Source organism: Burkholderia sp. AU17457 (assembly GCF_002223255.1).
GTDB lineage: Bacteria > Pseudomonadota > Gammaproteobacteria > Burkholderiales > Burkholderiaceae > Burkholderia > Burkholderia sola.
In genome coordinates this window covers 167,582-223,855 of the sequence record NZ_NKFB01000006.1, presented here as the reverse complement: position 1 = coordinate 223,855, position 56,274 = coordinate 167,582, and the positions used below count along the sequence as shown (strand labels likewise).

49 protein-coding genes and 1 pseudogene (2 of these 50 only partly in view) are annotated in these 56,274 nt (G+C 69.0%); 25 read left to right on the top strand and 25 right to left on the bottom strand.

Annotated elements, in window-relative coordinates:
• Window positions 1-641, top strand: partial view of a GNAT family N-acetyltransferase gene (locus CFB49_RS27870; protein WP_089492940.1) — the 3' end only. It extends 1,717 nt beyond the left edge of the window; 641 of the gene's 2,358 nt are visible here — the last part of the coding sequence; its start codon lies beyond the left edge, outside the window; its stop codon occupies window positions 639-641.
• Between the two features lie 652 nt (window positions 642-1,293).
• Here the strand turns inward: CFB49_RS27870 and CFB49_RS27865 are convergent.
• Complete coding sequence (locus tag CFB49_RS27865; protein ID WP_006480314.1) at window positions 1,294-1,845, bottom strand: hypothetical protein; 552 nt, start codon at window positions 1,843-1,845, stop codon at window positions 1,294-1,296.
• 175 nt (window positions 1,846-2,020) lie between these two features.
• Window positions 2,021-2,842, bottom strand: coding sequence for an IclR family transcriptional regulator (locus CFB49_RS27860; protein WP_069621650.1), 822 nt, complete (start codon window positions 2,840-2,842; stop codon window positions 2,021-2,023).
• A gap of 629 nt (window positions 2,843-3,471) precedes the next feature.
• Here CFB49_RS27860 and CFB49_RS27850 point away from each other — a divergent pair.
• Complete coding sequence (locus CFB49_RS27850; RefSeq protein WP_089492939.1) at window positions 3,472-4,320, top strand: ureidoglycolate lyase; 849 nt, start codon at window positions 3,472-3,474, stop codon at window positions 4,318-4,320.
• A 139-nt stretch (window positions 4,321-4,459) separates the two neighbouring features.
• Here the strand turns inward: CFB49_RS27850 and CFB49_RS27845 are convergent, their stop codons facing one another.
• A complete protein-coding gene (locus CFB49_RS27845; RefSeq protein WP_050013351.1) occupies window positions 4,460-4,843 on the bottom strand; it encodes a VOC family protein in 384 nt (127 codons plus the stop codon).
• Between the two features lie 251 nt (window positions 4,844-5,094).
• Here CFB49_RS27845 and CFB49_RS27840 point away from each other — a divergent pair, with 251 nt between their 5' ends.
• Entirely contained in the window at window positions 5,095-5,754 is a 660-nt protein-coding gene (locus CFB49_RS27840) for a CGNR zinc finger domain-containing protein (protein ID WP_089492938.1), read from the top strand.
• Between the two features lie 15 nt (window positions 5,755-5,769).
• Here the strand turns inward: CFB49_RS27840 and prpR are convergent, their stop codons facing one another.
• Entirely contained in the window at window positions 5,770-7,758 is a 1,989-nt protein-coding gene (gene prpR, locus CFB49_RS27835; protein WP_089492937.1) for a propionate catabolism operon regulatory protein PrpR, read from the bottom strand.
• Between the two features lie 170 nt (window positions 7,759-7,928).
• Here prpR and prpB point away from each other — a divergent pair, with 170 nt between their 5' ends.
• The 4 genes from prpB (at window position 7,929) to prpF (ending at window position 13,932) form a co-directional block, all read left to right on the top strand.
• Entirely contained in the window at window positions 7,929-8,822 is an 894-nt protein-coding gene (prpB, locus tag CFB49_RS27830) for a methylisocitrate lyase (protein ID WP_006480320.1), read from the top strand.
• Window positions 8,823-8,862: 40 nt separating this feature from the next.
• A complete protein-coding gene (prpC, locus tag CFB49_RS27825; RefSeq protein ID WP_069621646.1) occupies window positions 8,863-10,035 on the top strand; it encodes a bifunctional 2-methylcitrate synthase/citrate synthase in 1,173 nt (390 codons plus the stop codon).
• An 82-nt stretch (window positions 10,036-10,117) separates the two neighbouring features.
• The gene (acnD, locus tag CFB49_RS27820; RefSeq protein WP_089492936.1) at window positions 10,118-12,712 is read left to right on the top strand and encodes a Fe/S-dependent 2-methylisocitrate dehydratase AcnD; all 2,595 of its coding nucleotides are present in this window, start codon (window positions 10,118-10,120) and stop codon (window positions 12,710-12,712) included.
• A 26-nt stretch (window positions 12,713-12,738) separates the two neighbouring features.
• Window positions 12,739-13,932, top strand: coding sequence for a 2-methylaconitate cis-trans isomerase PrpF (prpF, locus tag CFB49_RS27815; RefSeq protein ID WP_069621644.1), 1,194 nt, complete (start codon window positions 12,739-12,741; stop codon window positions 13,930-13,932).
• 58 nt (window positions 13,933-13,990) lie between these two features.
• On the opposite strand, the gene CFB49_RS27810 is transcribed toward prpF, so the two are convergent.
• From CFB49_RS27810 to CFB49_RS27780, 7 genes are all read right to left on the bottom strand, one after another.
• Window positions 13,991-14,929, bottom strand: a complete 939-nt coding sequence (locus tag CFB49_RS27810; protein WP_089492935.1) for an alpha/beta hydrolase — start codon at window positions 14,927-14,929, stop codon at window positions 13,991-13,993.
• Window positions 14,930-14,967: 38 nt separating this feature from the next.
• Window positions 14,968-16,122, bottom strand: a complete 1,155-nt coding sequence (locus CFB49_RS27805) for an acyl-CoA dehydrogenase family protein (protein ID WP_089492934.1) — start codon at window positions 16,120-16,122, stop codon at window positions 14,968-14,970.
• 38 nt (window positions 16,123-16,160) lie between these two features.
• Entirely contained in the window at window positions 16,161-17,483 is a 1,323-nt protein-coding gene (locus CFB49_RS27800) for an MFS transporter (protein ID WP_089492933.1), read from the bottom strand.
• A gap of 10 nt (window positions 17,484-17,493) precedes the next feature.
• Window positions 17,494-18,546, bottom strand: a complete 1,053-nt coding sequence (locus tag CFB49_RS27795; protein WP_089437264.1) for a porin — start codon at window positions 18,544-18,546, stop codon at window positions 17,494-17,496.
• An 85-nt stretch (window positions 18,547-18,631) separates the two neighbouring features.
• Window positions 18,632-19,432 carry an enoyl-CoA hydratase/isomerase family protein gene (locus CFB49_RS27790; protein WP_089437263.1) on the bottom strand — a complete coding sequence of 267 codons (801 nt, stop codon included), beginning with the start codon at window positions 19,430-19,432 and terminating at the stop codon, window positions 18,632-18,634.
• Window positions 19,429-20,649: a CaiB/BaiF CoA transferase family protein gene (locus tag CFB49_RS27785; protein WP_089493138.1), complete on the bottom strand. Its 1,221-nt coding sequence runs from the start codon at window positions 20,647-20,649 to the stop codon at window positions 19,429-19,431. The genes CFB49_RS27790 and CFB49_RS27785 overlap by 4 nt, the downstream gene beginning before the upstream one ends.
• A gap of 79 nt (window positions 20,650-20,728) precedes the next feature.
• Entirely contained in the window at window positions 20,729-21,511 is a 783-nt protein-coding gene (locus CFB49_RS27780) for a crotonase/enoyl-CoA hydratase family protein (RefSeq protein WP_089492932.1), read from the bottom strand.
• A 134-nt stretch (window positions 21,512-21,645) separates the two neighbouring features.
• On the opposite strand from CFB49_RS27780, the gene CFB49_RS27775 reads away from it, so the two are divergent.
• The 3 genes and pseudogenes from CFB49_RS27775 to CFB49_RS37105 all read left to right on the top strand — a co-directional run.
• On the top strand, window positions 21,646-22,413 hold the full coding sequence (locus CFB49_RS27775) for an IclR family transcriptional regulator (protein ID WP_089437261.1): 768 nt from the start codon (window positions 21,646-21,648) through the stop codon (window positions 22,411-22,413).
• 86 nt (window positions 22,414-22,499) lie between these two features.
• Window positions 22,500-23,552 (top strand): CaiB/BaiF CoA transferase family protein, encoded by a 1,053-nt coding sequence (locus CFB49_RS27770; RefSeq protein ID WP_089492931.1) that lies wholly within the window; start codon window positions 22,500-22,502, stop codon window positions 23,550-23,552.
• Between the two features lie 41 nt (window positions 23,553-23,593).
• Window positions 23,594-23,659: pseudogene (locus CFB49_RS37105) on the top strand (addiction module antitoxin); the annotation flags it as partial.
• A gap of 40 nt (window positions 23,660-23,699) precedes the next feature.
• On the opposite strand, the gene CFB49_RS27765 reads toward CFB49_RS37105, so the two are convergent.
• On the bottom strand, window positions 23,700-24,143 hold the full coding sequence (locus CFB49_RS27765) for a PaaI family thioesterase (protein ID WP_011353771.1): 444 nt from the start codon (window positions 24,141-24,143) through the stop codon (window positions 23,700-23,702).
• A 281-nt stretch (window positions 24,144-24,424) separates the two neighbouring features.
• Between CFB49_RS27765 and CFB49_RS27760 the strand changes: the two genes are divergently transcribed.
• A complete protein-coding gene (locus tag CFB49_RS27760) occupies window positions 24,425-26,044 on the top strand; it encodes a methyl-accepting chemotaxis protein (protein WP_089492930.1) in 1,620 nt (539 codons plus the stop codon).
• Here the strand turns inward: CFB49_RS27760 and CFB49_RS27755 are convergent.
• Window positions 26,017-27,126: an AGE family epimerase/isomerase gene (locus CFB49_RS27755; RefSeq protein WP_069621639.1), complete on the bottom strand. Its 1,110-nt coding sequence runs from the start codon at window positions 27,124-27,126 to the stop codon at window positions 26,017-26,019. The genes CFB49_RS27760 and CFB49_RS27755 overlap by 28 nt on opposite strands.
• Window positions 27,127-27,240: 114 nt before the next feature.
• Between CFB49_RS27755 and CFB49_RS27750 the strand changes: the two genes are divergently transcribed.
• From CFB49_RS27750 to CFB49_RS27740, 4 genes are all read left to right on the top strand, one after another.
• Complete coding sequence (locus CFB49_RS27750; RefSeq protein WP_089492929.1) at window positions 27,241-27,939, top strand: MgtC/SapB family protein; 699 nt, start codon at window positions 27,241-27,243, stop codon at window positions 27,937-27,939.
• A 92-nt stretch (window positions 27,940-28,031) separates the two neighbouring features.
• Complete coding sequence (locus tag CFB49_RS27745) at window positions 28,032-29,402, top strand: flagellar hook-length control protein FliK (RefSeq protein ID WP_089492928.1); 1,371 nt, start codon at window positions 28,032-28,034, stop codon at window positions 29,400-29,402.
• Between the two features lie 175 nt (window positions 29,403-29,577).
• Window positions 29,578-29,733, top strand: coding sequence for a hypothetical protein (locus CFB49_RS36495; RefSeq protein WP_174385615.1), 156 nt, complete (start codon window positions 29,578-29,580; stop codon window positions 29,731-29,733).
• A gap of 182 nt (window positions 29,734-29,915) precedes the next feature.
• Window positions 29,916-30,395 carry a GNAT family N-acetyltransferase gene (locus tag CFB49_RS27740; protein ID WP_089492927.1) on the top strand — a complete coding sequence of 160 codons (480 nt, stop codon included), beginning with the start codon at window positions 29,916-29,918 and terminating at the stop codon, window positions 30,393-30,395.
• A 143-nt stretch (window positions 30,396-30,538) separates the two neighbouring features.
• On the opposite strand, the gene CFB49_RS27735 is transcribed toward CFB49_RS27740, so the two are convergent.
• Together CFB49_RS27735 and CFB49_RS27730 are read right to left on the bottom strand one after the other, a co-directional pair.
• Entirely contained in the window at window positions 30,539-33,622 is a 3,084-nt protein-coding gene (locus tag CFB49_RS27735) for a heavy metal translocating P-type ATPase (protein ID WP_089492926.1), read from the bottom strand.
• A 189-nt stretch (window positions 33,623-33,811) separates the two neighbouring features.
• Window positions 33,812-34,135, bottom strand: coding sequence for a type II toxin-antitoxin system HicB family antitoxin (locus CFB49_RS27730; protein WP_089437254.1), 324 nt, complete (start codon window positions 34,133-34,135; stop codon window positions 33,812-33,814).
• Between the two features lie 409 nt (window positions 34,136-34,544).
• Between CFB49_RS27730 and CFB49_RS27725 the strand changes: the two genes are divergently transcribed.
• A complete protein-coding gene (locus CFB49_RS27725; protein WP_089437253.1) occupies window positions 34,545-35,981 on the top strand; it encodes a DUF1254 domain-containing protein in 1,437 nt (478 codons plus the stop codon).
• A 152-nt stretch (window positions 35,982-36,133) separates the two neighbouring features.
• The gene (locus tag CFB49_RS27720; RefSeq protein ID WP_089492925.1) at window positions 36,134-39,973 is read left to right on the top strand and encodes a DUF748 domain-containing protein; all 3,840 of its coding nucleotides are present in this window, start codon (window positions 36,134-36,136) and stop codon (window positions 39,971-39,973) included.
• Window positions 39,974-40,034: 61 nt separating this feature from the next.
• On the opposite strand, the gene CFB49_RS27715 is transcribed toward CFB49_RS27720, so the two are convergent.
• A complete protein-coding gene (locus tag CFB49_RS27715; RefSeq protein ID WP_050012198.1) occupies window positions 40,035-40,256 on the bottom strand; it encodes a hypothetical protein in 222 nt (73 codons plus the stop codon).
• A gap of 394 nt (window positions 40,257-40,650) precedes the next feature.
• Here CFB49_RS27715 and CFB49_RS27710 point away from each other — a divergent pair, with 394 nt between their 5' ends.
• Entirely contained in the window at window positions 40,651-40,845 is a 195-nt protein-coding gene (locus CFB49_RS27710) for a YqaE/Pmp3 family membrane protein (RefSeq protein ID WP_069621745.1), read from the top strand.
• Between the two features lie 121 nt (window positions 40,846-40,966).
• On the opposite strand, the gene CFB49_RS27705 is transcribed toward CFB49_RS27710, so the two are convergent.
• The 3 genes from CFB49_RS27705 to CFB49_RS27695 are packed head-to-tail and all read right to left on the bottom strand — an operon-like array spanning window position 40,967 to window position 43,567.
• Window positions 40,967-41,146 (bottom strand): hypothetical protein, encoded by a 180-nt coding sequence (locus CFB49_RS27705; protein ID WP_050012191.1) that lies wholly within the window; start codon window positions 41,144-41,146, stop codon window positions 40,967-40,969.
• Window positions 41,118-42,125 carry a cytochrome d ubiquinol oxidase subunit II gene (cydB, locus tag CFB49_RS27700; protein ID WP_069621630.1) on the bottom strand — a complete coding sequence of 336 codons (1,008 nt, stop codon included), beginning with the start codon at window positions 42,123-42,125 and terminating at the stop codon, window positions 41,118-41,120. Before cydB ends, CFB49_RS27705 begins: the two co-directional genes overlap by 29 nt.
• 29 nt (window positions 42,126-42,154) lie before the next feature.
• Window positions 42,155-43,567: a cytochrome ubiquinol oxidase subunit I gene (locus CFB49_RS27695; protein WP_012339265.1), complete on the bottom strand. Its 1,413-nt coding sequence runs from the start codon at window positions 43,565-43,567 to the stop codon at window positions 42,155-42,157.
• Between the two features lie 386 nt (window positions 43,568-43,953).
• On the opposite strand from CFB49_RS27695, the gene ltaE reads away from it, so the two are divergent.
• Complete coding sequence (ltaE, locus tag CFB49_RS27690) at window positions 43,954-44,967, top strand: low-specificity L-threonine aldolase (RefSeq protein WP_069621629.1); 1,014 nt, start codon at window positions 43,954-43,956, stop codon at window positions 44,965-44,967.
• 99 nt (window positions 44,968-45,066) lie between these two features.
• On the opposite strand, the gene CFB49_RS27685 is transcribed toward ltaE, so the two are convergent.
• Together CFB49_RS27685 and CFB49_RS27680 are read right to left on the bottom strand one after the other, a co-directional pair.
• Complete coding sequence (locus tag CFB49_RS27685) at window positions 45,067-45,279, bottom strand: DUF1059 domain-containing protein (protein ID WP_069621628.1); 213 nt, start codon at window positions 45,277-45,279, stop codon at window positions 45,067-45,069.
• 167 nt (window positions 45,280-45,446) lie between these two features.
• On the bottom strand, window positions 45,447-46,352 hold the full coding sequence (locus CFB49_RS27680) for an HTH-type transcriptional regulator ArgP (RefSeq protein WP_069621627.1): 906 nt from the start codon (window positions 46,350-46,352) through the stop codon (window positions 45,447-45,449).
• Between the two features lie 293 nt (window positions 46,353-46,645).
• Here CFB49_RS27680 and CFB49_RS27675 point away from each other — a divergent pair, with 293 nt between their 5' ends.
• Window positions 46,646-47,716 carry a rhodanese-like domain-containing protein gene (locus CFB49_RS27675; RefSeq protein ID WP_089492924.1) on the top strand — a complete coding sequence of 357 codons (1,071 nt, stop codon included), beginning with the start codon at window positions 46,646-46,648 and terminating at the stop codon, window positions 47,714-47,716.
• A gap of 125 nt (window positions 47,717-47,841) precedes the next feature.
• A complete protein-coding gene (locus CFB49_RS27670) occupies window positions 47,842-48,501 on the top strand; it encodes a glutathione S-transferase family protein (RefSeq protein ID WP_089492923.1) in 660 nt (219 codons plus the stop codon).
• A 102-nt stretch (window positions 48,502-48,603) separates the two neighbouring features.
• Here the strand turns inward: CFB49_RS27670 and CFB49_RS27665 are convergent, their stop codons facing one another.
• Both CFB49_RS27665 and CFB49_RS27660 read right to left on the bottom strand, forming a co-directional pair.
• Window positions 48,604-49,296, bottom strand: a complete 693-nt coding sequence (locus tag CFB49_RS27665; protein ID WP_089493137.1) for a phosphatase PAP2 family protein — start codon at window positions 49,294-49,296, stop codon at window positions 48,604-48,606.
• 425 nt (window positions 49,297-49,721) lie between these two features.
• A complete protein-coding gene (locus tag CFB49_RS27660) occupies window positions 49,722-50,954 on the bottom strand; it encodes an MFS transporter (protein ID WP_089493136.1) in 1,233 nt (410 codons plus the stop codon).
• Between the two features lie 101 nt (window positions 50,955-51,055).
• Here CFB49_RS27660 and CFB49_RS27655 point away from each other — a divergent pair, with 101 nt between their 5' ends.
• On the top strand, window positions 51,056-52,039 hold the full coding sequence (locus CFB49_RS27655) for a LysR family transcriptional regulator (RefSeq protein ID WP_084044526.1): 984 nt from the start codon (window positions 51,056-51,058) through the stop codon (window positions 52,037-52,039).
• 30 nt (window positions 52,040-52,069) lie between these two features.
• Here the strand turns inward: CFB49_RS27655 and CFB49_RS27650 are convergent, their stop codons facing one another.
• Window positions 52,070-52,708, bottom strand: coding sequence for a 2-hydroxychromene-2-carboxylate isomerase (locus CFB49_RS27650; protein ID WP_089437248.1), 639 nt, complete (start codon window positions 52,706-52,708; stop codon window positions 52,070-52,072).
• 144 nt (window positions 52,709-52,852) lie between these two features.
• Entirely contained in the window at window positions 52,853-53,671 is an 819-nt protein-coding gene (locus tag CFB49_RS27645; protein ID WP_089492922.1) for an IclR family transcriptional regulator, read from the bottom strand.
• 172 nt (window positions 53,672-53,843) lie between these two features.
• Here CFB49_RS27645 and CFB49_RS27640 point away from each other — a divergent pair, with 172 nt between their 5' ends.
• The 3 genes from CFB49_RS27640 to CFB49_RS27630 all read left to right on the top strand — a co-directional run.
• Complete coding sequence (locus tag CFB49_RS27640; RefSeq protein ID WP_089492921.1) at window positions 53,844-54,830, top strand: hydroxymethylglutaryl-CoA lyase; 987 nt, start codon at window positions 53,844-53,846, stop codon at window positions 54,828-54,830.
• Window positions 54,827-56,119, top strand: a complete 1,293-nt coding sequence (locus tag CFB49_RS27635; RefSeq protein WP_089492920.1) for a CaiB/BaiF CoA transferase family protein — start codon at window positions 54,827-54,829, stop codon at window positions 56,117-56,119. The genes CFB49_RS27640 and CFB49_RS27635 overlap by 4 nt, the downstream gene beginning before the upstream one ends.
• 82 nt (window positions 56,120-56,201) lie before the next feature.
• Window positions 56,202-56,274, top strand: partial view of an MFS transporter gene (locus CFB49_RS27630; RefSeq protein WP_089492919.1) — the start only. 1,235 nt of this gene lie beyond the right edge of the window; only the first 73 of its 1,308 coding nucleotides appear in the window; its start codon is at window positions 56,202-56,204; the stop codon falls past the right edge of the window.

The following is a 56,274-nucleotide window of genomic DNA, read 5'->3' as shown; positions in this document are numbered from 1 at the left end:
GCGATGTACGCGAAGTCGTGGCGATGTCGGTCACGCTGCGCGTGCTGTCCGACCGCGCATGGGTGATCGCGCCGCGCGTCACGCTGGCCTCGGGGCGCAGCCGGCTCGCGATCATGCCGTATCCGCGGCACCTCGAGCAGACGCTCGAGTGGCATGGCGAGACGGTGACGATCCGTCCGATCCGTCCGGAGGACGAGGCCGCACACAACGAGCTGCTCGGTGCGATGACGCCGGAAGATCTGCGGATGCGTTTCTTCGGCGCGGTGCGCAGCTTCGATCATTCGCAGGTGGCGCGCATGACGCAGATCGACTACGACCGCGAAATGGCGTTCATCGTGTCGTTCACCGATGTGTCCGGGCGCGACCACACGCTCGCGGTGGTGCGTGCGGTCGCCGATCCCGACAACGAGACGGCGGAGTTCGCGATCGCGGTACGCCCCGATCAAAAGGGCAAGGGGCTCGGCCGGCTGATGATGACCCGCATCATCGACTACGCACGCTCGCGCGGCACCGCGTGGATGGTCGGCGAGGCGCTGCGCGAGAATTCGGCGATGATCTCGCTCGCGAAATCGTGCGGGTTTGCGGTGTCGACGACGGAGGAGCCCGGCGTCGTGGGTTTCAGGATGAAGTTGCAGCCGTAGGCGTCGATCCGTGGTTCGACGCTGACGGCGGCGCATGCCATCGATACTGCAACGTGTCGCCATGCCGCCATTTCAATCGGGAATGCAAATAATCCCAGGTCGGTCTCCGCAGTGAAACGTCTGCCAACGTGTCGGATCTGTCGATCGCGGTGATATCGCGACGCGCGCACGGTGTCCGGAGATGCACGCAGCGTGCCGCGATGGTTACCTTCCGCAGCCGTTTCAAGCGATGGGCGTGTACACGTTCGTGGCCGTATTCCGGTCTCGCCAATTCAAGGCCGTCTGCAAGGTGAGACTTTTCGGGAGCGGCGAGTGAGCTTTTCCGGGACAGCGTGGTGAGCCGATACGGGAGCGTTCGGTGAGCCTTCCCGGGAACGGCCGGTGAGCACCTGCGGGAGAGGCCGGTGAGCCTTTCCGGGACGTGTCGGTGAGCCCTTGCGGGAGCGATCGGTGAGGACGTTCGGGAGACGTCGGTGAGCGTCTCCAGGAGCCTCCGGTGAGACTTTTCGGGAGGCCGCGGTGAGTGCTTGCAGGATGCCGAGGTGAGCTTTTTCGGGAGCGTGGGAAAGCACGGCTCCCACGGGCGCGGCGCCGGCCAAGGCCGGCGTGACGCGCGGGTGCGGGCACGCAGGAACCGTGCCCGTGGTCACATTCACGCAGCGAGTTTCGACGCCGCGTCGTTCACCTGGTCGCGCGAAATCGCGAGTTCCTCGAGGTGCGGATCGGCATAGACCGCCCCGGTTTCGCGCTCGAGGCGGGCGATCGTCAGCGCACAGCGCGCGGTGTCTTTCGGCATCGCGATGAAGCGCTTGACCGACTCGCCGGACGTGAACGCGTCGAACAGTGCGCCGCGCACGTCGTCCGGAAGCGTCTTCGTCCACTGGTACGGCTTGCCGTTGAACGTGATCGACGGCGGCAGCGTGCGTTCCTTCTTGGTCGCCGTGATGAGCCCGTAGGTGCGCGCTGCGTCGCCGATCTGCTCGGGCGAGAAGAGTTCGTCAGGCGTGATGTCGAACTGCTCGATGTAGTTCTCGATCGCCTGCATCGCGGCGGCACGATCGTCGCGCTTCTTCTGCGCGCGCGCGACGATATCGCGCAGCTCGTCCGCTTCCTCGGGCGTGATCGTGAAGCTTGCCTGCTTCTGCTGAAGTTCGGAGAAACGCTGGAATTCTTGATCGTTCAGAAGTTTGGCCATGACATCCATCGGACACGACGGCCGCGACAACCGGCCGCCGTAGTTTTTGAGAGGGCCGCTATTCTAGCGTAGCGCCGCAGGCGCCCGATGCGGCATCGCGCGTCGGGCACCGCACGGGCGTCGCACGCAACCGGAGCCGGCGCCGCTGCGCCGTGGCCGGTGCGCATTGCCGGGAACCCGCGTGTCAGCAGGTCTCGGTGCGGCACATCGACAGATGGGCGGCCGTGTCGCGCAGTGCGTCGACGACCACGTCCACGGACGGCGCCAGGTGCGCATCGATCCGGCGCATGTACGGGCACGTCAGCACCGCGATCGCATGGCCGGCCGGCCCGAGGATCGGCACGGTCAGGTCGGTCACGCCGTACGCCTGGCGGCTGTCCTGGCGCAGATAGCCGGACTGCCGGATCGACTGGCACGCATTCGCGAGCTCCTGCTCGTTCAGCGGCGCTTCGCCCTTGACCTTGCGATGCTCGGCCAGCATGTGCGCGCGTTGCTCGGCGCTCTGGAACGCCAGCATCATGCGCCCGGACGCCGTGTCGGCGAGGCCGACGCGCGAGCCGAGCCGGACCGACACGCCCCACGGGCCGGGCCCGTCCACTTGCGCGATCACGAGCAGGTTGCCGCGATCGTAGACGGACAGGTGGCACGACTGCTCGGCGGCATCGGCGAAGCGCTGCATCGGCGGCAGCGCCTCGGCGATCAGCCGGTTCATCGGCGGATGCCGGTGCGCAAGCGCGAACAGCTTGAGGCTGAGCGTGTAGCGATCGCCGCCGGTCGAACGCATCACGTAGCGGCGCGCGACGAGGCGTTCGAGCATCCGGTAGATTTCGCTCGCATTGCGGCCGAGCTCCTTCGTGATTTCGGTGCGGGTGAGTCCTTCCTTCTGCTCGGACAGGAGTTCGAGAATGTCGAGGCCCTTGTCGAGCGCGGGTGCGCGATAGCGATCAAGAGCGGCCATCGATTCCCGTGCGTCGCAGCCGGGAAGCGGGTCGTTGGTTGTCTGCATTGTCGATGTGAAGTTGGGGGATTACCGTCGATCGGTGGGCGACGCACGCTGGCCGGTTCTGCTCCGCGTATGGCAATGAAAGCCATCCGTACGAGCTTAGCAATAAACATACAGTGTGCAATGCAGCGTCTTTTTACCGATCATTACCCGACAAGAACGGATGGGCAAACGTTTTCGATGACAGGGGCACCCCGAATAGCCAGTATTCATGCCCCGATGGCAGGCGCTCCGGCGAGCGACGGCCGGTCGATTCGACGCTGGCGCGGCGCGTGTTGCGCCGCAGCGCGGGCAGTCGCACCAATAGTCGGTATCCGTCGCGTGTCATTTCACGGCGCGCGGCCGATGGTACAAAGGCTTGCGGGCCAGCGACGGCGCGGCCGCGCGTGCAGCCGGCCGGCATGGGCCGGCCCGTCGTCGCCGCTGCGCAGCCCGGCGGGCGCCCGTTCGATGCGCGCCGTACTGTCGTGCGGCGCCACGATCGCTGCGCCCGCGCGACGCTCGCGCGTCGACGGCATGCCTCACGCAGCGCCTACGCGTGCCATCGACGATCGACGATCAGTCCGGCGCGCGGCCGCGAAAGGCCGCGTCGGCGGGTATCCTGTCCCATTCGACAACAGAGGTTAAGCACGATGAAACTGCTTCGCTATGGCCCGTCCGGCCAGGAAAAGCCCGGCATCCTCGATGCGGCCGGCCGGATTCGCGACTTGTCCGCGCATGTGGCGGATCTTGCCGGCGATGTGCTGTCCGACGCGGGTCTCGCGCGGCTGCGCGCGCTCGATCCGGCCGCGCTGCCGCTCGTGTCCGGCGAGCCGCGCATCGGCGCGTGCGTCGGTCACGTCGGCAAGTTCATTGGCATCGGCCTGAACTATGCCGACCACGCGGCCGAAGCCGGCATGCCGGTGCCGAAGGAACCGGTCGTGTTCGGCAAGTGGACGAGTTCGATCTGCGGCCCGAACGACGGCATCGACATCCCGAAGGGTTCGGTCAAGACCGACTGGGAAGTGGAGCTGGGCGTCGTGATCGGGGCGAAGTGCAAGGATGTCGACGAAGCGCGCGCGCTCGATTACGTCGCGGGCTACTGCGTCGTCAACGACGTATCCGAGCGCGAATGGCAGATCGAGCGCGGCGGCCAGTGGGACAAGGGCAAGGGTTTCGACACGTTCGGCCCGCTCGGCCCGTGGCTCGTCACGCGCGACGAAGTGCCCGATCCACAGCGTCTCGACCTGTGGCTCGAAATCGACGGCCATCGTTATCAGAACGGCAATACGCGCACGATGGTGTTCACCGTCGCGCAGCTGATCGCTTATCTGTCGACCTGCATGACGCTGCAGCCGGGCGACGTGATCACGACCGGTACGCCGCCGGGCGTCGGCATGGGTATCAAGCCAGCGCCGGTATACCTGAAGGCCGGCCAAGTGGTGCGCCTCGGGATCGAAGGACTCGGCGAGCAGTTGCAGAGCACGCGCAACGCGCAATAAGCGCGTGCGCGGCGCGGACCGGCTGGAGGATGCGGCTACCCGCGCGCAGCTAACGACGATGTAGCCAAAAACCAGGGCCCCGATTCCGCGCGAGGCGGAATCGGGGCCCTGTCGCTCGTGCGTGTCCGCGCGAATCCGATCAAACGACGTTGTCGAGTTCGCAGTGCGCTTCGAGCCGATAGCCGTCGGGGTCGACGACGAACGCCGCGTAATAGCCGGGGCCGTAGTGCTCGCGCTTGCCGGGCCCGCCGTTGTCCTTGCCGCCGTGCTCGAGCGCGGCGCGGTAGAACGCGTCGACCTCGACCGGCGACGCGGCCTTGAACGACAGGTGCAACCCCGAATCGGGATCGGCGACGACAGGCCGGGCCGCGTGCTGCAACCACAGCTCGGGCTCGGTCGTCCCGTAGCCGAGGGCGCCGTCGTCGCTATACAGGCGCTTGTAGCCGAGTGCGCCGAGCGCGCTGTCGTAGAAGGTGCGGCTGCGGTCGATGTGGGCAACGCCGAACGAAAGGTGGTCGATCATCTGTGGCTCCTTGAACTGAGGGGGACGTCAGTGCGGCAAACCTGCTTACAGGCACCATGCCAGCCGCTTGTAGCGCAGCGCGCCGAGCGTGCTGTCGTCGTACCGGCGGCCGACGGCGGTGTGGATAACGCTGAACGAAAAGCGATCGATCATCTGTGTCTCCTTGTAGTGAAGGGGCGTCGGTGCAGCAAGCCAGTTTTTAACCACCATGCCGGTTATGTTAGAAATCGCTCGGACGCTTGTCAACCGGCATGGTGGTTAGATACGATCGCGTCATGAGTAAAACGCAACCTTCCGTCACGACGGACTGCCTGATCCCGGCGCCGGCCGAAACGTTGAGCCTCGATTTCGCGAACACGCTGTACTGGCGCGGCAGCGACCCGCCGACCGAAACTTTCGGCACGATCGACGACCTGTTCGCGTGGTGCCGCGAGCAGGCGGGCGTGCCGGCCCGCCTGACCGACGCATGTCGCGTGCCCGACAAGGAGAAAGGGGAAGAGAACGGCGACGAGCCGGCGATGCTGGCGCACGCACTCGCGTTGCGCGAGGCGCTGTACCGGCTCTTTCACGCCCAGGCGGAGCAGCGCGAGCCGCAGGCCGAGGATCTCGCGCTGCTCGGCGGTTTCCTCGCGCAAGCGCCGCCGCGGGTTGCGCTGGCGCGCGTTGACGGCCGCTATGTGTGGCGGATCGACGCGTCGGGTGCGACGCTCGCGGGGCTGTTGAGCCCGGTGCTGTGGTCGGCGATCGACCTGCTCGGCGGCGCGCGGCTCGCGAAGGTCAAGCGCTGTGCGAACGATGCATGCCAGTGGCTCTTCATCGACGACAGCAAGAACGGCAGCCGCCGCTGGTGCTCGATGTCGTCGTGCGGCAATCGCGCGAAGGCGTATCGCCACTATCACAAAGCCGAATGACGGCGCGGCCCGCACCTATTTCGCCGACAACTTCCGCCACAGCGTCGTCTTGCTGATGCCGAGCCTCTCACAGGCGCGATCGCGATCGCCGCCGCACGCGTCGAGTACCGCGCGGATCTCGTCGGCTTCCGCGCGACGGCGCCGCGCCTGGAGCGTCGGTGCATCGTCGGCGCCGGCGCCGGCCGCGTCGCGCGGCGCGGCGAACAGCTCGGGCGCGATTACTTGCAGCGCGCCGGGGGCGAGCGCCGCGCACGCGGCGGCCGGATCGCTTTCGTCGACTTCCTCGGCCAGCTCCACCGCGATCCGCTCGACCACGTTCTGCAGTTCGCGCACGTTGCCGGGCCAGCGGTAGCGCGCGAGCGTCGCTTGCGTCGCGCCGAGCACGCGCAGCGCGTCGTCGGTGTCGCGCACGCGATCGGCGAGGCGGGGCTCGCGCCGCGCGGCCTGCACGAGCAGCGTCGCCGCGAGCGCGGGGATGTCGGCCGCGCGCTCGCGTAGCGGCGGCAGGCCGATGTTCAGGATGTTGAGCCGGTAATAGAGATCCGCGCGGAACGTGCCGGCTTCGACGGCCGCAAGCAGCGGCCGGTGCGTCGCGGCGATCACGCGCACGTCGATGCGGATCGGCTCGGTCGAGCCGAGGCGGATCACCTCGCGCTCCTGCAGCACGCGCAGCAGCCGGCTCTGCAGCGACGGCGGCATTTCGCCGATCTCGTCGAGAAACAGCGTGCCGCGGTGCGCGGCCTCGAACAGGCCGGTCTTGCCGCCGCGCCGCGCGCCGGTGAATGCGCCTTCTTCATAGCCGAACAGCTCGCTCTCGAGCAACGCTTCCGGAAACGCGCCGCAGTTGACCGCGACGAACGGATAGCTGCGCCGCGCGGACAGCCCATGCAGGCTCTGCGCGATCATTTCCTTGCCGGTGCCGCTTTCGCCGAGCACGAGCACGGTCGCGTCGGACTTCGCGTAGCGGCGCACGAGCGCGCGCACGCGCGTCATCGGCGCCGAGGCGCCGATGACGTCGTCGAGCGCGTAGCGTGCGGCGAACTGTTGCGTGGTGGGCTGCGAACGCAATGCGCGATCGAGCCGTTCGACCGCGCGCGATTCCTGGAACGTCAGCACGCTCCCCGACGTGACGCCGCGATCGACCAGCGGCCCGCGGTGCACGACGTAGCGCACCCCGCGCACGGTCGCGAGCGCGTCGCCGTCCTCGCCGCGCAGCGTGCGCAGCTCGGGCCGCAGGTCGACGAGCGCGCGGCCGACGGCCGCCGCGGGTTCGACCCCGAGCGCCGCCGCGAGCCGTTCGTTGATCGCCTCGACGCGGCCGTGTGCGTCGAGCGCGACCACGCCGTCGCGCAGGTGCTGCAGCAGCGTGTCGAGCCGCTGGCGGCGGAAAGCCTCGGCGTGCGTCGCATACGCGACTTCGAGCGCCGTCTCGACGGCCTTGCGCACCGACGCATGCGAATACAGGAATACCGCGCCCATGCCGACGCTGGCCGCGAGATCGGTGACGAGGCCCGGGCCGACGATCGTCTCGATGCCGCGATCGCGCAGGTCGTGCACGCAGGCTTCCGCTTCCTGGGCGGACTGATATGACGCAAACTGCACGTCGAGGCCGTACGCGGCGACGAAGCGGCGCACTTCGGGCGGCGTTTCGCCGGCGCTGACGAGCGCGATCCGCGCGGCGTCGCGCCGCGCGCGCGCGAGCGCCTGCATCACGTCGAAGCCGGTCGGCGACACGACCACCACCGGCACCTGCGCCCGCGTTTTCAGGAAGCCGCCGTTCGAGCCGGCCGCCACGATCACGTCGGGCCGCGCGGCGCCGGCCTCCGCGAGCGCGCTCAGCGCATCTTCATAGGCGCGCGTGACGATGCGCACGTCCGCGCGTTCGTCGAATTCGCCGGCGATCTCGCGAAACAGCTCGCGCAGCCGGCTGATGCCCATTGCCCAGATGCGCGGACGTACCGTGCGGTCGGCCGGGCCGACGGGCTTGGTCGAGGAGAGGTCCATGACGGCCGATTATGCGCGCGAGATTTCATTTTTGAAACATGAAATCGCTAAATTGAAATCGCGGGGCGATGCCACGCACACGGCGGTGGCTTAAGAATCAGTGGGTTAGCGACGTTTCGCAAGCTGGCCCGGTCCTTGCTGTTATCGAGCATTCCATCAGGAGGCCGTTCATGAGCAATACGCATCTTCAGAGCGCCGGCGCGAAGTTCCGCGCGGCAGTCGCGGCCGAGCAGCCGCTGCAGGTGGTCGGCGCGATCACCGCGTACGCGGCCAAGATGGCGCAGGCCGTCGGCTTCAAGGCCGTGTACCTGTCGGGCGGCGGCGTCGCCGCGAACTCGCTCGGCATCCCCGACCTCGGCATCAGCACGATGGAAGACGTGCTGATCGACGCGACCCGGATCACCAACGCGACCGACCTGCCGCTGCTGGTCGACATCGACACGGGCTGGGGCGGCGCGTTCAATATCGCGCGCACGGTCCGCTCGTTCATCAACGCCGGCGTCGCGGCCGTGCACCTCGAGGACCAGGTCGGCCAGAAGCGCTGCGGCCATCGTCCGGGCAAGGAAGTCGTGCCGATCGACGAAATGGTCGATCGCGTGAAGGCCGCGGTCGACGCGCGCACCGACGACCAGTTCGTGATCATGGCGCGCACCGACGCAGCCGCCGCGGAAGGGATCGATTCGGCGATCGAGCGCGCGGTCGCGTACGTCGAAGCCGGCGCGGACATGATCTTCCCGGAAGCGATGAAGACGCTCGACGACTACCGCCGTTTCAAGGCCGCCGTGAAGGTGCCGATCCTCGCGAACCTGACCGAGTTCGGCTCGACGCCGCTGTTCACGGTCGACGAGCTGCGCGAGGCGAACGTCGACATCGCGCTGTACTGCTGCGGCGCGTATCGCGCGATGAACAAGGCCGCGCTGAATTTCTACGAGACGCTGCGCCGCGACGGCACGCAGAAGGCGGCCGTGCCGACGATGCAGACGCGCGCCGAGCTGTACGACTTCCTCGGCTATCACGAATACGAGCGCAAGCTCGACGAACTGTTCGCGCAGGGCAAGAAGTAACGCGGCCCGCACCCCCCGATACCCATTGGAGAAGGAAAACATGAGCGAGACGAAAGACGCAGCAGCACCGGCCGCCGCAGGCGCATTCAAGCCCAAGAAGTCGGTGGCGCTGTCGGGCGTGACGGCCGGCAACACGGCGCTGTGCACGGTCGGCAAGACCGGCAACGACCTGCACTACCGCGGCTACGACATTCTCGACGTCGCCGAATCGTGCGAGTTCGAGGAAATCGCGCACCTGCTCGTGCACGGCACGCTGCCCAACCTGACCGAACTGGCCGCGTACAAGACCAAGCTGCGCGCGCTGCGCGGCCTGCCGAGCGCGCTGAAGGCCGCGCTCGAACAGATCCCGGCGTCGGCTCACCCGATGGACGTGATGCGCACCGGCGTGTCGGTGCTCGGCACCGTGCTGCCGGAGAAGGACGACCACAACCTGCCGGGCGCGCGCGACATCGCCGACCGCCTGATGGCGTCGCTCGGCTCGATGCTGTTGTACTGGTATCACTTCTCGCACAACGGCAAGCGCATCGAAACCGAAACCGACGACGACTCGATCGGCGGCCACTTCCTGCACCTGCTGCACGGCAAGACGCCGTCGAAGTCGTGGGTCGAGGCGATGCACACGTCGCTGATCCTGTACGCGGAGCACGAATTCAACGCGTCGACGTTCACCGGCCGCGTGATCGCGGGTACGGGCTCGGACATCTATTCGGCGATCACCGGCGCGATCGGCGCGCTGCGCGGGCCGAAGCACGGCGGCGCGAATGAAGTCGCGTACGAAATCCAGAGCCGCTACAGCTCGCCGGACGACGCCGAAGCCGACATTCGCCGCCGCGTCGAGAACAAGGAAGTCGTGATCGGCTTCGGCCATCCGGTCTACACGATCTCCGATCCGCGCAACAAGGTGATCAAGGGCGTCGCGCACAAGCTGTCGAAGGAAGCGGGCGACACCAAGCTGTACAACATCGCCGAGCGTCTGGAATCGGTGATGTGGGACGCGAAGAAGATGTTCCCGAACCTCGACTGGTTCAGCGCGGTGTCGTATCACATGATGGGCGTGCCGACCGCGATGTTCACGCCGCTGTTCGTGATTTCGCGCACGTCGGGCTGGAGCGCGCACATCATCGAGCAGCGCATCGACAACAAGATCATCCGCCCGAGCGCGAACTACACCGGTCCGGAAGACCTGCAGTTCGTGCCGATCGAGAAGCGCTGATCGCCCGCCGCGCACGCCGGCGCCCCGCGATGGGGGCTGTCGGCGCGCGCGGCACGTCTTACCCCGAATTCCGCCCCACATCATGAATACCGCCAACCGCAAACCCCTGCCCGGCACGTCGCTGGACTACTTCGACGCGCGTGCAGCAGTCGACGCGATCGCACCCGGCGCGTACGACACGCTGCCGTACACCTCGCGCGTGCTCGCCGAAAACCTCGTGCGCCGCTGCGATCCGGCGATCCTCGCCGATTCGCTGAAGCAGATCGTCGAGCGCAAGCGCGAACGCGATTTCCCGTGGTTCCCGGCGCGCGTGGTGTGCCACGACATCCTCGGGCAGACGGCGCTCGTCGATCTCGCGGGCCTGCGCGACGCGATCGCGGACGGCGGCGGCGACCCGGCGAAAGTGAACCCGGTCGTGCCCGTGCAGCTGATCGTCGACCACTCGCTCGCCGTTGAATGCGGCGGCTTCGACCCGGACGCGTTCGCGAAGAACCGCGCGATCGAGGATCGCCGCAACGAGGATCGCTTCCACTTCATCGAGTGGACGAAGAAGGCGTTCGAGAACGTCGACGTGATCCCGCCGGGCAACGGCATCATGCACCAGATCAACCTCGAGAAGATGTCGCCGGTGATCCAGGTGCAGGACGGCGTCGCGTATCCGGACACCTGCGTCGGCACCGACAGCCACACGCCGCACGTCGATGCGCTCGGCGTGATCGCGATCGGCGTCGGCGGGCTCGAAGCCGAGAACGTGATGCTCGGCCGCGCGTCGTGGATGCGCCTGCCCGACATCGTCGGCGTCGAGCTGACCGGCAAGCGCCAGCCCGGCATCACCGCGACCGACGTCGTGCTCGCGCTGACCGAATTCCTGCGCAAGGAGAAGGTGGTCGGCGCGTATCTGGAATTCCGCGGCGAAGGCGCGGCGAGCCTCACGCTCGGCGATCGCGCGACGATCTCGAACATGGCGCCCGAGTATGGCGCGACGGCCGCGATGTTCTTCATCGACGGCCAGACGACCGACTACCTGCGCCTCACCGGCCGCAGCGACGAGCAGGTGAAGCTCGTCGAGACCTACGCGAAGGCGGCCGGCCTGTGGGCCGATACGCTCGCCAATGCGCAATATGAGCGCACGCTGACGTTCGACCTGTCGAGCGTCGTGCGCAACATGGCCGGCCCGTCGAATCCGCACAAGCGGCTGCCGACGTCCGATCTCGCCGCACGCGGGATCGCCGGTCAGTGGGAAGAGAAGCCGGGCGAGATGCCCGACGGCGCGGTGATCATCGCCGCGATCACGAGCTGTACGAACACGAGCAACCCACGCAACGTGATCGCCGCGGCGCTGCTCGCCCGCAACGCGAATGCGAAGGGCCTGACGCGCAAGCCGTGGGTGAAGAGCTCGCTCGCGCCGGGCTCGAAGGCGGTCGAGCTGTATCTGGAAGAAGCGAACCTGCTGCCGGAACTCGAGAAGCTCGGCTTCGGCATCGTCGCGTTCGCATGCACGACCTGCAACGGGATGTCGGGCGCGCTCGACCCGAAGATCCAGCAGGAGATCGTCGATCGCGACCTGTACGCGACCGCCGTGCTGTCGGGAAACCGCAACTTCGACGGCCGCATTCATCCGTATGCGAAGCAGGCGTTCCTCGCGTCGCCGCCGCTTGTCGTCGCGTACGCGATCGCCGGCACGATCCGCTTCGACATCGAGAAGGACGTGCTCGGTCACGATCAGGACGGCAAGCCCGTTACGCTGAAGGATATCTGGCCGACCGACGAGGAGATCGACGCGATCGTCGCGTCGAGCGTGAAGCCCGAGCAGTTCCGCAAGGTCTACGAGCCGATGTTCGCGCGCAGCGCCGACGCCGGCAAGCGCGCGGCGCCGCTGTACGACTGGCGCGCGCAGAGCACGTACATCCGCCGCCCGCCGTACTGGGAGGGCGCGCTGGCCGGCGAGCGCACGCTGAAGGGCATGCGGGCGCTCGCGGTGCTCGGCGACAACATCACGACCGACCACCTGTCGCCGTCGAACGCGATCCTGCCGAACAGCGCGGCCGGCGAATACCTCGCGAAGATGGGCCTGCCCGAAGAAGACTTCAACTCGTACGCCACGCACCGGGGCGACCACCTGACCGCGCAGCGCGCGACCTTCGCGAACCCGACGCTGATCAACGAGATGGCGATCGTCGACGGCGCGGTGAAGAAGGGCTCGCTTGCGCGCGTCGAGCCGGAAGGCAAGGTCATGCGGATGTGGGAAGCGATCGAGACGTACATGAATCGCAAGCAGCCGCTGATCGTCGTGGCCGGCGCCGACTACGGCCAGGGCTCGTCGCGCGACTGGGCCGCGAAGGGCGTGCGGCTCGCGGGCGTCGAGGCGATCGCCGCCGAAGGCTTCGAGCGGATTCACCGCACGAACCTGATCGGGATGGGCGTGCTGCCGCTCGAGTTCAAGCCGGGCACGAACCGGACGACGCTCGGCATCGACGGCACCGAAACCTTCGACGTGATCGGCGAGCGTACGCCGCGCGCCGACCTGACGCTCGTGATTCACCGCAGGAACGGCGAGCGCGTCGAGGTGCCGATGACGTGCCGGCTCGATACGGCCGAGGAAGTGTCGATCTACGAAGCGGGCGGCGTGCTGCAGCGTTTCGCGCAGGACTTCCTCGAATCGTCGCAGGCAGCCTGACCGGCTCAAACAGGGATAACGCAAACATGGCTCACATTCCTCAAATCAGGATTCCCGCCACGTACATGCGCGGCGGCACCAGCAAGGGCGTGTTCTTCCGGCTGCAGGACCTGCCGGATGCCGCGCAGGCGCCGGGCGCCGCGCGCGACGCGCTGCTGCTGCGCGTGATCGGCAGCCCCGATCCGTACGGCAAGCAGATCGACGGGATGGGCGGCGCGACGTCGTCCACCAGCAAGACGGTGATCGTGTCGAAAAGCACGCGGCCGGGGCACGACGTCGACTACCTGTTCGGCCAGGTCGCGATCGACAAGGCGTTCGTCGACTGGACCGGAAACTGCGGCAACCTGTCGGCGGCGGTCGGCCCGTTCGCGATCGGCGGCGGGCTCGTCGATCCGGCGCGCGTGCCGAGGGACGGCGTCGCGACCGTGCGGATCTGGCAGGCGAACATCGGCAAGACGATCGTGGCGCACGTGCCGATCGTGAACGGCGCGGTGCAGGAGACGGGCGACTTCGAACTGGACGGCGTCACGTTCCCGGCCGCCGAAGTGCAGCTCGAATTCATGGACCCGGCCGCCGAGGAAGAAGGCGCGGGCGGCTCGATGTTCCCGACCGGCAACCTCGTCGACGATCTGGCCGTGCCGGGCATCGGCACGCTGAAGGCGACGATGATCAACGCGGGCATCCCGACGATCTTCGTCGACGCGGAAGCGATCGGCTATACGGGCACCGAGCTGCAGGACGCGATCAACGGCGACGCGAAGGCGCTCGAGAAATTCGAGACGATCCGCGCGCACGGCGCGCTGCGCATGGGCCTGATCGACACGCTCGACGAAATCGCGACGCGGCAGCACACGCCGAAGATCGCGTTCGTCGCGAAGCCGGCCGACTACGTCGCGTCGAGCGGCAAGCGCGTGAACGCGGGCGACGTCGACCTGCTGGTGCGCGCGATGTCGATGGGCAAGCTGCACCACGCGATGATGGGCACGGCGGCGGTCGCGATCGGCACGGCCGCAGCGATTCCCGGCACGCTCGTCAACCTGGCGGCGGGCGGCGGCGAACGCAACGCGGTGCGCTTCGGCCATCCGTCGGGCACGTTGCGCGTCGGCGCGGAAGCGCAGCAGCAGGAGAACGGCGAGTGGACCGTCACCAAGGCGATCATGAGCCGCAGCGCGCGCGTGCTGATGGAAGGCTGGGTGCGAGTGCCGGGCGACGCGTTCTGATCGTTGCCGGCGGTATCGGCGCAGATGCGGGCGGCTTCGGCCGCCCGCGTCGTTTTCGTCAGCCGTGCAGGAAGCGGCGCAACGCGTCGTGGCTCAGGCGGCGCGCCGTTTCGGCGATGCGCGCGCCGGGCACGATGTCGAAACCGTGCACGCCGCCGGGCAGCACGTGCAGTTCGGTCGGCACGCCCGCGCGGAGCAGGCGCCGCGCATAGTCGAGGTTTTCGTCGAGGAACAGGTCGAGCGAGCCGACCGACAGGTACGCGGGCGGCAGGCCGTCGAGCCGCGTGGCGCGCGCGGCGGCCGCGTAGGGCGACACGCCGTCGATGCCCGGCGCGTGACCGAGCAGCGAGGTCCAGCCGAACCGGTTGTTGGCCGCGTGCCAGACGAACTCGCCGGCATGCGGGTGCGGCGTGCGCGTGCAGGTGCGATCGTCGAGCATCGGGTAGATCAGATGCTGGAACGCGAGCCGGTATTCGCCGCGGTCGCGGGCCAGCAGCGCCAGCGAGGCGGCGAGTCCGCCGCCCGCGCTCTCGCCCGCCACGCCGATCCGCGACGCATCGATGCCGAGCGTATCGGCATGGCGGAAGATCCATGCGAGCGCCGCGTAGCAATCCTCGATCGCGCCGGGAAACACGGTTTCAGGCGCGAGCCGGTAGTCGATCGAGATCAGCGCGCAGCCGAGCTGCGTCACGAGCGACCGGTGCACCGCCTCGAGATCCTTCGCCTTGCCGCGCACGAAGCCGCCGCCATGCAGGTGAACGATCGCCGGAAGTGGCCGCGCGTGATCGCCAGGCAGGTAGACGAGGACCGGGACGTCCGGCGCACCGGCGGGGCCGGGCACCGTGCGGTGTTCGAGCGTGCTGCCGGCCAGGTCGGGCGGCGGCAGCGGCAGCACGCGTTCGCGCGACTGCGCGAGGTTGTCGATGCCGAGCGTGACGGTCGGCCAGGTCTCGAGCAGCGGGCGGATTTCGGGGTCGACGAGATGCAGGGTGTCCAACGCATGGCTCCATCGTGAAGGTGGGCGGTGCACCGCGGTCAGAGCGCGCTGCGCGCGATGACCCAGCGGTGCACCTCGGTCGGGCCTTCGAAGATGCGCATCAGCCGCGCTTCGCTGGCCATCTGCTGCAACGGCATTTCCTTCGTCATGCCCATCGCGCCGAGCGCCTGCATCGCATGATCGATGACGCTCGACGCCATTTCGGTGGCGAACACCTTGACCATCGAGATCTGCGTGCGTGCATCCTGCCCGGCATCCACGCGCGCGGCCGCTTCGTAGGTCATGAGGCGGCACGCGTGGATCTGCGTGAGCGCGTCGGCGACCCACCACTGGACCGCCTGGCGTTCCGCGAGCGGCACGCCGAAGGTCTTGCGCTGTTTCGCATGGTCGCACAGCATCGCGACCGCGCGCTCGGCGCGGCCGATGCACCATGCGGCCATCTCCAGCCGCCGGTTCGCGAGCCGTGCCTGCATCGGCGCGAAGCCGGCACCTTCCTGGCCCAGCAGTTGCGCGGCGGGAATGCGGCAGTCGTCCAGCACGATTTCGTAGGTCGACAGCCCGCCGATCATAGGGATCCGCCGTTCGATGATGAAACCGGGCGTGCCGCGGTCGACGATGAACGCCGACATGCCGCCGCGCTTGCCCTTGCTTCGATCGGTGAGCGCCATCACGATCGTCCAGTCGGCTTCGGGCGCGTGGCTGATCCAGATCTTCCGTCCGTTCAGCACCCAGCCGTCACCGTCGCGCACGGCCGTCGTCGACAGCGCGCCCGGGTCCGAGCCTGCGCCCGGCTCGGAGATCGCCATCGCGGCACGCGTGACGCCGCGTGCGTACGGTTCGAGATAACGCGCGCGCTGCGCGTCGTCGGCCACGTCGCACAGCATCCGCAGGTTCGGCGAATCGGGCGGCAGGATGTACGGCGTCACGGTCGTGCCGATCGCTTCGTTGACGCCGACCATCGCGACGGCCGGCAGGTCCGAGCCGCCGGCGTCGAGCGGCGCGTCGAGGCCCCACAGGCCGAGCTGCCGGGAACGCTCGTCGAGGTGGGCGCGTTCTTCGTCGAGCAGCCCGAAGCGCTGGCCGTCGGCCTCGCGGGCCATGACCGCTGCTTCGAGCGGGATCAGCTCGTCCTGCACGAAACGTGCGACGAGGTCGCGGATCATCCGGTGTTCGAGTTCAAGGTCGAAATTCATGGGAGTCGATGAGGGTGAATAAAGGGAGGTCGATGCCGTCAGCCGGCGTTCGTGCGCGACACCGCGCGGGTGCGCAGCGTGCCGAGCAAGGCGACGGCGCCGGCCGCGAGCAGCGCGGCGTTGAAATAGAGGCCGCCGCGCATCGACCCGGTGGCCGTGTTGAGCACGCCCATCAGGAACGGGCTCGCGAACCCGCCGATCGCGCCGGACATCGTGATCGCCGCGATCGCGACCGCCATCGAGCGCTTCGGCAGCGCGAGCCCCGGCAGCACCCAGAACGCGGGCAGCGCCGCGGCGTGCGTGGCGACCGCGACGCAGAGCGCGATCATCAGGTGCGATGTGCCGGTGGTGCTCGCCAGCCCGGCGAGCGCGGCCGCGCACGCGAGCATCGCGACCGCGCCGTGCCCGCGCCATTCGCGCCGCCGCTCGGTGCGCCAGCCCATCGCGAGCATGCCGACGATGCCGCACAGGTAGGGCAGCGCGGACAGCACCCCGATCCGCATCGCGCCATGCAGGCCGCCGCGATGCAGGATCACGGGCATCCAGAACACGAGCGCATAGCCGGCGGCCGCGATCGCGAAATTCGCCGCGCACAGCAGCCAGAAATCGCGGTGGGCAAGCAGCGGCCGTGCCGCGTTCGCGTCCGGTGTGGCGGCTTCGGCGTGCACGTGCGCGGCGCGCAGCGCGGCCTTGTCGGCGTCCGACAGCCAGCGCGCGTCGTCCGGCCGGTCGTCGAGAAAGCGCAGCGCGACGAGGCCGAGCACGCTGCTCGGCAGCCCTTCGACGAGGAACAGCCACTGCCAGCCGCTCAGGCCGGCGGCGCCGTCGAAGAACGAGAGGATGGCGCCCGACACGGGGCCGGCGATCAGCCCGGCGAGGTACAGCGCGGTCATGAACAGCGCGAACGCCTTCGCGCGCTGCCGCGGCGGATACCACGCGCCGAGATAGAACAGGATGCCGGGGAAGAAGCCGGCCTCGAACACGCCGAGCAGGAAGCGGCACGCGTAGAACTGCGCGGGCGTCGTGACGAACATCGTCGCGGCCGAGCCGAGCCCCCACAGCACCATGATCCGGGCAATCGTCTTGCGTGCGCCGATCCGCGCCAGCAGCGCGTTGCTCGGAATCTCGAACGCCATGTAGCCGATGAAGAAGATGCCAGCCCCGAGCCCGTAGACGGCGTCGGAGAAGTGCAGTTCGGCGGCCATCTGCGCGTGCGCGAAACCGATGTTGATCCGGTCGATGAACGACAGCGTGTAGCAGAGGATCAGGAACGGCAGCAGCCGGCGCGAGATCCGGCGGTAGAGCGCCTGCGTCGCGTGATCGCCGGCGGCGGCCGCGTGCGTGGAAAGGGTCGGGGTCATGGACACTCCGTCAGAAGCGGTGGGCGATGCCGAGCGCGAACACCTGCCCGGTGCCGCCCGGTTGCGGCTGCAGGCCGACGACGACCGTGTTGCGGGCGTCGCCGCCGTTCTTCACGTACAGATAGCGGGCGTAGAGCGACGTGCGCTTCGACAGCGGATGGTCGTAGCCGATGCCGAGCGCGGTCGCGTCGTTCGCCGAGCCTTTCACGTCGCGACGCACGACCGAGACGAGCACGCGATCGAGCGCGCCGACGTTGATCGACGCGCCGGCGCTCGCGGTCGAGAACGCTGGCAGGTGCGCCGCCGTGCCGACGCCGTACAGGAACGCGGCGTACAGCTTGACGCGCGCGAATGCGTAGTTGGCCGCGAACACGTAGTGGCGCGTCGTCGACGGCGAGACGACGGGCGCCAGGTTGCCGGCCGACGTGTCGCCCTGGAAGCCGGCGCCGAGATAGAGCCCGCCGATCCGGTACTGGAGCCCGGCGCCGTAGTTGCGCCCGGCCTGCGTGGACAGCGCGTTGGGCGTCGGAAAGCCGTACGTGGCCATCACGCGCAGGCCTTTCCAGTCGGGGCTCAGATACGACGCCGCCTGGTTGAAGCGCGGAATCGGCGGCGTCGTGTTGCTCGTGATCGTGTCCGTCGACGTCGCGAGCAGCGCGAGCGGCGACAGCCGTTCGTTGAGGCCGAACGGATCGCCGTCGTACACGATGTAGAACGCGGGCGTGTATTGGCGGCCGAGCCGAAGGTCGCCGTAGCGCGTGTTCTGCAGCGACACGTAGGCCTGCCGGTAGAACAGCGTGCCGCCCTGGAACGATCCGTCGGCCGGCGAGAAGCCGCTTTCCAGCACGAACTTCGTCGACGTGCCGCCGCCGAGATCCTCGACGCCCGTCAGTCCGATGCGGCTCGTCGACGATCCGCCGCCGCTTTGCCGCAGGCTCGACAGGCTGCCGACGCGGTCGAATTCGACGTAGCTGTCGACGATCCCGTACAGCGTGACCGACGATGCGTGCGCCGACGTGGCGCTCAGCACGCACGCGCCGATCAGGAATGCTTTCCGTTGCATGAAGGTGTCTCCGTTCCATGTCTTGTTGTGGCGCGCCCGCGTTCTGGGAGCGGTTGCGCGCGGGGTGCCGCCGTGCCGCGTCGGTTCAGCGCCCCTTGAATACCGGCTTGCGTTTCTCGAGAAACGCGCGGGCGCCCTCGATCCGGTCCTCGCTCGCGTAGACGTCGGGGCCGACGTCCAGCCGCAGCGCGGCGGCCACCGGCAGCCCCTGGCTGCGTGTCGCGGTTTCCTTGATGCGACGGATCGTGAGCGGCGCGTTTTCGGAGATCGTCCGCGCCAGTTCGCGCACGGTGTCGTCGAGCGCGGCGGCGGGGACGACGCGGTTCAGCAAGCCGACGCGCTGCGCCTCGTCCGCGTCGAGGCGGCGGCCCGTGAACAGCAGCTCCATCGCGATCGCGCGCGGCAGCAGGCGCGGCAGCAGCACGCTCGCGAAGTTCGCGCCCATCCCGACGCGCGCCTCGGGCAGCGCGAAGGTCGCGTGATCGGCGGCGATCCGCAGGTCGCACGCGAGCGCGATTTCAAAGCCGCCGCCGACGGCGAAGCCGTTGATGGCCGCGATGGTCGGCTTGCGCAGTTCCAGGATCAGCTCGTGCACGTTGCGGGCGAGCCCGCGCATCGGCCGCATCCCGCGAATCTCGGGATCGCCGAGATCGACTCCCGCGCTGAATGCGCGCTCGCCCGCGCCGCGGATCACGATGACGCGGATCGACGGGTTGTCGTCGAGCGTGACCAGTTCGTCGCACAGGCGCCGGATCGCGTCGGCGGACAGCGCGTTGGCGACGTGCGGGCGATGGATCGTCAGCCACGCGATGCCGTCGTCGTCGTTGCGCAGGATCGACGGGGCGTCGTCGTCCGTCAGCGAGGAAAATGCGCCCGGCGTGGTCATGACGCGCTCCCGGCAGTATTCGCGCGCGTGTCGTGGAGCACGCCCGCCTGCCGCAACGCGTCCCGGCGCGCCGCGTCGATACCGAACGCGTCGAGCACGGCGTCGGTGTCGGCGGCGAACGGCTGCGGCGGCCGGCGTATCGATCCGGGCGTACGGGAAAGCTTGGCGGGGATGCCCGCGCCGGTGTACGTGTCGGTGTCGACGAACATCGCGTTGCGAGCGGTTTGCGGATGGCCGAACGCGTCGGCGACGGTGTTCACCGGCCCCGTCGCGACGCCCGCGTGCATCAGCCGCTCGACGACCTCGTCGGCACACAGCTCGGCGGTCAACTGGCCGAGCAGCGTGTCGAGCGCATCGCGATGCGCGACGCGCTGCGCGTTGGTCGCGAACCGTGGATCGCGCGCCAGCTCCGGCACGCCGAGCGCTTCGACGAGCCGCGCAAACGTGCGATTGTTGCCGGCGCCGGTCGCGACCGGCTTGTCCTTGCACGGATAGACGCCGTACGGCGCGATCGCGCCGTACACGTTGCCGGTCGCGACGGGAACCTCGCCGGTCGCCATCCAGCTCGTGCTGACCGGATGCAGCATCGACAGCGCCGTGCTGAACAGGTCGATGTCGACGTGCTGGCCGAGGCCGGAGCGCGTCCGTTCGACCAGCGCAAGCAGGACGCTCGATACGGCGCTCATGCCGGCCGCGAAGTCGACGACCGGAAACGGCACCTTGAGCGGCATGCCGCCCGGTTCGCCGTTGATCGACATGAAGCCGGCGAGGCCCTGCGCGACGGCGTCGTAGCCCGGGAACCGCGCGAGCGGGCCGTCGGTGCCGTATCCGGAGATCGAACAGTGGACGAGGCGCGGAAAGCGCTCGCGCAGGCAGTCTTCGTAGCCGATGCCCCAGCGTTCGAGCGTGCCCTGCTTGAAGTTGTCGACCAGCACGTCGGTTTTCTCGAGCAGGCGGAACAGCACGTCGCGTCCGTCGGGATGCGACAGGTCGAGCGCGAGATTGAGCTTGTTGCGGTTGAGCCCCCAGTAGTAGCTGGAGAGGCCGTTCGGCATCGCGGGCCCCCAGTCGCGCGTTTCGTCGCCCTGCGGCGGTTCGATCTTGATGACGTCCGCGCCGTGGTCGGCGAGCGTCTGCGCGCAGAACGGCCCCGCATAGACGCGGCTCAGGTCCACCACACGCACGCCCGCGAGCGCGCCTTCGTTACTGCTGGTCATGACGATGTCTCCTTCGATGGGGATGCGATGCGCCGGCAGACCGGCACGCGCCGGCTGCACGGCCGTGATGCGTCGGGGTTCAGCCGCGTGCGGCGAAGAGTGCGTCGACCGCCGCGCGATGTTCCGGGGTCGCGTGCGCGAACGCCTGGTACGACGCCGACAGGTCGAGCACCGTGTCGAGGCTTGCATGGCGGCTTTCGCGCAGCAGGCGCTTGGTCAGGCGCAACGCGGTGCCCGAGTGGCGGGCGATGCGGCCGGCCAGTTCATGGGCGTGCGCGAGGAGGTCGCCGTCGGGCACGACGCGCGACACGAGCCCGCAGCGCAGCGCGGCCTGCGCGTCCAGTGCATCGCCCGTGAACGACATTTCCGCGGCGACGGCGGCGCCGACGATCTGCGGCAGGAACCACGCGCCGCCGTCGCCCGGCACGAGGCCGAGGGCGATGAAGCTCTCGGCGAAGCGCGCGCGGTCGGCGGCGATGCGGATGTCGCACATGCACGCGAGGTCGGTGCCGGCGCCGATCGCCGGGCCGTTGACCGCTGCGATGGCCGGCACCTCGAGTTGCTGGAACGCCCGTGCAAGGCGCTGAATGCCGTGGCGGTAGCCGGACCGGATCGCGGCAAGGTCGTGCGACTCCGATTCCATGAATGCGCGCATCGCCTTCACGTTGCCGCCCGACGAGAACGTCGTGCCGGCGCCCGTCAGGACCAGCACGCGGATCGACTCGTCGCGGTTCGCGTCGTCGCAGCATTCGGTCAGCGCATCGATCGCATCGGTGTCCGAAATGGCGTTGCGGGTTTCGGGACGGTTCATCGTGACGGTCAGGATGGGGCCCTGCCGTTCACGGATCAGAAAGGCTGCCATGATGTCTCCGTGTGTTCTGTGCCGCGGGGCTTCACGCCGCGGGCCGAAGCCTAGTATCGTCACGACGGTTGGCGGCGGGAAATTCCGTTCCACATATGTGGAAGGCCCGTCCCGGTTGCAGCGGAGAGGGCGGGATGAGCGGAAACGTGGTCAAGAGCGCGGCGCGCGTGTTCGAGGTGCTGGAACTCTTCAGCGCATTGCAGCGGCCGCTGAGCGTGCGCGAGATCGCCACGCGTTGCGGGTATCCGGGGTCGAGCGCGGCGGCGCTGCTGACCAGCATGAAGGCGCTCGGCTATCTTTCGTACGACGACGCAACCCACGCGTATGCGCCGACCGCACGGCTCGTCAACCTCGGCGAAGCGCTCGTCGATTCCGCGGCCGGCAGCCGGCGGCACTGGCATGCCGTCGCGAAACGGCTGGCGCTGCGCACGCACGAGGCGGTCGTGATCGCGGTGCAGAGCGACCTGTACGTGCAGTACATCGACGCGGTCGAGGGCTCGCATACGATTCCGATCCAGTTCTACGCGCCGATCGGCACGCGTCGCGAGATCTGCATGTCGGGGCTCGGCTGGGCGCTGCTGAGCCTTCAGCCGGACAGCACGATCCGCCGGCTCGTATCGCGCAGCATTCGCCGGATCGGGAAATCGGGCAGGACGATCGACGAGGACGTCGTGCTCGACAAGGTCGAACAGACGCGCCGGCTCGGTTATTCCTATTCGGCGCATACGGTCACGCAGGGCGCCGCGATGATCTCGATGGTGATCGCGGACGGCTGGAACGGCCTGCCGCTGGCCATGGGCGTGGCCGGGCCCGTCGAGCGGATCGGCGCGCGTCGCGACGCGATCGTGCGGGCGATGCGGGAGGCGCTGGACGCGCAGCGTACGGATGCGGCGGCGGGCTAGCCGGCCGAGGCCGGCGCACGCAGGCATTCGCATAGAATCGGGCGGTTTCGCCGCTCTTGTCCCGACTGCATTTCAGCGAGGCTGTCATGTCATTGAACGCGCCGCTTTCCGGCATCCGCATCATCGAATTCGAAGGTCTCGGCCCCGGCCCGCTCGCGGGCTGGATGCTCGCGGGGATGGGGGCGCGGATCACGCTGATCGCGCGCCCGGCCGGCCGCACAAGCGCGCCGGACGCATTGAAGGCCCGCGACGGCGACCTGCTGCGCGAAGGCAAGACGATCGTCGAACTCGACCTGAAGTCGCCGGCCGGCCGCGAGGCCGCGCTCGACCTGATCGCGCGGGCCGATGCGCTGATCGAGGGCTTGCGGCCCGGCGTGATGGAGCGGCTCGGCCTCGGGCCTGAAGATTGCGCGCGTCGCAATCCGAAGCTGGTGTACGGGCGCATGACGGGCTGGGGCCAGCACGGCCCGCTCGCGGCCGCGGCCGGGCACGACCTGAACTACGTCGCGCTGACCGGGCTGCTGTCGCTGTCCGCGCCGTGCGACGGCCGGCCGGGGTTGCCGCCGACCGTCGTCGGCGATGCGGGCGGCGCGCTCGGGCTCGCGTTCGGAATCGTCTGCGCGTTGCTCGACGTGCGCGGCGGCGGGCCGGGGCGGGTGGTCGACGGCGCGATCGTCGACATCGTGTCGATGCTCGGTTCGCTCGCGCTGTGGGCGCGCGCGAACGGGCAGCTCGACGGTGCGCAGCCGAGCCTGTTCCACGATGCGCCGTTCTACGACGTGTATCGCTGCGCGGACGGCGAATGCGTGACGATCGGCGCGCTCGAACCGCCGTTCTACGCGCTGCTGGTCGAACGGCTCGGGCTGACCGACGTCGACCCCGCGTCGCAGTACGACCGCGCGCACTGGCCTGCGCTGAAGGCGCGTTTCGCGGCGGTGTTCGCGCAGCAGCCGTCCGCGCACTGGCGCGCGCTGCTCGAAGGCACCGACGCGTGTTTCGCGCCGGTGCTGAGCGTGGCCGACGCGGTCTCGCATCCGCATAACGCGGCGCGCGGGATCTATCGGACGGATGAGCACGGGAACGTGCGGGCGCGGGTGGCGCCGCGGTTTTTGCCGTTGGCGGGGGATGACGCCGCTTAGGGCTGTCTTTCAGGAGGCGGCTTCCGTTCGTCGACGGCCCCGTGCTGGTGGTCGCGGTCGGCCGCCGCGAGCGTGATGCGGTTTATCTGGCTGCGATGAAACGCTAGCGCGACAGGCGTCGCGGCATCGACGCCCGGGCTCGGCAACTCACGCCGTTTCCTCCGGCGCATCCGGCATCTTGCCGTCGCCGACGCGGTTGATCGTGCCTTGCGCGATCGCGACGAGCCGCTCGTGGTCGCCGTCGATGACGAACACATGGCACTGGCAGGTCGCCTGGTGCCGGCCCGCGTAGACGAGCTTCGCGCGGGCGACGAGCGTGCCGTTCACGGCCGGCCGCAGGTAGTTGATCTTGTATTCGGCGGTGATCACGCGCGGGCCGAGCACGAGCGCGCCGGCGAACGTCAGCGCGTTGTCCGCGAGATAGCTGATGACGCCGCCATGCACGAAACCGTGCTGCTGCCGCAATTCCTCGCGCACCGGCAGACACAGCGACACTTCGTTGTCGCCGATATGCATCAGCTCCGTGCCCAGCAGCATGCTGAACGGCTGCGCGCGCAATGCGCCACGCGCGTGGTCCGTGATGTCGGTCATCGCTTTCCTTCGAAATGAGTGCCCGCTTGCGCTGAACTCTAGGAAGGGGGCTCCGGATAAGCAAGGAAATTCGTCCGCGTTTCGTGCAAAATCCCGGCGCGATGCGACGCGATTATTGCGCCGAATACGCAAGATCTCCGCGTTTGCGGGCGATTCGACGCGAATGCGCGAGCGACGCACGCGATTGACCCGCGTGGCCGGCCATTCCGCCTAAAGTCCGACGAAGAAATGCCGCTAATGCCGGGGCATCGCCTCATCGTCCGCTCTTCAGGAATTCCCCCATGTTCGGAAAAATCAAGCTCGCGTCGGGTCTGCTCGGCGTGTTGACCGTGTTCTGCCTCTTCCTGTTCGCGATCGAAGCGCTCGGCTTCTGGACGCTTGCGTCGACGCGCCGCGGCGTCGACGATCTGTCGACCGTCGCGATCGCGCAGGTCGACGCGGCCAGCCGCGCGACCGAGCAACTGCTCGACGCGCGCATCAACCTGTCGCGGGCCGGCACGCGGATGGTGCGCGGCGGCCCCAAGCCCGAAGACATCATCCGCCATGCGGGCGCGTCGCTCGCGGAAGCGGACAAGGCGTTCGCGGTGCTGACGGCCGCGCAGCCTGTCGACGATACCAACCGTACACGCGTCGCGGCGCTCACCGAGCGTTATCGCGCGCTGCGCGGCGCGCTGGGCGAACTCGTGCAGTTCCTCGACGCCGACAACATCCAGGCATTCCTCGACCAGCCGACCCAGGGCTTTCAGGACGCGTACATCGCCGAGCTGCATCGCTTCACCGACTACGGCGGCGCGTCGAGCCGCGCGGCGCTCGACACCATCGACGGCGGCATGCTGTGGTTCAAGTCGGTCGGCATCGTGCTGCTGGTGGCGATGCTCGCGGCGAGCGTCGCGATCTACGCGGCCGCGCGGCGCGCGGTCGTCGCGCCGCTGGAGCAGGCCGGCCGCCATTTCGAGCGGATCGCACAGGGCCGTCTCGACGAAGCCGTGCAGGCGGGCGGCGTGTTCGAGATCGACCGGATGCTGCGCGGCCTCGCCACGATGCAGACGAGCATCGCGGGCACCGTGCGCACGGTGCGCCAGGCGTCCGACGCGATCCACCTCGGCGCGGGCGAGATCGCGGGCGGCAACGCCGACCTGTCGGCACGCACCGGCACGCAGGCCGCGTCGCTCGAGGAAACGGCCGCGAGCATGGAGGAGCTGACGGCAACCGTCCGTCAGAACACCGACAGCGCACGCGCGGCGAGCGCGCTGGCCGACGCGGCGCTCGAGGCGACGAGCCACGGCGGCGGCGTGGTCGACAGCGTGATCGACCGGATGCGCGGCATCGCGCAGAGCTCGGGGCGGATCGCGGAGATCATCTCGGTGATCGACGGCATCGCGTTCCAGACCAACATCCTCGCGCTGAATGCCGCGGTCGAGGCCGCGCGGGCCGGCGAACAGGGGCGCGGCTTCGCGGTGGTCGCGGGCGAAGTGCGTTCGCTCGCGCAGCGCAGCGCGCAGTCGGCGAAGGAGATCAAGGCGCTGATCGAGGATTCGGTCGCGCAGATCAACGGCGGCGCGGAGCTCGTCGAGCGCGCCGGCGACGCGATGCGCACGGTGTCGGCATCGATCACGCGCGTCGTGCAGACGATGTCGGAGATCACGGCGGCGTCGGTCGAGCAGAGCGTCGGGATCGAGCAGGTGAACCAGGCCGTCACGCAGATGGATCAGCTGACGCAGCAGAACGCCGCGCTGGTCGAGGAAGTCGCGGCGGCGGCCGCGTCGCTGAACGACCAGACCGCGCACCTGATGCAGGCGGTGTCGGTGTTCGAACTGGGCGACGGACGCGCCGCGCGCGGCGATCGCGCGGCGCCGTCGTTCGTGGCGACGGGTTACGAACCGGCCGGCAGCGCCGCGTAGGCGGTCGCGAGGTGGTAGGGCGTCGTCGACGGCATGTCGGCGCGCGACACCTGCCCGTCGGCCGTCTTGCACTCGAACCAGCCGCGCGGATGCAGGAAGCGCGCGGCGAACCGCTCGATCTGGCGTGCGAGCGGCGCGGAGGCCGGCGTGCCGCCGTGCGTCGCGAGCGCGCGCAGGTATTCGGTCTGCGCCCAGATCCGCTGCGTGCCGTCGATGCACGCGCCTTGCGCGTCGAGCGCCGCGCACACGCCGCCCGTCTGCGGATCGACGCCGTATTGTTCGGCGAACGCGAACGCGCGCGACAGCGCGGCGGGGAGCCCGGTCTGCGCGAGCCGCGCACCGGCCGCATCGACCAGATAGAACCATTCGAACTGATGGCCGGGCTCGAAACGGTTGTCGGCCGCTCCGAGCGGCAACTCGGCCACGCAGCCGGTCGCCGCGTCGACGAACGTGCGCTCGACGGCCTGCGCGGTGTGCGCGAGCGCATCGTCGAACGCCGGGTCGCCGAACGCATCGGCGGCCGCGAGCCACGCTTCGGTCAGATGCATCAGCGGATTCTGCAGCGCGCCGCTGCCGGATGACGAGAAATCGGCGTGGCGCGCGGCATCGAGCAACGCGTCGCCGTGGCGCGGCGCGAAGCGGTCCTGGATCAGCGCGGCGGTGGTTTCGGCCACCGTGCGCGCGGCGGCGTCGCCCGACGCCGCATGCCAGGCGGCGCACGCGAACACGATGAACGCGTGCGTATAGAGATCCTTGGTCGTATCGAGCGGCGCGCCCTGCGCGTCGACGCTGTAGATCCAGCCGCCGTGGCGCGCGTCGCGAAAGTGCCGGCACAGCGCGTCGAACAGCGTGGCCGCATGCGCGGTGTCGCCGGCCTGCGCGAACACGAACAGTTGCCGGGCGCACGCCATTGCGCGATAACGGGTCACGGGCAGCGGCGCATGGGTGGCCGGATCGACGGCCTCGAACGGCAGCTGCAATGCTGGGTCGAACCCTGAACCCCGCCAGATCGGCAAGACGACGTGCGCGAAATGGTGGCGCAACTGGGCGGCCTGGGCGGAAGCGGAGTCGGAAACGGGCATGGCGGGGTTGAGCGCTTGGATCGAAACGTGTCGGCGCGGCCCGGAGAATCGGCGCGGCCGGGGCCAAGGATAAAACATTCCGCGCGGCCGGCACCAAAAAAGGAGATAAATCGGATGCTCAGCAACCTGGAACTCGTGATGCGGCTCGTTCTCGCGGCGGCGCTCGGCAGCGTCATCGGCTTCGAGCGCGAGCGCCTGTCGTGGGCGGCCGGCCTGCGCACGCACATGCTGGTGTGCGTCGGCTCGACGCTGATCATGATCGTGTCGGCGTTCGGTTTCGCCGACGTGCTCGGCACCAGCGACCACGTCGTGCTCGATCCGTCGCGGATCGCCGCGCAGGTCGTGTCGGGCATCGGCTTCCTCGGCGCGGGGTCGATCCTGCTGCGCGGCGAGATCGTGCGCGGGCTGACGACGGCCGCGAGCCTGTGGTCGGTCGCCGCGATCGGCCTCGCGGTGGGCGGCGGGCTCTATGTCGCGTCGATTTCGGCCACGATCATCATCCTGATCATCCTGGCCGGCATCAAGCCGCTGGAGCGGCGCTATTTCACGGTGCGCCAGCGGCGTCAGCTCGCGTTCACGGTGGCGAGCGGCACGCTGACGTTCGATTCGCTGCACGCGGCGCTCGGCCCCGACAGTGCGCGCGTGAAGCAGTTCATCGTGCAGCGTGCCGACGACACGGGCGAGCAGGACGAGGTGCGCATCGCGCTGGCGCGCGTGTCGGAACTCGAATACAAGGCGATCTGCGCCAAGCTGCGCGCGCTGCCGGGCGTCACGCGTTTCGACGGCGGGAACGGGCTGGGAGGCGACGAATAGCGTGAATCGGTTGCGGGGCATGCGACAATGGCCGATCACCGATTCCGTTCGACATCCGGGTTCGCGTCTGCGGGCCCCGCTATCCGATTTCCATGACCGAATCCGTTTCCGCGCCGCGCTCCCGCTCCCGTTCCACCCGTTCGTCGGCCCGTTCGCGCCAGCGCTCGGCCGCTGCCGCCGGCAGCACGTCCGCCAGGGCGACGGCACGATCCGGCAGCGCACCGGCCGGCGACGCGCCGCGCGACGAACGGACGCTCGACCTGTTCGGCGATCCGGTGCTGGAGCCGGGCGAGCGCATGCCGGTTGCGGCGCGCGACGAAGCGAGCGTGGAAGCCGATGCGGCGGCCGGTGTCGACGACGGGCGACAGGCCACGCTGGACGGGTTCACCCCGCCCGCGGATGTGGATGCGGCTGTGGCAACGCATGCGGAACCTGAAGGCGCGGCGCCGACGGATGTAGCGGCTAAGGTTGTTTCGACGCCTGAACGCGACGTGGCCGCGAACGTCGACGGCGCATCGGCAGAGGGTCTTGCAACGAAGGCAGCCCGTTTGCCTGCGGGCGATGGCGTCGCAACGCAGCGCGACGTGTCCGTGGTCGACGGCGCCGCGAACGCGGTGGCGACGCTGCAAGCCGCCGATGGCGCTGCGGTGCCGGCGGCGGAATCGCGAGCGGCAGAGAGCGAAGTCGCGAAGCCTGTCGTCGAGGCGGCAGCCGTCAAATCCCGCGAAGGGAAATCGTCGGGGGATGCGGTGAAGGAGCGTCGCTCGTCGTCTGGCGGCAAGCGCCGGGCGGCTGCCGGCGCAAGCGAAGCGACGGCGGCGCAAGCCGCACCGGTTTCGACGAGCATCGATTCGAAGCGGGAAGCGGCTGACTTGAACCCGCCGCCGGTCATCGCTGCACCGGTCGAACCGCAGACGCCGGCACAGCCGGCACGATCGTCCGAACCGGCGATCGCCCCGCATTCCGCGAAGCCCCGCGACACGACTCGGCAGCCCGACGCTTCGCCGCCGCCGGTCGCGCAGCCGGTGGCATCCGCCGCGTCGTTCGTGACCAAGCCATCGTCGGAGCGTACGCAACCGGCCGCGCCCGCCTTCGATCCGGACACGCACCTGCGCCCGCTGACCGACCGGATCGCCACGCTGCAGACCGACGTGGACGGCCTGACGCGCTCGGCCGATCGCGAAATGCGTCGCGTCAACCGCCTGTTGCTCGCGCTGGCGGTCGTCGTGCTGGCGGGGCTCGTCGCGCTGGTGCTGCAAACGCGCCAGATCGCGGGCCTGAAGCAGGACGTCGCCACCAAGCAGCAACGGATCGATCGCCTCGCGGCCGATCTGTCGACGCAGCAGGCCACGCTGATGACGCTCGAGGAGCACCACGAAGCGCTTCTGTCGCAAGTCGACCGGCTTCAGCGCAACGCGAACCGCGAGGCGGCCGTCGGGAAGCGGACTCACCGCGCGCGCTAATCGTTTCGACCCCATCCTGGAAGCCCGACGGAGCAAGGATCGCCGTTCCGCGCCGGCGATCAGCTGTTGCGCACGTGCGGCAAACCGATGCAGCTCGCTGGCGGAGTTCAGGGAAAACCCTTAGAATGAAGGTCATCTAAGGGAAAACCCTAGCCACGTCTGTCAGGAGTCTCACATGAGCTTCATCTTCGCCCTGCTGCAAAAAATCGACGACCTCTTCGTCTCCCCGCACCTGCCGCTCGACGCCGACTACTCGTACGCTGCGCGTCATGCGGAAGCCGAGCGCGTGCGCCGTGCGCACCTCGTGCCGATCGTCCTGTACCGTCGCTGATTCGCTGATTCGCTGATTCGCTGATTCGCTGATTCGCTGATTCGCTGATTCGCTGATTCGCTGATTCGCTGATTCGGCGCGGCGTCCGCCGCACCTGCCGCCCGTTTTCCGCCGCCGCATCGCGCGCCGGTGCGACTGTGCCGCTACACTGGAAGTCCGATTCCGTTCACGGCGACCGGGCCATGCTGCAGATGCGGCCGATGACGGCCGGCGAATTCCACGCGTACCGCACGCGAGCCATCGACGGCTACGCGCGCGACCTCGTTTCCTCCGGGCAAAATGCTGTCGAAGACGCGGCCGATCGTGCGCGCGCCTGTTTCGACACGCTGCTGCCGGACGGCCTGCTGACCGCCGGCCAGACCCTCGTCACGCTCATCGACGGCGCCAGCGGCGACACGGTGGGCGACCTCTGGTACGCGATCGTCCCTGAAGGGCCGAACCGCACGCTGTTCATCTACGACCTCGACATCGTCCCGTCACGGCGCCGCCAGGGCTGGGCCACACGTGCGCTCGATGCGCTCGACGCCGAGGCGCGCCGGTACGGCGTCACCGAGATCGGGCTGTCGGTGTTCAATCACAACGCGGCGGCGCGTGCGCTGTATCGCGCGTGCGGCTTCGCGCCGATCACCACGACATTGATCAAGCCGGTCGTGTCGGACTGAATCCGCCAGCCGGCGAGGCGTTGTCACATGCTGCCGGTTCGGCACGCCGTGTAGCGGGCCAACGCCGGCATGCGTTCCGATCCTTCCTGTTGGTCGAACGCCGAACGGCCCGTCCGGCCATTCGCCATTCACCGCCCTCCGCATCAACGCGCGCGGCCTTTCCATCTCCGCAGCAGCAACGCGTTGGTCACGACGCTGACGCTGGAAAACGCCATCGCCGCGCCCGCGATCACCGGATTCAGCAAGCCGAGCGCCGCGAGCGGCACGCCGACCAGGTTGTAGACGAACGCCCAGAACAGGTTCTGCTGGATCTTGCGGTACGTGCGTTTGGAGATGTCGATCGCGTCGGCGACGAGCGCCGGGTCGCCGCGCATCAGCGTGATGCCGGCCGTGTGCATCGCGACGTCGGTGCCGGTCGCCATCGCGATGCCGACGTCCGCCGCGGCGAGCGCGGGCGCATCGTTGATCCCGTCGCCGACCATCGCGACGATTCCGCCGTGCGTGCGCTTCAGTTCGGCGACGACGCGCGCCTTGTCGTCGGGCAGCACCTGCGCGTGCACTTCGCCGATGCCGAGCGTCGCCGCGACGGCCGCCGCGCTGCCGCGGTTGTCGCCCGTCACGAGCGCGCTCGCGACGCCGCGCGCCGACAGCGCCGCGATCGCGTCGCGGGCGCCTGGCTTCACGGTGTCGCCGAAGGCGATCAGCGCGAGCACCGCGCGCGGCGCATCGGCACGCATCAGCCACGAGATCGTGTTGCCGGCGCGCTCGAGTTCCGCCGCGCGGGCGTCGAGCGCCGGCGGCACCGCGATGCCGAGTTCGTCGCGCCAGCGCGTGCTGCCCAGCGCGAGCCGCTGCCCGCGGACGTGCGCTTCGACGCCGCGCCCCGCCACCGCACGCGCCTGCGTCGCGACGACCGGCTCCGCCGCGCCACCATGTGCGGCCACGCCCGCGTCATGCGCGGCGACCACCGCACGCGCGAGCGGATGGTCGCTCTGCCGCTGCACGGCCGCCGCGAGCGCGAGCGCTTCGGCGCGCGGCACGCCAACGGCGTCGAACGCCGTCACGGACGGTTTGCCTTCGGTCAGCGTGCCGGTCTTGTCGAATGCGATCACGGTCGTACGCTGCGCGAGTTCGAGCGCCTGCGCGTCCTTGATCAGCACGCCGTGCCGGGCCGCGACGCCGGTGCCGGCCATGATCGCGGCGGGCGTCGCGAGACCGAGCGCGCACGGGCACGCGATCACGAGCACCGCGACCGCGTTGAGGATCGCGGTTTCCATCCCGGCGCCGGCGATCATCCAGCCGACCAGCGTCAGCACGGCGATGCCGAGGATCGCCGGCACGAACACCTCGCTGACGCGATCGACGAGCCGCTGGATCGGCGCCTTCTCGGCCTGCGCGGATTCGACGAGGCGGATGATGCGTGCGAGCGTCGTTTCCGCACCGATCGCGGTGGTTTCGACGACGAGCGCGCCTTCGCCGTTGATCGAGCCTGCCGTGACGGCGTCGCCGTCGTCCTTCGGCACGGGCAGGCTCTCGCCGGTGATCAGCGATTCGTCGATGTGCGAGCGGCCCGACACGATCCGTCCGTCGACGGGCACGCGCTCGCCGGGCCGGATGCCAACGTGCGTGCCGACGCGCACCTGCGACAGCGGCACGTCGCGTTCGACGCCGTGCTCGACGACGCGCGCGCGGTCGGGGCGCAGCGCGTTCAGCGCGCGGATCGCTTCGGTGGTCTGGCGCTTCGCGCGCGATTCGAGCCACTTGCCGAAGCGCACGAGCGTGACGATGACGGCCGACGCCTCGAAATACAGATGGCCGGGATGCGCGGGATCGCGCAGCAGCATCCACAGGCTCAGCCCGTACGCGGCCGACGTGCCGAGCGCGACGAGCAGGTCCATGTTGCCGGTGCGCGCCTTCACCGCATGCCAGGCCGCGCGGTAGAAGCGCGCGCCGAAGCCGAACTGCACGATCGACGCGAGCACGAGCTGGAGCCAGCCGGGCAGCATCAGGTCGATGCCGAACGGCGCGGAGAGCATCGGCGCGACGAGCGGCGCGCTCAGCACGGCGGCCCCGATCACGAGGTTGCGTTCGCGGATCGCCTCGCGGCGCTTGCGGGCGTCGAGGTCCTGCGCGGGGCGGGCCGGTTGCAAGTCGGCGGCGGCCGTGGCGCCGGCGGGTGATGCGGCGGCAAGCGATGCTTGGTAGCCGGCTGTGGTGACCGCCGCGATCAGCGTGGCGGCGTCGAGCGCGCCGGCGCCGTGCACCGACGCGCGTTCGGTCGCGAGGTTGACCGTCGCGCGTGCGACGCCCGGCACGGCGGCCAGCGCCTTCTCGACGCGGCCGGCGCAGGACGCGCAGGTCATGCCGCCGATGTCGAGTTCGACGTCGGTGGAAGCGGGCGTGGCAGCGGAAGTGGCGGGCGCAGCCGCGACGGCGGCTGGTGTCGCGCCGTAGCCGGCTTGTTTCACCGCGTCGACAAGCTGTGCAGCAGATACGGCGTTCGACGCGTCGACGGTCGCGCGTTCGGTCGCGAGGTTGACCGATGCGCGCGTGACGCCCGGCACCTTCGCGAGCGCTTTCTCGACGCGCGACACGCAGGACGCGCAGGTCATTCCGTCGATGTCGAGTTCGATGCTTGCGCGCGCGGGCGCGGCGGGCAATGCAGTGGCGGCGGCCGGGACGACGATCTCCGACGCCGTCGGCGTCGCACCATAACCGGCCTGTTTCACGGCGTCCGCCAACTGGCCGGCCGAAACGCCGGCCGACGCATCGACCGTCGCGCGCTCGGTGGCGAGGTTGACCGATGCGCGCGTGACGCCCGGCACCTTCGCCAGCGCTTTTTCGACGCGTGACACGCACGACGCGCAGGTCATTCCGTCGATATCGAGTTCGATCGTCGCGGCGGCAGGAGGAAGCGCGGAGGCCACGGACGGCGTTTCGTCGCGCAACGCGTGCGCCGAATGCGTGGCCGCGCCGGCTTCGACCGGCGCCTCGCGCACCGCCGCGCGATAGCCGGCCTCCCGGACGGCGTCGACGAGCTGGCCCGCCGTGACGGTTTCCTGCGCCGTGACCGTCGCCGCATGCGCATCGAGATCGACCGCCGCATCGACGACGCCCGGCACGGCGGCCAGCGCCCGCTGCACGCGGCCCGAGCAGCCGCCGCAATGCATGCCGTCGACGCCCAGTTCGATCGTTTGCAGCGCCGCGGACGCGAGTGGTTCAGTCATGTCGGATTCCCCAAAAGCGCGGTTCGTACCGCGAATGGTTCCAGTATCAACATTCCCATGATGGTAAGGTCAAGCGTCGGCGACGATGCGACGCATGCCAATGCACAGGGTGTCACAACACGGGAAAAGCGATTGCCCGGCTTCCGAACGGACAGGCAGGCGATGGCGCCAGAACGGGCGCGTGCGCGCTCAGGCGCAGAGCTTCGCGCTCGCGAGGCGATTGAGACTGACGCCCTGCTCGGCGGCCTGGATGACCAGCGCACGGTGCGCCTGCGGCGGGATGCGGACCTTGAATTCGCCGCTGTAGGTTCGGTCGGCGATCGGTTCGGGTACCTTCTCGCCGTTCGCCGTCATTTCGCCCACGACATCGGCGACGAGCCGGCGAATGCCGGCCAGTGCGCCCTCGGGCGTTGCATCGAGCCACGAAAGAGACGGGAACTCCGCGCAGAGGCCGACGTGCTCCCCGTCCTCCGGGGACCACGTTACGCGGTACGTAAAGTGGTCTTGGGTCATGATTTTTGTTCCTTCGGTCGGTCGAGCGCGTCGGGACCCTGCCGCACCTGACAAGCCTTTACTTTCCCCGATCATTCCACCGGCCATCACTAATGGTGTCAATAATGACACCATTAATCCCTCCTCGCCACCGGTGCTTGTCCGATCGCTATTCCGGAGCGGCGCATCGTTCCAGATTCTTGGTGAATCCCGTGAACTCTTTCAGATTTTTTGACGGTTCGGCTAGCGTTTTACCCGTTATTCGGCATATTGGGGGATGCCCTTAGGCGCTATGATACCGGCCTGACATCAGCGCCCACCGTTACGAAACGTCATGAACGGTCATTCGGGCACGCTGGGGTGCCTTGCTTCGCCGTTCGCGAGACGAACAAGGCGTTGACTGAAAAGAACGATATTCGGCCAGTAATCGATGATTGAAAACCAGCGAGAATCAGTTTCTCTGCGACGCGCGTGCGCGTCGCTGGCCATTGCGGCGTTGCTTGCAGGATGCGCGTCGCAACCGGATGCGATCCAGCGGAAAACCGGCTGGATGCGCGCGGAAGTCGCCGACTCCTATATCTATGCGTATCCGCTCGTGCTGATGGACGTCGCGAAGGAAGCGGCGACGGGCGGCGACGGCGCGCAACCGGGGCAGGCGCCGCTCAACACGCTGCGCCATGCGCAGGCGCTGCCGCCCGTCGGCGCGGTCAATCCGCCGCTGCCGGGCGTCGACACGCTCGACTCGACCGGCTGGCTCGACGTCGCCGCCGAACCCGTGATCGTCACGCTGCCCGACACGCGCGGCCGCTACTGGGACGCGCGTGCACTCGACATGTGGACGAACGTGCTGTGGTCGTCGTCGAGCGTCGCGGCGCGCGGCGCGCGTGGCGCCGGGCGATCGCAAACGATTGCCTTCGCCGCGAAGGAGTGGCAGGGCACGCTGCCGAAGGGCGTGGTGCGGGTCGACGTGCCGTCCGCCAATGCGTGGCTCGAAGTGCGGCTGCAGACGAGCGGCGGGCGCGACCTGACGAACGTGAAGAAACTGCAGCGCGCGATCCGCGTGGTGCCGCTGTCGGTCTACACGGGCGCCGAGCGCGGCGCGTCGGTCGCGGTCCACGCGGGCAGCGCGCCGTCCGAAGCGGTAGGCGGCGGCACGCCGGCCGAGCAGGTGGCCGCGCTCGACCCGAAGGCGTTCTTCACGCGTTTCGCACGGGCGCTGCAGGACAATCCGCCGCCGGTCGACGACGCGCACGCACAGGAATCGCTCGGCGACATCGGCGTGACGGCCGGCTATCCGGTGCTGTGGACGGGCGACCGTCTCACGGCCGCCACGGCCGGCGTGGCCGAGGCGCGCGCGCGGCTCGCGACGCCGCCGTCGAACCTGCTGAGCGCGAACGGCTGGACCTGGATCGGCGATACGGCCGGCAAGTACGGCCAGGACTACGCGCTGCGCGCGTACGCCGCCTATACGCAGTTCGGCACCGCAACGCGCGACGACGAGACGCTCGCGGTCACCCGCGTCGACAGCGACGGTCACGCGCTGAACGGCGCGAACCGCTACGTGCTGCATTTCGCGCCGGGCGCGCTGCCGCCGGTGCGCGCGTTCTGGACGCTCACGCCGTACACCACCAACGGCGCGCTGCCGGACGTCGGGTCGGCGCGGCGCTCGCTCGGCGATCGCGATCGACTGCGCCGCAACCGCGACGGCTCGGTCGACATCGTCGTATCGGCGTCGCCGGGCGGCACGCATGCGGCCAACTGGCTGCCCGCGCCGCGTACCGATTTCGCGCTTGCGTTGCGGCTGTACGCACCGAAGCCGCAGGCAAGCGACGGGTCGTGGATGCCGCCCGTCGTCGTCCGGAAATGAACGGTTGACCGCCGCCGTTGTCCGACCGGCGGGCGCGTCGGCGGCGCCCGACCGCCGTACCGTCACCTCCTGAGCCTATACTTTCGGGATAGCGTGCGCGGCCGCCCGGTTTGTCCGGTGCGGCCCGGCATCCATTCCCGAGGCATTCAAGCATGGCAAGCGCAGACAAAGAAACCCTACCCTCGACCCTCCATGCCCTCGGTGGCGTAGCACGCTCGCGCCGGACCCGGCGTATCGGCATCGGCCTGCTGATCTTCGTCGTTTTGTTCGGACTGCTCGGCTTCTTCGCGGCGCCGCCGCTGATCCGCCATGTCGCCGAACAGCAGTTGAGCAAGCAGCTGGACCGGCCGGCCACGATCCAGCGCATCGCGCTGAACCCGTACACGCTGAATCTCGAAGCCGACGGCATTCATCTCGGCGAGCGCGGCGGCCAGGGCGACTTCATCGACATCGGCAAGCTCGTCGTGAGGCCGTCGTGGTCGTCGCTGTTTCGCGGCGCGCCGATCGTCAACGAAATCCGGCTCGACTCGCCGCGCTTTCACGTCGTCCGCTACGACGCGCAGCGCTTCAACTTCACCGACCTGATCGAGAAGTTCTCGTCGCCGTCGCCGACACCCGACAGCAAGCCGACGCAGTTCTCGGTGTCGAACATCCAGGTCAACGACGGCCGGATCGATTTCGACGATCGCCTGCTGAACGAAAAGCACGTGGTCGACAACTGGACGCTCGGCATTCCGTACATCGCGACGCTGGCCTCGAAGACCGACATCTTCGTCGAGCCGAAGCTGCGCGCGCGCTTCGACGGCAGCCCGATCTCGATCGACGGCAAGACCAAGCCGTTCGCGCAGTCGCGCGAATCGGAGATCGCGCTGAAGTTCGACCGCCTCGACGTGCCGAAGCTGATCTCGTACGTGCCGGCGAAGCTGCCGGTGGCCGTGACGAGCGGCCTGCTGAGCAGCAACCTCACGGTCAATTTCGTGATGAGCGGCGAGACGCCCGCGTTGCGCGTGTCGGGCACAGTCGACCTGAACGACGCGAAGGTGACCGACCGCGCGTCGGCGCCGCTGTTCGCCGCGCGCGGCGTGCACGTCGCGGCGACCGGACTGGAACCGCTGCGCAACGCGATGCATTTCGACGAGATCCGGCTCGACCAGCCGGTGGTCGACCTGTCGCGCGACAAGCAGGGCGTGCTGAACGTCGAGAAGCTCGTCGCGCAACCGGCCGCCGTGCCGAAGGCCGAAGCCGGCAAGCCGGCCGCGTCGGCCGTCGCCGTTGCCGTTGCCGGGGCGTCCGCGGCTTCCGGGGCTTCCGGCGCGACCGTCGCCGCAGCCAGCGGCGCGAAGGCCGAAGGCGCCGCCGCGAAGGAAGCGCCGCCGCTCGACCTGACGATCCGTCACGTCGCGATCGACGGCGGCACGATCAACGTCGACGACCGCGTGCCGGCGACGCCGACCGCGCTGTCGCTGACGAAGCTCGCCGCGACGCTCGACGGCTTCACGCTGCAGGGCAAGACGCCGGCGAAATACACGTTGTCGACGTCGCTGTCGCGCGGCGGCGACGTGAACGCCGAAGGGACGTTCAATCTCGCGGCGAAGCAGGCCGACACGAAGCTGACGGTCGCCGCGCTCGCGCTGCCGGCGCTGCAGCCGTACCTCGGCGAGGCGACGCGCGCGCGCGTGCTCGACGGCACGCTCGGCGCGACCGTCAACGCGAAGACCGACTGGGGCAAGACACCGCTCGCCGCGGAAGTCGCGGACAGCACGGTCAGCCTGAAATCGCTGAAGCTCGCCGCGCCGGACAGCAAGGCGCCCGCGATCGTGCTGCCCGACGCGAACGCGAAGATCGCGAAGGTCGACGTCGCCGCGCGCACCGCGGAAATCGCGAGCGTCGACGCGACTGGCCTCGCGCTCGACGTGAAGCGCCTGAAGGACGGCAAGATCGACCTCGCGGCGCTGGGCGAACCCGCGCAGGCGGCGGTGCCGCCGCGCACGGTCGCGCGCAAGGCGCAGGCCGCCGCGCCGTCGTGGCACTACCGGATCGACGCGCTGAACGTGAAGGACGCGTCCGCGAACTTCACCGACATGTCGACGCCGCGCCCGGTGAAGCTGGCGATCAAGCCGCTGGAGCTGTCGGTGCAGAAGGTGAGCGACGACCTGACGAAGCCGCTGCCCGTGCAGCTGAAGGCGACGCTGAATCGCAAGGGTTCGCTGAACGTGACGGGCGACGTGACCGCGCAGCCGCTGAAGCTCGGCCTGAAGATCAACGGCAACCGTCTCGACGCGGCCGCGTTCGAGCCGTACTTCGGCAGCGCGCTGAACGCGACGATCGCGAGCGCGCTGCTCAACGCGCAGGGCAGCCTGACGTTCGCGCAGGTGAAGGACACGCCGCGGGCGGTCTATCGCGGCGACGTCGCGCTGGTCGACGTGCGGATGCTCGACAAGGCGACGTCCGACCCGTTCGCCGGCTGGCGCTCGCTCGCGCTGTCGAACCTGAAGGCGAGCTACGACGAGAAGGGCACCGACGTCGACGCCGCGCGCGTGACGTTCTCGAACTTCTACGGCCGCGTGCTGCTCGACGCGCAGGGCCGGCTGAACCTGAAGGACGTGGTCGCGAAGGAGACGGGCCCCGCGCAGTCGCTCACGCGAGACGCGAGCAAGGGCGAGCCGGTGCCGCTGTCGCCGGGCGTGACGCCGCCGGCCGCCGCGCAGGCCGCCTCGGCCGCGGCCGCGCAGCAGGCGTCCGTGCCGGCCGCCGCGTCGGCGACGGTGGTCGTGAAGGCCGCGCCGCAGCCGCAGAACCCGGTGCGGATGCACTTCGGCGAACTGCTGCTGCAGAACGGACGCGTCACGTACACGGACAACTTCATCAAGCCGAACTACACGGCGAACCTCGTCGCGATCAAGGGCACGGTCGGCGCGTTCGGCACCGATTCGACGACGTCCGCGCCGGTCGACGTCGCCGCGAACCTCGCGGGCAACGGGCCGATCTCGATCAAGGGCACGGTGAACCCGCTGATCGAGAAGCCGGCGCTCGACCTCACGGCGACCGCGCACGACATCGAGCTGACCAACCTGACGCCGTATTCGGCGAAGTACGCGGGCTATCCGATCACGAAGGGCAAGCTCAACGTCGACCTGCACTATCAGCTCGCGAACGACCAGCTGTCGGCGAACAACCACATCTTCATCGACCAGCTCACGTTCGGCGATCACGTCGAGAACGACACGGCGACGAAGCTGCCGGTGAAGCTCGCGATCTCGCTCTTGAAGAACACGCGCGGCCAGATCGACGTGAACCTGCCGGTGTCGGGCTCGCTGTCGAATCCGGAATTCAGTGTCGGCGGCCTGATCTGGCACGCGGTGCTGAACCTGATCGCGAAGGCCGTCACGTCGCCGTTCACGCTGCTCGCGAATGCGTTCGGCGGCGGCGGCGGCGAGGATCTCGGCTATGTCGAGTTCGCGCCGGGCTCGTACCAGTTGACCGACGCGCAGCAGAAGAAGCTCGACACCGTCGTGAAGATGCTGACCGAGAAGCCGTCGATCCGTCTCGACCTGATCGGCCGCGTCGATCCGGCGCAGGACACGCCGGGGCTGCGCGACGCGTACGTCGAGCGGCTCGTGCGCCAGCAGAAGCTGAAGGACGTGATCGGCCAGGGCGAGAGCGTCGATCCGATGTCGGTGAAGGTCGACAAGGCCGAATACTCGAAGTACCTGACGCGCGCGTACAAGGCCGCCGACTTCAAGAAGCCGCGCAATCTGGTGGGCCTGCAGAAGACGCTGCCCGACGCGGACATGAAGCAGGCGCTCGCCGATCACGCACCGGCCGACGACAACGCACTGCGGGCGCTCGCGCAGCAGCGCGCGCAGGCCGTGCGTCAGTATCTCGACGGCAAGATCGACTCGAGCCGCATGTTCGTCGTCGCGCCGAAGCTCGACGCGAAGGGCATCTCGGACAAGGGCGCGACGACCCGCGTCGACTTCGGGCTGCAGTAAGCCTTACCACCATCCGTCATCCGCCGCCGCGCCCGCACCCGCCGGGCGCGGCGGCTTTTTTTCAGCGGCTGGCGACGGCCGGTTCGCGCTTGTCCAGCTCCTTCCTCGCGGCCAGCGGCAGACGCGCGTCGTCCCACTGCGTCAGCCATTCGACTTCCTTCGTGGTGAACACCGGTCCGTGGTTGCGCAACGCGTACTGCAGCGCGTCGACGACGTGATGGCGAATGATTTCGGGGGTACGTGCATCGTCCAGCACGAACCGGAGGGCTTCCAGGGTCGACATACTCGTGCTCCGGGTCAGGGAAAACCCTTTATGCCACGCCAATAGTCGCGGGCCAACCCGAAAAAAAATCCGGCCGCACGGGCCGGCGCACGGTAAACGATCTCGTCGGCACGAAGGAGGTCGCGCCGACGATCCTCGCGCTGCTCGACGCAGACCCGCACCTGCTGCAGGCGGTCGTCGCCGAGAACGCGCGCCTGCTGCCGGGGCTCGGTATCGGGCGTTCAGCGCCGGGGGCGGCGGTGTGTCCGGGGCATCGCGTGGGCGCGTCGGAAGAGGAACGCGGCGCCGGGTAGACGACCGTGCCGCGATGCCCGGTGCGTGGCTTGAATTCCGGCGCATGCACCGGCATATTCGTCACGCATTCCCGTTCAACGACGCGCCGAGAGGATCGTTCATGCGCCTGCTGCTTGCCCTGCTGTTGCCGTGGTTCCAGTTCTTCACGATCGGCCGCCCGATCGCCGGGATCATCTGTCTGCTCCTGCAAATCACGATCATCGGGTGGCTGCCGGCCGCGATCTGGTCGGTGTATGCGTTGAGCCAGTACAAGACCGATCGCAAGATCGAGGCGGCGTTGCGCGGGCGGGGGTAGGAGGGGAGCGGCTCGCGTCACCGGCCGACTGGCGGGATTCGTCGTTGCGAGCCTGCCGGAATCGGCCATCCACGACAAAACGGCCGCCCGGTCGATCGTTCGGCCCGGGCGGCCGCTCCGCCTACTTCACCGCAAACAGCGTCAGGTTCATGAAGATCTTGAACGCATAGCCGAGCGTGACGGCGCCGATCACGCCGCCCGCCCACAGAACGACGAACCACATCCAGCCGCGCATCCGCGGCCGCGGCGCGCCGGGCTGGCCGGCGGTGGAATCAGTGGTGGTAGTAATGCTGGTCTTCATGACGCACCTTGCCTCGGAATACCCAATAGCCCATCGTCGTGTAGGCGATGATGATCGGGAGGATAACCGCTGCGCCGACCAGCGTGAAGGTCTGGCTCGAACGCGGCGCCGCCGCTTCCCAGATCGTCATCGTCTGCGGAATCGCATACGGGAACAGCGTGACGAGCAGGCCGACGTAGCCGAGCAGCACCAGCGCGAGGGCGAGCACGAACGGCGTCATGTCGTGCCGGTCGCGCACCGCGCGACGCATCCACGCCGCGCACGCGGCCACCAGGAACGGCACCGGCAGCAGGCGCCAGAACAGCCCCGAATCGAACCAGCGCTGCGCGATGGCCGGATCCTGCAGGGGCGTCCACAGGCTGATCACGGCGATGAAGCCGAGCAGCACGACGGTCAGCGGCCACACGACGCGATGCAGGCGGCGCTGCAGGTCGCCTTCGGTCTTCGCGACGAGCCAGCAGCAGCCGAGCAGTGCGTAGGTCACGATCAGGCCGAGGCCCGTCAGCAGGCTGAACGGCGTGAGCCAGTCGAACGCGCCGCCGGCGTACACGCCGTCCTTCACGTCGATGCCCTGCAGGAACGCGCCGAGCGCGATGCCCTGGAACAGCGTCGCGCCGGCCGAGCCGCCGATGAACGCGAGATCCCACAGCTGCTTCGTGCGTCGCGCCTTCGCGCGGATCTCGAACGACACGCCGCGGAAGATCAGGCACACCAGCATGAAGATCAGCGGCAGGTACAGCGCCGACAGCACGGTCGAATAGACGATCGGGAACACCGCGAACAGCCCGGCGCCGCCGAGCACGAGCCACGTCTCGTTGCCGTCCCACACGGGCGCGACGGTGTTCATCATCAGGTCGCGTTCCTTTTCGTCCGGGAAGAACGGGAAGACGATGCCGATGCCGAGGTCGAAGCCGTCGAGCACGACGTACATGAAGAGCCCCAATGCGATGATCGCGGCCCAGATTACGGTGACGTCCATAGGTTTTCTCGTTTGCGAATGGGGTGGGCTCAGACGGTCTCGATCAGCTCGTCGACGGCCGACATCGGGCGGCGCGCGGTGTGATCGGGGCGCGTGTCCGGTTTATCGTCGTGCTTGACGTCGGGCAGCGCGGGGCCGGCCTTCATCAGCTTCAGCATGTAGTACACGCCGGTGCCGAACACGAGGAAGTACACGATCACGAACGTCATCATCGACAGGCTGACCTGCTGCACCGACAGCGGCGACACGGCCTGCGCGGTGCGCATCACGCCATACACGACCCACGGCTGGCGGCCGGCCTCGGTCGTCACCCAGCCCGCGAGCAGCGACACGAAACCGGTCGGGCCCATCACGAGCGCGAAGCGCTGGAACCACTTCGATTCATACAGGCGGCCGCGGCGGCGCAGCAGCCACGCGAGCGCGGCGAGGCCGATCATCGCGAAGCCGAGGCCGACCATGATCCGGAAGCTCCAGAACACGACCGTCGAATTCGGGCGGTCTTGCGGCGGGAAGTCCTTCAGCCCGCGGATCTCTCCGTCCCAGCTGTGCGTGAGGATCAGGCTGCCGAGGTGCGGCACCTTCACCGCGTAGCGGGTCGTTTCCGCCTGCATGTCCGGAATGCCGAACAGGTTCAGCGCGGTGCCGCCCTTTTCGGTTTCCCACAGCCCTTCGATCGCGGCGATCTTCGCGGGCTGGTGCTTCAGCGTGTTGATGCCGTGCTGGTCGCCGATCACGGCCTGCAGCGGTGCGAGTACGAGCAGCAGCCACAGCGCCATCGAGAACATCTTCTTCACGCCCTTGTCGCGGCGGCCCTTCAGCAGGTGCCACGCGCCGGTCGCGGCCACCACCAGCGCGGCGACGATGAACGCGGCGATCGCCATGTGGAACAGGCGGTACGGGAACGACGGGTTGAAGATGATCGCGAACCAGTCGGTCGGCACGACGCGGCCGTCGACGATCTCGAAGCCCTGCGGCGTCTGCATCCAGCTGTTCGACGCGAGAATCCAGAACGTCGAGATCAGCGTGCCGATCGCGACCATCAGCGTCGCGCCGAAGTGTGCGCGCGGGCTCACGCGGTTCCAGCCGAACAGCATGATGCCGAGGAAGCCGGCTTCGAGGAAGAACGCGGTCATGACCTCGTACATCAGCAGCGGGCCGGTGACGGCGCCGGCGAAGCTCGAGAAGCCCGACCAGTTGGTGCCGAACTGATAGCTCATCACGACGCCGGAGACGACGCCCATCCCGAACGCGACCGCGAAGATCTTCGACCAGAACAGGCAGAGCGTCTTGTAGTACTGCTTGCCGGTCTTGAGCCAGCGATATTCGAGCACGGCGATGAAGCTGGCGAGGCCGATGCTCAGCGCCGGAAAGACGATGTGAAAGGAGACGGTGAACGCGAATTGCAGGCGGGCCAGATCGAGGGCCGAGAGTGCGGTGTCCATACCAGATGACCGAGGCTGACGATACCCGCCGGCGGGTGCCGGCGGACCCCGGCGGACAGGCGTCGGGGTTGGCTGGAGTATGGGCTGCGATGTTGCACCGCGAAATGCGCCAACTCGTCGCAGATGTCCAGCCCGTCGCGCGCGATTTCCGGATAAATCGTTGATTCGTATCAAGAAGGCCGTTCGCGACGCCTGCGGCCGCGGCGTGGCGGTCTGCCGCACGTGCGTCAATATGGCGCGTCGCGTCATTGGAACGACGCCGCGCGTGCGGCATCGCGGTGCGCGGCGACGGCCGGCACGCGCCGCGCGAATTGCGTACACTCTCAGTCTCGTTTCGGCAGGGCCGGGCGCCTCGGTTCCGGCTCGCGTTTACCCAGGGCACAGCGATGATCGATTTACGCAGCGATACCGTGACACGTCCGAGCCAGGCGATGCTGGCCGCCATGACCGCCGCCGAAACCGGCGACGACGTGTGGGGCGACGACCCGACCGTCCTGCGCCTGCAGGCGGTGACGGCCGAGCGGACCGGCAAGGAGGCCGGCCTGTTTTTCCCGAGCGGCACGCAGAGCAACCTCGCCGCGCTGATGTCGCACTGCGAGCGCGGCGACGAGTACATCGTCGGCCAGCTCGCGCACACCTACAAGTACGAAGGCGGCGGCGCGGCCGTGCTCGGCAGCATCCAGCCGCAACCGATCGAGAACGCGCCGGACGGCACGCTGCCGCTCGCGAAGATCGCCGCGGCGATCAAGCCGCTCGACAATCACTTTGCGCGCACGCGCCTGCTCGCGCTCGAAAACACGATCGGCGGCCAGGTATTGCCGGAAGGCTATGTGCACGAAGCGGTCGCGCTCGCGCGCAGCCGCGGGCTATCCACGCACCTCGACGGCGCGCGGGTCTGCAACGCGGCCGTCGCATCGGATCGCCCGATCGCCGAGCTGTGCGCGCCGTTCGACACCGTGTCGATCTGCTTCTCGAAAGGGCTCGGTGCGCCGGTCGGCTCGGTGCTGGTCGGCAGCCGTGCGCTGATCGAGCGCGCGCAGCGCTGGCGCAAGGTGCTGGGCGGCGGGATGCGGCAGTCGGGCATTCTGGCGGCGGCATGCCTGTATGCGCTCGATCACAACGTCGAGCGGCTCGCGGACGATCACGCGAATGCCGCGCATCTCGCGGCCGGTCTCGCGCGCATCGATTCGGTGAAGGTGCTGTCGCATGCGACGAACATGGTGTTCGCGCAATTCCCCGAAGCCGATTGCGCGCCGCTCGAGGCGTGGCTGAAGGAACGCGGGATCCTCACGCAGATGCTGTATGCGTCGCGCTTCGTCACGCATTGCGACGTGTCGCGCGCGGACATCGATACCTTCGTCGGCGCGGTCGGCGCGTATTTCGCGCAGCGTCGCGCATGAAGCGGAACGCGCCGGCCGGCGACGGGCCGGCGCGGCATGACGCAACACAGGAAGGGGTGACCCGGCGCGTGGTCCGTCGATCGTTGCAGTGACGGCGGATCAAGCTTGCCGCGGCATGTCGGCGGGCGGCGTGCCGTCGTGAAACAGCGATTTCAGTTGCGTGCGCAGTTCGGCGCTGTCGGTGTGCTGGTGGACCGACACCGCATGCTGAACGGCGGCCTCCAGCAGTTCGTTGTCGGAGTCGGCGGAAATCGCGACCGAGCAATGCATCGCGCTGGGAAACTCGCGGCAATCGATATAGCGGCGGGACATGATGTTCTCCTCACATGAAAGGGAACGGCCGGACCTGGATGATCGGCCGCGCGGCGCGTTCGCGAGGCCGATGCGAGAAGTATAGGCGGCGTGGCCGACTTTCTCGTCGTCGTGCGTACCGCGCCCGCAGCGTCGATCGCCCGCGCCAGTTCGCGCCCGCCGGCGCGTCACGGCAACGGCGCGAGCAGCCGGCGCGCCGCTTCGACCACCCGCGCGGACAGCGACGCCATCGTCGGCGACTGCACGGTCCACGCGTGCCAGTACAGCGTGACGTCGGTCGGATGCGCGGGCGCGAGATCGACGAGCCCCTGCGCATCGAGCGGCGCGGCGCCGATCAGCGGCTCCGGCACCATCGCGTAGCCGAGCCCGTGCCGCACCGCCGCGAAGTGCGAATGGGTGCCCGGCACGTAGTGGCATGGGTACGCGCCTTCGGGCAACCCGAACTTCTCCTTCAGGAATGACGATTGCAGCGTGTCGCGCCGCGAATACGCGACGACGGGCGCGTGGCGCGCGCTCGTGCGGTTCAGCCCGCGCGGAAACCAGCGCACCGCGAACGCGGCGGCCGCGAGCAGCCGGTAGCGCATCGTGCCGAGCGGCGTCGCGATGCAGCCGCGCATCGGCTTCGGCTCGGTCGTCACGCAGCCGACCGCCATCCCGCTTTCGAGCAACGCGAACGTGTGATCCTGATCCTCGACGATCAGCTCGAACAGGATCCGCTCGCCGGCGAGCACGGACGTCAGTGCCGGCAGGAACCACGTGCCGAGACTGTCGGAATTGAGTGCGATCGTGACCGAGATCGGCGACTCACGCTCGGCCGCGAGCGTGCTTTGCAGGTCGGCCTGCAGCAGCGCGACGCGGCGCAGGTGCTGCAGCACGCGCTGCCCGGCCACCGTCGGGCGGCACGGCCGCGTGCGCAGCACGAGCGGCGTGCCGAGGCTCGCTTCCAGCGCGCGGACCCGCTGCGTGACGGCGGACGCGGTCACGTGCAGGCGCACGGCTGCCTGCTCGAAGCTGCCGGTGTCGGCGACGGCCAGCAGCGCGGCGGCTTGCTTCGGATCGATCGTCATCGACATGTCGGGGGCATTCCTGTGATCGGGGACGAGAACAGGCGGTAGTGTAAGGCAGCGTGGGCCGCCGTTCCGGCGCGGCGAATCGTCCCGCGGTACGAGATTCGTCGATGGAATCGGTTGCCGTAGGGGATGCGCGGCGCGGCGGCGCGGGCATTTTGATCTACGCTGTCTGAATGGGCGCGATGCCGCTCGCGCGGCGGCGATGCGGTCATGCCGACGCCGGTGCCCGACGACGATATGCAGCACGCCGATCCGACGACACCCCACCGAAGAACACGCGACGGAGCAACAGAGCAATGATCTTCCGGCAACTTTTCGACCCGCAATCGTCGACGTATACGTATCTGCTCGCCGACCGCGCATCGCGCGAAGCGCTGCTGATCGATCCCGTGTTCGAGCAGGTGCGCCGCGACGCGGCGCTGCTCGACGAACTCGGGCTGCGGCTCGTCGCGACCGTCGACACGCACGTGCATGCCGATCACGTGACGGGCGCGTGGTTGTTGAGGCAGCGCACGGGCAGCGCGATCGCGATCTCGGCGGCGAGCGGCGCGCAAGGTGCCGACCGCTACCTGAACGACGGCGACCGCTGCGCGTTCGGCGCGCGCTACCTGACGGTGCGCGCGACGCCCGGCCACACGAGCGGCTGCATCAGCCTCGTGCTCGACGACGAATCGATGGCGTTCACCGGCGATTGCCTGCTGATCCGCGGCACCGGCCGCACCGACTTCCAGCAGGGCGACCCACGCGCGCTGTATCGCGCGGTGCACGGCCGGCTCTTCACGCTGCCGGCCACGTGCCTGTTGTATCCGGCGCACGACTATCGCGGGCTCACGGTGACGAGCGTCGGCGAGGAGCGGCGCTTCAACCCGCGCCTCGGCGGCGATCTCAGCGAAGACGATTTCGCCGGCTACATGCGCAACCTCGGGCTTGCGCATCCGCGCCAGATCGACGTTGCGGTGCCGGCGAACCTGCAGTGCGGTGTCGCCGCGAACGCGCCCGACGCGCAGGCGGCCGCCGACTGGGCGCCGCTCGTCTATACGTTCGCCGGCTTCTGGGAAATCGATCCGCAATGGCTCGAGGATCATCTGCCGACCGTGCAGGTCGTCGACGTGCGCGAACCGGACGAATTCGCGGGCCCGCTCGGCCATCTGCCCGGCGCGACGCCGATTCCGCTCGGCGAACTCGCCGCGCGCACCGGCGAACTCGCGCGCGACCGGCCGGTCGTGACCGTGTGCCGGGCCGGCGGGCGTTCCGCGCAGGCCACCGTGATCCTGAAGAAGGCCGGCTTCGACGCGGTCGCGAATCTCGGCGGCGGGATGCTGCGCTGGCGCGCCGAGGGGCGTGTCGTGATGGACGGCCGCTCGTAGCAACCGAGGCGGTTCCTCGAAAAAAATATCGGGACGATGTCGAAACAGCCGGGCGCCGCGCGTCGTCAAGGTATCCGATCATATGGCGCCGCCTGACGCGGCGCGAAACCCCGGGAGCCTCCACGATGATGCCGACGCTTTACGCCCATCCGTTTTCGTCCTACTGCCAGAAGGTGCTGACCGCGCTGTACGAGAACGGCACGCCGTTCGAGTATCGCGTGCTCGCGCACGACGATCCGAAGCCGATGCAGGAACTGACCAGGCTGTGGCCGCTGAAGCGCTTCCCGGTGCTGGTCGATGCGGGCCGCACGGTGATCGAGGCGTCGATCATCATCGAGTATCTCGGCCTGAACCATCCGGGCCCCGTGCGCCTGCTGCCCGACGATCCGCGCGCCGCGCTCGAGGTGCGGACGATGGACCGCTTCTTCGACAACTACGTGGCGACGCCGCAGCAGAAGGTCGTGTTCGATGCGCTGCGGCCGGAAGCCGAGCGCGATGCGCGCGGGGTGGCCGACGCGCGCGCGATGCTCGACACGTCGTATGCGTGGCTCGACAGGACGATGGCCGATCGCGAATGGGCGGCCGGCGACCGTTTCAGCCTCGCCGATTGCGGCGCGGCGCCGTTCCTGTTCTATGCGGACTGGACGCACCGGATCGATCCGGCGTTCGCGAACGTGATCGCGTACCGCAAGCGTCTGCTCGCGCGGCCGTCGTTTGCGCGCGTGGTCGACGAGGCGCGGCCGTACCGCTCGTTCTTTCCGCTCGGCGCGCCCGATCGCGATTGACGGGCGCGACCGTCGCCCGCCGTGCCGCGGCCGCGCATGGCCGGCAGCGCGCGCCGGGGCGACGGAACGACAGCAGCAGCGGCAGCATCGCGCGTGCGCCCGTCACATCGTGCGCGTGGCCGACTGCGCGAGCGTCAGCAGTTCGTCGAACTGCGTGATCAACTCGAAGCACAGCAGGAACGCGAGCGTATAGGCGGGTGCGGGGAAGCGCCGAATCATTTCCAGCACCTGCGGCGCGAAGCGCGAGCGGATCGCGTCGCGCGTCAGCAGCCACGCGATCGCGATGCCGATCGAGGCGCCCGCGATCAGATCGGTCGGATAGTGAAAGCCGAGATACGCGCGCGGCAGGCAGATAAATACGACCGAATACAGCAGCGCGACGATGCCGGCGCGGCGCGCGATGATGAAGATGCCGGTCGCGATCGCCATCCACAGCATCGCGTGATCGCTCGGAAACGAACTCCAGGTCTGCAGCGTCGCCGCGCGCAGTCCGGCCGACGGGAAGTGCAGGTGCAGGTCGGGGTTGTAGATCGGCCGTACGCGAAACGGCAGCACCTGCGCCAGCACGCGGCCGACGGCGAGCGCGACGAGCCCGCTCGCGACGGTGGCGACCACCAGCTCGCGTTGCCGCTCGCGGTTCGGCCCGGGTTGGAACCACAGCCAGCACAGCACGGGAATGAGCACGAAGCCCTTGAACGTGTAGAGGCCCGCAATGACGCGGATCGCGTGATTCATCAACGGGCCGAACGTCACGTGGGTGAGGAAGATCTGGATCGTGGTGTCGAAATTGTTCATGTCCTGTGCGACCCGGGCGGACGCGCAGCGCATGACAGGCGGCCGGCTGGATCGGAAAGCGCACTCGCACGGAGCGCAACGGGGGGCAAGTATGTCACCCGTTATTTCGAAGAAAATGCGAAAAAATACCGGAATTCCCCTGATAAAACGGGGCAGCGTGGTGGGGACGGATGGGGAAGCGCCGAGCGGTGCGGCAGGGACAAATCGTCCGATGTTTGCGTGCGCGCGGGCACGGATGTCGGAAAAATATTTGGGTGAACTGGGCAATTCGGCTGACCGGTGCCGACCTTGTGCCGGATGAACGATTGCCGTGCTGTCGCGGCGCGAATCTGCCGGGCGGCGCAGCGTCATGCGCGCCGATCAAAAAATAAAAAAAACGGACAAGCCGCGTGGGCTTGCCCGCCGGTGTTGCGCGATGCCCGACGTCAGTTGCGCCACACCCGCACGACGAGCGCGGCGAGCGACGTCGCGACGGCCAGCGCGGTCACCGCGTTCCAGCCCAGTTGCGCGAGCAACGCACTGCCGATCGCCGCGCCGGCCGCCATCCCGATGAACATGCCGACGAACAGCACCGCATTGAGGCGGCTGCGCGACGCGGGATCGATCCGGTAGACGATCGACTGGTGCGCGATCAGCGTGGCCTGCACGCCGAGATCGAAGCCGATCGTCGTGGCGGCGAGCAGTACGAGCTGCGCATGCGGCGACATCAGCGGCGCGGCGGCCATCGACGCGAACGACACCGTCGCGATGCCGATACCGATCCGCGTGACGCGCTCGGGGCCGTGATGGTCGGCGAGGCGCCCGGCGATCGGCGCGGCCAGCGCGCCGGCGGCGCCCGCGAGGCCAAAGGCGCCGGCGGCCGCGCTGCCGAGGTGGAACGGCGCGCCGTGCAGCATCACCGCGAGGGTCGACCAGAACGCGCTGAATCCGACGGCCAGCAGCCCCTGCGCGAGGGCGGCGCGGCGCAGTGCCGAATGCTCGCGCCACAACGCGCCGAGCGAGCCGATCAGCGCGCGATACGGCAGCCGCGTGGTCGGCTCGAAGCGCGGCAGCCCGCGTGCGGCCACGGCGCCGATCGCGGCGACGCTGGCGGCCGCGAGCGCGAACATCGCGCGCCAGCCGGCCGTCTCGGCGACGAACCCGGCCACGACGCGCGACAGCAGGATGCCGAGCAGCAATCCTGTCATCACCGTACCGACGATGCGGCCGCGATGCATGTCGTGCGCGAGCGTCGCGGCGGCCGGCACGACGTCCTGCGCCATCGTCGCGGCGAGGCCGATCGCGAAGCTCGCCGCGAGCAGCAGCCCGAGCGACGGCGCGACGGCGGCCAGCAGCAGCGCGACGACCAGCGCAGAGGCCTTGGTCACGATCACGCGACGCCGGTCGAAGCGGTCGCCGAGCGGCGCGAGCAGCAGGATGCCGAGCGCATAGCCGAGCTGCGTGAGCGTCGGCACGAAGCCGATCGCGCGCGCCGACGCGCCGAGATCGGGTGCCAGCGCGCCGAGCATCGGCTGCGCGTAGTAGAGCGGCGCGACGCCGAGACCGGCGGCGGCCGCGAGCAGCAGCACGAGCCGGCGATCGGGCATCGAATGGGCGGCCGGACGGGCCGCAGCGTGCGCCGCGCGGGGCGCGACATCGAGAGGGGTCGGGGTGGACATCGCGTACATCCTCGGTTGAAGAATGGGATGGACGCGAGTGTGGCGGTACGCGGCCGGCGACGGTAGTGCCGCCTCGCGCAGATTTGTTATACGCTCGACGAATGACCGAAAAATCTTCTCCCTCTCCCGCTGCGGGCGGGTCTCGGCGGATTCAGGCGGTGCCGGTGGACGGCGCCGGCTATCGTTTCGAACTGATGGAAACCTTCGTGCGCATAGTCGAGGCCGGCAGCCTGTCGGCGGCCGCCGTGCAACTGCACACGACGCAGCCGACCATCAGCCGGCGGCTGCAGGCACTGGAAAATTCGCTTGGCATGCGGCTGCTGCAACGCACGACCCATACGATGCGGCTGACCGTCGACGGCGAGCGGTGCTTCAAGCAGGCGAAGGAGCTGCTGGCGAGCTGGGCGGCGTTCGAGGCCGATTTGCGCGGCGCGCAGGAGGAGCCGGCCGGGCTGCTGCGCGTCGCGGTGCCGCACGCGTTCGGCCAGCAGCGTTTCGTTGCGCCGCTCGCGCAGTTCCTGCGCGACTACCCGCGCGTGTCGGTCGAGTGGCTGCTGCAGGACGAGGTGCGCGATTTCGTCGGCAGCGGCATCGATTGCGCGATCCAGGTCGGCGAGCCGACCGATCCGGGCGTGGTCGCGATCCGGCTGACGAAGGTGCCGCGTTTCGTGGTCGCCGCGCCGTCCGTGCTGAACGGCGCGGACGTGCCGGCCGATCCGGACGCGCTCGCCGCGCTGCCGTGGCTCGCGTTGCGCACGTACTACCGCACCGACCTCGCGCTGACGCATGCGGTCACCGGCGACACGCGGCGCATCGCGATCCGCCCGCGCATCACGACCGCGAACCTGTATGCGTTGCGCAGCGCGGCGCTGCTGGGCGTCGGCGCGTGCGTCGGATCGTCGTGGATGCTGGCCGACGATCTCGCGCGCGGCGATCTCGTGCACCTCGCGCCCGAATGGCAGGCCGCGCCGCTGCCCGTCTACCTGACTTATCCGCATGCGCAGTTCTATCCGTCGCGGCTCGTGCGGTTCGCCGCGATGATGCGCGAGGCTGTGCCGGCGCTCGTCGAAGGGCGCGACGGCTGAAGCGGGCGGCGCCGTGGCGGCGACTCGCGCTCAGCCGCGCCGGATCCCTTCGGGCAGCGCGCTGATGCGGCGCACTTCGGGCGAATCGAGCCACGCGCGCGACGTCGCGCAGTCGACGAACATGTCCGTCGCGTCCTCGCCCCAGAACAAGTCGCCGTCGAGCGCGAAGGTCGGCACGCCGAACACGTTCTCGGCGATCGCGCGATCCGTGTTCGCGCGCAGCGCATCCTTGACCGGCTGGGCCTCGACGGCCGTCACGCCCTCCGGAAAGCCGACCGCTTCGCACAGCGCGGCGAAGCCTGCCGGCGTCGATACGTCCTGGCCGTCGCGCCAGATATGCCGGAAGATCCGCCGGATGGCGTCGCGCGAGCCGCCCATCGCGATCGCGAGGCGCAGCGGCTTGATCGGATTGAACGGATGCGCGGGCGGCATCCGGAACGCAATGCCGAGCTTGTCCGCGCGGTATTGCGCATGCCGATAGGTGAACACGCGCTTGGCCGCGATTTCCGCGGGCGCTTTCTGCCCCCAGTGCGTGAGCAGCGCGCCGAGCACGACCGGCCGCGGCTCGAACGCGGCGGTGGGCGGCAACCGGTCGAACTGTTCCTGTTGCAGGTAGGCGAACGGCGAAACGAAATCGAAATACCAACTGGCGGTGCGCGCGGCGTTCATCGCGGGTGTCTCCTCGGGCGGATCCGGTGGTCGGTTGCACGCGCGGTGCGTCGCCTGCGAACGGCGCGCTGCGCGCATCGGCGGCCAGTGTCGCATGCGGCCGCCATTCGCGCTGTCGTATCGCGTGCCGCGTGAACCGGCTCCCTACGACCGGGCGGTGCCGTCCGCCGACGACGCGAGCCGCGCGAGACTGTCGCGTACGGCCGCCGCGTCGTAGCGCGCGCCCGCGCCGCCGAGTGCGACGGTCGCCTTCTGTGCGAGCGGCAGCAGCATCGCGAGCGCCGCCGTCATCGCCGGCGCGGCGGCGAGCCGAGACTTCGGGCCCGATACCGTCAGCGCACCGACGCATTCGCCGGCCGCGCCGAACACGGGCACGGAAGCCGACGCCGTTTCCGGGTCGCGCTCGCCATACGACGCGGCCCACAGCTGTTCGCGCACGTCGTTCCAGCGGGCGTCCTGCGTGTCGGTGAAGGCGAGCAGCACCTTCCCGGATGCGCCCTGGCCGACCGGAAACTCCTCGCCGACGCGGATCGACACGCGCACCGCCCGCGCGGGCTCGACGCGATACAGCACGGAACGCACGTCACCCTGGCGCACGTAGAACGATGCCGTTTCCCCGAGTTCGCGGCTCAGCGTCTCGAGAAGCGGCTCGACCACCGGGCCGACGCGGAACGAACGCTGGTACAGCGCGGCGAGCCGCAACGGTTCGTGCCCGATCGCGTACTGGCCGTCGTCGAGCTTGCGCATGAATCCGCCATGCTCGAGCGCGGCGAGCAGACGCAGGATCGTGCTTTTGTACAGCCCGGTGCGGCGCGACAACTCGGCGAGCGACAACCGATCGTCGGTCTGGCCGAACGCACGGAGGATCGCGAACGCGCGATCGAGCACCGCGACGCCGCTGGACGATTCTTCCATCGCCGGATCGGCTGCGTCGCCGGCGTGATCTGCTGGATTCCTGGGCACGGCCTGCTTCCTTCGAAGGGTGGTCGGCGGACTATATCGTTCTATCTGACAGAACACAAGTTCCAGAAAATCGCATTTTCACGGGTATACCCCGCTTATCGCCCTTTCGACGCACGCTTAAAGTTCTGTCAAACAGAACTATGTTCTTTCAGATAGAACGATGAGGTCTCGAATGAAGGTTTCCGAAAATCCGAAGGTGCTGGTCAGCGAGGTCGGCCCGCGCGACGGGTTGCAGAGCATCAAGACCGTGATGCCGACGGCCGCCAAGCTGCGCTGGATCACCGCGCTGGCCGCGGCCGGCCTGCGCGAGATCGAGGTCGGATCGTTCGTGCCGGCCACGCTGTTGCCGCAGATGGCCGACGTGCGCGAAGTCGTCGCGCACGCGCTCGCGATTCCCGGGTTGCACGTCGCCGCGCTGGCGCCCAATCTGCGCGGTGCCGGGGCCGCGTTCGACGCGGGCGTGCACAAGCTGACGCTGCCGGTCTCGGTGACGCAAGCGCATTCGCTGGCCAACATCCGCAAGACGCCCGCGCAGATGATCGACGAGGTGCGCGCGATCGTCGCGCTGCGCGACGCGCGGTTTCCGTCGGTGCAGATCGAGGCGGGCGTGTCGGTGGCGTTCGGTTGCACGATTGCCGGCGCGGTCTCCGACGACGAGACGATCGCGATGGCCGTCGCGATGGCCGAATGCGGAGTCGACGAGATCGGCCTGTCCGACACCAGCGGTTATGCGAATCCCGCGCAGGTGCGCCGGCTGTTCACGCGGCTGCGGCGCGAGGTCGGCGAGAAGGCCGGCGGCGCGCATTTCCACAACACGCGCGGGCAGGGGCTCGCGAACGTCGTCGCGGCGCTCGACGCGGGCGTGACGACGATCGACGCGAGCCAGGGCGGCCTGGGCGGCTGCCCGTATGCGCCGGGCGCCACCGGCAACATCGTCACCGAGGATCTCGTGTTCCTGCTGGAGGCGATGGGATACGACACGGGCGTCGACGTCGACGCGCTGCTCGCCGCGCGCGCGATCCTGCATGCGGCGCTGCCGTCCGACGCGCTGTACGGCCATGTGCCCGACGCCGGGTTGCCGAAGGGCTTCCGCTATGCGGATGGCTGCGTGCCGTCGGCCCCGCAGCCGGAAGGATGCGTGGCGGGAGTCGCACGATGAACGACCGGCAACCGGCCGCCACGCTGCCGTACGCAGGCGTGCGCGTGATCGAGATGACGCACATGGTGATGGGCCCGACGTGCGGGATGCTGCTCGCGGATCTCGGCGCGGAGGTGATCAAGATCGAGCCGATCGCCGGCGACAGCACGCGCGCGCTGCGCGGTTCCGGCGCGGGCTTCTTCGGGATGTTCAACCGCAACAAGAAGAGCGTCGCGGTCGATGTGAAGGATCCGCGCGGGCTGGAGATCGTGCAGCGGCTCGTCGCGACGGCCGACGTCTTCAGCGAGAACTTCAAGAGCGGCACGATGGACCGGCTCGGGCTCGGTTATCCGCAGCTGGACGCGCTGAATCCGCGTCTCGTGTACGTGTCGCACAAGGGCTTCCTGCCGGGGCCGTACGAGCATCGCACCGCGCTCGACGAGGTCGTGCAGATGATGGGCGGCCTCGCATACATGACGGGGCCGGAAGGGCGGCCGCTGCGTGCGGGCGCGAGCGTCAACGACATCATGGGCGGCATGTTCGGCGCGATCGGCGCGATGGCCGCGCTCGCGCAGCGCGAGCGCACGGGCCGCGGCCAGCAGGTGCAGAGTTCGCTGTTCGAGAACAACGTGTTCCTCGTCGCGCAGCACATGATGCAGTTCGCGGTGACGGGGCAGGCCGCGTCGCCGATGCCGAGCCGGATTTCCGCGTGGGCCGTCTACGACGTGTTCTCCGTCAAGGACGACGAACAGATTTTTCTGGCGGTCGTGTCGGACACGCAGTGGGCGCTGTTCTGCGATGCGTTCGGCCTGGTCGCGCTGAAGGACGATCCGCGGCTCGCGACCAACAACCTGCGCGTGCAGGCGCGCGAATGGCTGCTGCCGGAATTGCGTTCGCGGCTTGCGCCGTACTCGGCCGCGGAGATCGGCGCGATCTTCGAATCGACCGGCCTGCCATACGCGCCGATCACGAAGCCGCAGGACCTGTTCGACGATCCGCATCTGCTCGCCACGGGCGGCCTCGAAGCCGTGACGCTGCCGGCCGACGCGAGCAGCGCCGGCCGGCCGGTCGACACGCGCACCGCGCTGCTGCCGCTGACGCTCGCGGGCGAACGCCTGCGGCTGCGCTCGGCGCCGCCCGCGCTCGGCCAGGACACGTGCGCGCTGCTCGGCGAGCTGGGCTACACGCCGGACGACGCGCGCGCACTGATCGATGCGGGCGTCGTCGCGGGGCGGTACGGCGCGGACGTCGCCGCGCACGGCGACGGGCAGGGCGGCGCGCCGTCGGCGAACGAAGTGGCGAGCGCGTAGCGCAGTCGCGATTCATCGAACGAACAAAGGCGTCCCGGCCGCGCGCCGCGCGGGGAGGATCGCCGCATCCACGGAGACAACCATGACATCCGCTTCCCCGGCGCTGGCCGCCGATCGCGAGGCCGACGCGTCGATCGAGCAACGGGCCGTGCGCA

What these genes read in the sequence shown, in the direction of transcription:
- prpF (WP_069621644.1), top strand. Translation starts at nt 12,739, where the DNA reads ATGGCTCACATTCCTCAAATCAGGATTCCCGCCACGTACATGCGCGGC.
- CFB49_RS27805 (WP_089492934.1), bottom strand. Translation starts at nt 16,122, where the DNA reads ATGAATTTCGACCTTGAACTCGAACACCGGATGATCCGCGACCTCGTC.
- CFB49_RS36495 (WP_174385615.1), top strand. Translation starts at nt 29,578, where the DNA reads ATGAGCTTCATCTTCGCCCTGCTGCAAAAAATCGACGACCTCTTCGTC.
- CFB49_RS27655 (WP_084044526.1), top strand. Translation starts at nt 51,056, where the DNA reads ATGACCGAAAAATCTTCTCCCTCTCCCGCTGCGGGCGGGTCTCGGCGG.
- prpR (WP_089492937.1), bottom strand. Translation starts at nt 7,758, where the DNA reads ATGGACCTCTCCTCGACCAAGCCCGTCGGCCCGGCCGACCGCACGGTA.
- CFB49_RS27755 (WP_069621639.1), bottom strand. Translation starts at nt 27,126, where the DNA reads ATGCCCGTTTCCGACTCCGCTTCCGCCCAGGCCGCCCAGTTGCGCCAC.
- prpB (WP_006480320.1), top strand. Translation starts at nt 7,929, where the DNA reads ATGAGCAATACGCATCTTCAGAGCGCCGGCGCGAAGTTCCGCGCGGCA.
- CFB49_RS27735 (WP_089492926.1), bottom strand. Translation starts at nt 33,622, where the DNA reads ATGACTGAACCACTCGCGTCCGCGGCGCTGCAAACGATCGAACTGGGC.
- CFB49_RS27840 (WP_089492938.1), top strand. Translation starts at nt 5,095, where the DNA reads ATGGTGGTTAGATACGATCGCGTCATGAGTAAAACGCAACCTTCCGTC.
- CFB49_RS27790 (WP_089437263.1), bottom strand. Translation starts at nt 19,432, where the DNA reads ATGACCACGCCGGGCGCATTTTCCTCGCTGACGGACGACGACGCCCCG.
- CFB49_RS27865 (WP_006480314.1), bottom strand. Translation starts at nt 1,845, where the DNA reads ATGGATGTCATGGCCAAACTTCTGAACGATCAAGAATTCCAGCGTTTC.
- CFB49_RS27705 (WP_050012191.1), bottom strand. Translation starts at nt 41,146, where the DNA reads ATGAAGACCAGCATTACTACCACCACTGATTCCACCGCCGGCCAGCCC.
- CFB49_RS27860 (WP_069621650.1), bottom strand. Translation starts at nt 2,842, where the DNA reads ATGCAGACAACCAACGACCCGCTTCCCGGCTGCGACGCACGGGAATCG.
- CFB49_RS27775 (WP_089437261.1), top strand. Translation starts at nt 21,646, where the DNA reads ATGAGCGGAAACGTGGTCAAGAGCGCGGCGCGCGTGTTCGAGGTGCTG.
- CFB49_RS27760 (WP_089492930.1), top strand. Translation starts at nt 24,425, where the DNA reads ATGTTCGGAAAAATCAAGCTCGCGTCGGGTCTGCTCGGCGTGTTGACC.
- CFB49_RS27785 (WP_089493138.1), bottom strand. Translation starts at nt 20,649, where the DNA reads ATGACCAGCAGTAACGAAGGCGCGCTCGCGGGCGTGCGTGTGGTGGAC.
- CFB49_RS27770 (WP_089492931.1), top strand. Translation starts at nt 22,500, where the DNA reads ATGTCATTGAACGCGCCGCTTTCCGGCATCCGCATCATCGAATTCGAA.
- cydB (WP_069621630.1), bottom strand. Translation starts at nt 42,125, where the DNA reads ATGGACGTCACCGTAATCTGGGCCGCGATCATCGCATTGGGGCTCTTC.
- acnD (WP_089492936.1), top strand. Translation starts at nt 10,118, where the DNA reads ATGAATACCGCCAACCGCAAACCCCTGCCCGGCACGTCGCTGGACTAC.
- prpC (WP_069621646.1), top strand. Translation starts at nt 8,863, where the DNA reads ATGAGCGAGACGAAAGACGCAGCAGCACCGGCCGCCGCAGGCGCATTC.
- CFB49_RS27720 (WP_089492925.1), top strand. Translation starts at nt 36,134, where the DNA reads ATGGCAAGCGCAGACAAAGAAACCCTACCCTCGACCCTCCATGCCCTC.
- CFB49_RS27660 (WP_089493136.1), bottom strand. Translation starts at nt 50,954, where the DNA reads ATGTCCACCCCGACCCCTCTCGATGTCGCGCCCCGCGCGGCGCACGCT.
- CFB49_RS27715 (WP_050012198.1), bottom strand. Translation starts at nt 40,256, where the DNA reads ATGTCGACCCTGGAAGCCCTCCGGTTCGTGCTGGACGATGCACGTACC.
- CFB49_RS27710 (WP_069621745.1), top strand. Translation starts at nt 40,651, where the DNA reads ATGCGCCTGCTGCTTGCCCTGCTGTTGCCGTGGTTCCAGTTCTTCACG.
- CFB49_RS27670 (WP_089492923.1), top strand. Translation starts at nt 47,842, where the DNA reads ATGATGCCGACGCTTTACGCCCATCCGTTTTCGTCCTACTGCCAGAAG.
- CFB49_RS27730 (WP_089437254.1), bottom strand. Translation starts at nt 34,135, where the DNA reads ATGACCCAAGACCACTTTACGTACCGCGTAACGTGGTCCCCGGAGGAC.
- CFB49_RS27695 (WP_012339265.1), bottom strand. Translation starts at nt 43,567, where the DNA reads ATGGACACCGCACTCTCGGCCCTCGATCTGGCCCGCCTGCAATTCGCG.
- CFB49_RS27725 (WP_089437253.1), top strand. Translation starts at nt 34,545, where the DNA reads ATGATTGAAAACCAGCGAGAATCAGTTTCTCTGCGACGCGCGTGCGCG.
- CFB49_RS27685 (WP_069621628.1), bottom strand. Translation starts at nt 45,279, where the DNA reads ATGTCCCGCCGCTATATCGATTGCCGCGAGTTTCCCAGCGCGATGCAT.
- CFB49_RS27780 (WP_089492932.1), bottom strand. Translation starts at nt 21,511, where the DNA reads ATGGCAGCCTTTCTGATCCGTGAACGGCAGGGCCCCATCCTGACCGTC.
- CFB49_RS27845 (WP_050013351.1), bottom strand. Translation starts at nt 4,843, where the DNA reads ATGATCGACCACCTTTCGTTCGGCGTTGCCCACATCGACCGCAGCCGC.
- CFB49_RS27740 (WP_089492927.1), top strand. Translation starts at nt 29,916, where the DNA reads ATGCTGCAGATGCGGCCGATGACGGCCGGCGAATTCCACGCGTACCGC.
- CFB49_RS27850 (WP_089492939.1), top strand. Translation starts at nt 3,472, where the DNA reads ATGAAACTGCTTCGCTATGGCCCGTCCGGCCAGGAAAAGCCCGGCATC.
- CFB49_RS27745 (WP_089492928.1), top strand. Translation starts at nt 28,032, where the DNA reads ATGACCGAATCCGTTTCCGCGCCGCGCTCCCGCTCCCGTTCCACCCGT.
- CFB49_RS27675 (WP_089492924.1), top strand. Translation starts at nt 46,646, where the DNA reads ATGATCTTCCGGCAACTTTTCGACCCGCAATCGTCGACGTATACGTAT.
- CFB49_RS27795 (WP_089437264.1), bottom strand. Translation starts at nt 18,546, where the DNA reads ATGCAACGGAAAGCATTCCTGATCGGCGCGTGCGTGCTGAGCGCCACG.
- CFB49_RS27665 (WP_089493137.1), bottom strand. Translation starts at nt 49,296, where the DNA reads ATGAACAATTTCGACACCACGATCCAGATCTTCCTCACCCACGTGACG.
- CFB49_RS27640 (WP_089492921.1), top strand. Translation starts at nt 53,844, where the DNA reads ATGAAGGTTTCCGAAAATCCGAAGGTGCTGGTCAGCGAGGTCGGCCCG.
- ltaE (WP_069621629.1), top strand. Translation starts at nt 43,954, where the DNA reads ATGATCGATTTACGCAGCGATACCGTGACACGTCCGAGCCAGGCGATG.
- CFB49_RS27635 (WP_089492920.1), top strand. Translation starts at nt 54,827, where the DNA reads ATGAACGACCGGCAACCGGCCGCCACGCTGCCGTACGCAGGCGTGCGC.
- CFB49_RS27650 (WP_089437248.1), bottom strand. Translation starts at nt 52,708, where the DNA reads ATGAACGCCGCGCGCACCGCCAGTTGGTATTTCGATTTCGTTTCGCCG.
- CFB49_RS27800 (WP_089492933.1), bottom strand. Translation starts at nt 17,483, where the DNA reads ATGACCCCGACCCTTTCCACGCACGCGGCCGCCGCCGGCGATCACGCG.
- CFB49_RS27765 (WP_011353771.1), bottom strand. Translation starts at nt 24,143, where the DNA reads ATGACCGACATCACGGACCACGCGCGTGGCGCATTGCGCGCGCAGCCG.
- CFB49_RS27750 (WP_089492929.1), top strand. Translation starts at nt 27,241, where the DNA reads ATGCTCAGCAACCTGGAACTCGTGATGCGGCTCGTTCTCGCGGCGGCG.
- CFB49_RS27680 (WP_069621627.1), bottom strand. Translation starts at nt 46,352, where the DNA reads ATGTCGATGACGATCGATCCGAAGCAAGCCGCCGCGCTGCTGGCCGTC.